This is a genomic window from Loktanella fryxellensis, from assembly GCF_900110065.1.
Classification (GTDB): Bacteria; Pseudomonadota; Alphaproteobacteria; order Rhodobacterales; family Rhodobacteraceae; genus Loktanella; species Loktanella fryxellensis.
The window spans coordinates 111656-169326 of the sequence record NZ_FOCI01000004.1 but is presented as its reverse complement, the minus strand read 5'-3'; the positions used below and the strand labels follow the sequence as shown (position 1 = coordinate 169326).

Below are 57671 nucleotides of genomic sequence, written 5' to 3'. Positions count from 1 at the left end.
GCGACGGGCAGGAACGCCAGATCCAGCGCCGCTGCGACCGGTGCGATGGCCATGCCCCAGTCGGCCCGGCCTTGTGCCACGGCTGCCGCCACGGCGTTGTGCGACGCGGGCTGGTTCCAGTACCCCGCCGCGCGCGCGCCCTGCAACAGCCGGTCCAGCAGGATCCGCGTGCCGGATCCGGCGTTCCGGTTGACCATCAACGCATCGGGGTCGCCCAGAACAGTGGCCAGCGCCGCATCCACATCTCGCCCCTCCAGCCGTGCATCGCCCTTGCGATATACGATGCCCTGCATCCGCCGCCAGCCGGGGATCAGCCGCATGCCGGCTGACAGGAACGGTGTGTTGTAGGTGCCGCTGTCGGCGTCCAGCAGATGGATCGGCGCAATGTCGCAGTCCCGCCGTCGCAAGGCCGCCAGCCCTCCCTGCGATCCGGTGGCCAACACGCGGGGTAACGGCCCTGCATCGTCCATCCGCCCCAAGACGGCGTCGAGACCCGTGCAGTGGCTGCCGATGATGGCCAGTGAGGGCGCCGTGACCTGGGAACCGAACAGCGTGACCTGCACCTGCGTGCCGGCGGACAGCCCGTCGGCCAAGGCGGGCACCGTGACGAAACCATCGGCCTGCGCAAAGGCCGTCACCGCCCCGGACCCCTTGGCAACCGCATGGGCCACTAGCCCGTCCGCGCCCTGCAGCAGTGCGACCATGGCGAATTCGGTCCGTCCCAGATCCGACGGCAGATGCACGGGCAGATGCGCCGTGACAACCGCCGCGCTGCGCCGGGGCAGACCCGCCAGCAGGCGCAGGGCGGGCGCGACGAGGTCGTGGAACGTGAATATGGCGGAAGTCGGGAACCCCGGCAGCACCACCACCGGCTTGCCGTCGCACACTGCCAGACACAGCGGCTTGCCCGGTTTCAGCGCGACCCCGTGAGCCACGATGCCGGGGGCACCCAGACCGGCAATCGCCTGCACGGTCACGTCGCCGGTTCCCTTGGACGTGCCGCCCGACAGGATCACCCCGTCATGGGCGGCATGTGCCGCAGCCAGCGCTGTCTGCAAGGCGGTGGCATCGTCGCCGACGATCCCCAAATGGACCGGATCGCAGCCATTCTCGCGCAGGGCCGCCACGATGACCGGACCGTTGCTGTCATAGACCGCCGCGGGTCGCAGGGGCTCTCCGGCGGCCACCAGTTCGTCCCCCGTGGACAGGATCGCTATTCGCGGCTTTGCCCAGACCGGCGCATGGTCGAGGCCCACGGCGGCCAGCATCGCCACCTCGCGCGCGCCGATCAGGGTGCCACGCCGCAGCATGATCTGGCCGGATGCGATGTCCGATCCGGCAAAGCCGACAAAGGCGCCGGGGGCCACAGCACGGTTGACGGTGATGCCACCGTCCGCCGGTTCCGTAAATTCGATCATCACGACCGCATCCGCGCCGCGCGGCATCGGACCCCCCGTCGCGATGGCCGTGGCGGTGCCGGCACCCACGGTCAGCGCCGGCGGCGTCCCGCAGGCGATGACCTCGGCGTTCAGGCGCAGATGGCACGGTTCCGCCCCCGAGGCCTGGGCCAGATCGGCGGCCCGGACGGCAAAGCCGTCGACCAGGGCGCGATCAAAGGGTGGCGCATCGACGGGCGATGCGATGTCACGGGCCAAGACTCGGCCGAGCAGCGCGTCCAGCGCAACCGGTTCGACCCGGGTGGGTCTGGGGTGCAGCGCGGCAAGGAACGCGGTCTCGGCGGCATTGCGCGACAGGATGTGCAGGAACTGGGACTGTGTGGGGGCAGGGCGGGTCATGGGTGTGTGATCGATCCGGGGCTCAGGGCTGTGCCGGCCAACGGCGCACCGGCTGGCAACCCTTCGCTGTCCGGCGGTATGATTGCAAAGGCCGATGCGCGCGACAGGGTGGCAAGTGTGATGACACCGGGCACGTCCGGCGCCCACCCTTCGTCGCTGGCGCGCAGCAGCACCAGATCGGACAGGCCGGGGACCGACGAGATGTTGCTGCGCAAGGTGCGCGTCACCGGCCGTGCGATGGCGCCCGTCAGCGCCAACACCGCCGGCATCCCGAGCGCGAGCAGACCTGCGATCATCCCGTCGAACCGGGGCGGTAAGTCCAACACAAGGCTATCGTTTTCCCACGCGAGCCATGCGGTCTCAAACCCGGCGAGGGCCAAGCGCGGCCTGTGATCCCTGCCTGTCCGAATTTGCAGGTGGGGTTGTCGGGATGATGCCACAGCGCCCATGCCTGCAATCCAGCGGTTCACGAAATCGGTGTGCGCCGCCGTGTCCAACGCCACTTCGACACGCGGCCGACGCACAGAAACGGTCCCGATGCCGGCCTCTTCTGCAAGAAGAGCCACCAACGCATCGACCCTGCTGCCCGCCTCTGCGATGACCGTGCCGGCCCTGCCGTCATGGCCAGAACGGCGCACACCATGCCCCGGACCGCAGGCGGCAATGACCATTGCTGTCGCGCCGGACCCATCGAAGGCAGAGGTCGGCAGGACGGCATCGGCAGTCTCTGGCACGTCCTGACCAGCAGACACCCTGTGTGCCGCAAGGAGCGATAAAGGCATCTGTGGGCTTGCGCCAATCGTGTCATCGGATGCAACCGCGATGCCCGCTTGCAGGGCCTGCGACCTGCGCGGCAGGTCATGTGGCAGCACCACTGGCAGTGCCAGCACATGACCGAATGCAGATGCCAGCGACGCATCCTCGGCCGATATCGGTGCCAGGCCAGACTGTGTCAGGCAGGCCTCTAGCGTTTGCAATTCACTCATGGGTCAGGACTATCACCCGACCCGTTGAAGCGCCAGTCGATCAGCAGGACGACCCATGTCACGCACCCGTGTTTCATGCCCATTCAGGGGTGGCGGGGCAATGTCACGACCAGCGGACAGGCACGTCCGATGATCGTAGTCGTCCGCGACGTGGAACCCGGCGATGGTGAGAACGGACATCATCGGGATTGGTGTCAGACCGCTTTGACTACGCGTCCCGACCTTCAGTCGGGCCGTCATCCGCACGTCAAGCACATGTCTCGATTTTCGCGGCAGTACACGAATGGTCACAGGCGGCGCGCGGCCATCGGATGACGCCATGAAAGACGATTTCTCGTACCTGTGCTGGGACGATGTCGGCGAACTGATCCGTCCTGCCCCCGCACCGACCTGATGCGACAAGGTGTCGGAGGCAGTCGAAAGGCCGCGACGCGTATGGTGGGTGGCGACGCCGACGGGTCGGAGGATTTCAACGTCTGCCGTCACGGTGTGTTCATGGTCAGCCGTGCGGAAACAACCATTGCAACGCGGAAACCCTGCAAGTCCGGGCACGCGGCTGCATCTTGCCCGATGGACGACGGGCAAGATCCTGGCAGAGGTGCGCTGCCAGCCCGCGGGTTGCCGAATCCGCCTTGGGGCCGCCACGACGGACCGGTCGCATGGTCCGCAGTCAAGGCGTTCGCCGGGATGTTCTTTGACAATGCGGGTCTGTTGTGGGTCCAGAACACCGGCGGATCGTCAGCCTGTGCGGGCGTCATCGGCTGCAAACGGGCAGCGCAACGGCATGGGGGCGCAGTGGGGCGCATATTTTTGGTCCAAGCGCATGCGGCTGACCGATGGCGTCTGCGCCTGAACGATACGGCGGGTTCGTCCGGCTAGATATCGGGAACTCGCGGTAAGGACTCTTTCGCGGTCCTCTCGCCACCACTTCGGCGGCCGATCGCTCGGAGGAATCCTGACGTGACGGCGACTGTTCAAGCGCTGTTGTGGTCGCCTGATTGGCCCGCATGTCTGTCATGGGGTGGTGACCAGAATTGACAAACCCGACAATCAAGTTTGCTATGGACCTCCTGCAGCGGACCCACTGCTGGAAATTGCGCGACGCGTCTTTTCATTACTTCCGACCAAACGACCAAGGATACCGGACGATGACCCAGACCTTCGCACCGTTTTCCTTCGACACCCCAGGGTCCTTGCTTGTGGAATGGGGTGGCGCCGCGCGTTTGGGTGAATTGCTGCGGGACTGGTTTGCGCAGCGCAGCCTTCTGATCGTGACCGATCGATTCCTGCATGAGAACGGCCTGCTGGCCCCGGCCATGGCATCGCTAACGGCGGCGGGCTTTACCGTCACCGTCTTCGACGACGTGGTGGCCGACCCGCCGGAACATGTCGTCACCAGCTGCGTCGCGCGGGGGCAGGGCGCAGGGGCCGACATTGTGCTGGGGTTGGGTGGCGGGTCGTCGATGGACATCGCCAAGATCACGGCCCTGCTGCTCGGCTCCGATCAGCCCCTGTCCGAGATGTATGGCATCAACAAGGTCGCGGGAAACCGCGTGCCGCTGGTGCAGGTGCCGACGACCGCAGGGACGGGATCGGAAGTGACGAACATCACCATCCTGACCACCGGTGAGACCACCAAGTTGGGCATCGTGGCCCCGCAACTCTATGCGGACCGGGTGCTGCTGGATGCGGAACTGACGGTCGGCCTGCCCCGCGAACAGACGGCGGCCACCGGCATCGACGCGATGGTCCACGCGATCGAGGCCTACACCAGCCGTCACCGCAAGAACCCGTTGTCGGACGCCTTCGCCCGCGAGGCCCTGCGCCTGATGGCCCCCAACCTGCTGACGGCCTGCACCGACGGCTCTAACCGTGCGGCGCGCGAGGCGATGTTGCTGGGTTCCAACCTGGCGGGGCAGGCGTTTTCCAACAGCCCGGTCGCGGCAGTGCATGCGCTGGCCTATCCGCTGGGGGGGCACTACCACCTGCCGCACGGGCTGACCAACGCGCTGATGCTGCGCCCGGTGCTGCGGTTCAACATGACGGCGGCAGCACCGCTTTATGCGCAACTGGCCGATGTGGTGGCCCCCGGGCGCGGGGCAGACACGCAGGCCCGGTCCGCCGCCTTCGTGGCCGCGATGCAGGACCTGATGGAACGCTCCGGCGCGCCGCTGCGCCTGCGCGACGTCGATGTGCCGCGCGACGACCTGCCCATGCTGGCGCGCGACGCCATGCTGCAATCCCGGCTGCTCGTCAACAATCCCGTAGACGTGACACAGGCGGACGCCCTGCGTCTTTACGAAGAGGCGTATTGACGAACGCCACCATCGCCTGACGATTCCTGCACGGCAACGAGACCATTTCGCAACGCAGGCCCGGTGCCGGCAAGTCGGATCACACGACTCATGGGGCGATCGCAACCGAAGACGCAAAGGGCCGTCAAGGCGGTAACCATAGCTTACCGCCGAACGGTGACATGCGTCAGTCGCTGTAAACGTTGTCCAAAACACCCTGCCGCAATCAGCAATGTCGAACTAGCCACCCTGGGGTGGCTTTCGTGTTTCTGGGACCGCCCACTAACAGCAGCCCCGCCAAAGCCCTCACCAGTTCAATGGCAAGCACCCCGTTCATTGGGATCAGCCGGATCTCGGTCAGCAGGCTGCGAATGCTCGACGTGGCCTCAGCCTTCACGCTGTCGCTGTGCGGCGCCGCCGTCAAATTCGCCACCTGCGCCCGATACCGATCAGCGAGTCCGGGATGCGGCAGGACAGGGAATTGCTGCCGGGATGTCCCCCTATCGTGACTTGCGGTCGACCGACCCGGTCCGCTATCGCTCTGGCGGGGTGCGGACCCCAGTTGGGGCTGCGCAAACCAAACCAGATGCGACACCTGCGCGGGGTTTGCACGCAGCACCCTGTTCCGGCCCCGCACCGACAGCCCGGCAAAGGAGGCGCCGATGCCATTCTGGACGACCATCGGCCTGATCCTATTGCTCTCCACCCTCGGCCTGACCTACGAAATCGCGGCGGGGCGTGTGCTGGCACCCTATTTCGGCACGTCGCTGCTGACATGGACGGCGGTGATCGCGACCATCCTGACGGGGTTTTCACTGGGGAGTGCACTGGGCGGCTTCATTGCCGAGCGTCCGCGCCCCGCGGCTGCGGCCGCCGTCCGTCGCGCCCTGATCGCCACGGCCGTCCTGATGGCGCTGTCGCCGCAGGTCCTGGGCGTAATCTATGCCGTGGGACTGCGGGGGACGGGCGGCATGCTGCTGGCCGTCTTAGTCGCGTTCTTTCCGGCATCGGTGCTGGTCAGCCTGCCGTCGCCGTTCCTCGCCCGCATCGCGGTCGAGGCGCGACCGGGCCGCGAGGGGTCGTCGCTGGGGCTGGTGCTGTCGGCGGGATCGCTGGGCGCCATCGGCGGCGCGATCGTGGCGGGTTTCGTCGCCTTGCCGGTCTTCGGCGCCGTCGCGACATTTGCGGCCTGCGGGGCGGCGGCGCTGCTGTGTGTACCCTTCGTGCGGGGTGGGCCGGCTGGCCCCGGCGGGCCGCCTGCACCCGCAGGGGCGGCGGTGCCCGTCATCGTGGCGGGGCTGGTCGTCGCGGCCAGCCTGACCGGCGGCCCGATCTGCCGTTACGAATCCGGGATGTCCTGCATCGACGTCGTCCGGCAGGGCGGGGCGGTGAACCTTTACTCCGACCGGACCCAGCAGGCCGCCGAACGCACAGGCCAAGGCACAAGCGATGCGTCAGACCCGCTGATCCTGCCCTATACGCAGTGGATCTGGGCGCGAATGGAGCATGATCTGGGACCCGCGCCGAACGTGCTGTTCGTGGGCGGCGGCGGCTATACCCTGCCCACGCAACTGCTGGCAGCGCGGCCCATGGCCCGCGCCCTCGCGGTCGAGATCGACCCGCTGATCACGCAGGTGGTGCGCGCGCAGATGCCGTGGGCCTCTGCGATGATTGCGCGGACGGGCTACGACGCCGCGGCAGGGGGCACGGCGGGGGCGGCCCGCCTCGGCATCGTGCATGCCGATGGTCGCGTCTTTCTGAATGAAACGGATCAGCGGTTCGACGCGGCGGTGATGGACGCATTCTCCTCCGGGTCGGTCCCGGCGCATCTGGTGACGCAAGAGACCTATGCCCGCCTGCGGCAGATCGTCGACGGCCCCGTCTATGTGAACCTGATCGACAGGCCGGACGGGCCGCTGGTGCGCGGGATGCATGCGATCCTGCGCGGGATCTATCCGCATGTGGAGGTCGTGCAGGGGCCGCCCAGCAGCCGTGGCCGCGCCAATCTGCTGCTGGCCGCGTCCCCCGCGCCGCTGACCGCGCTGGCATCGCTGCCGGACGGATATGCGAGGGTCGCCGTGGGTGACGCCCGCCCCTTTACCGACGACCGGGGCTGGGTCGGCCACCGCTAGGCGGATGACGTCCGAACGCCGGGTCGCCCGTCAATCGGGTGCATCCAGCGACAGCCCGTCCGCCGTGCCACTCATCGCGGCGAAGCGGGCCTGACCCTGCCGGAAACCGATCACCGTCAGGCTGGCCGGGCCGACCGGCAGCAGGCGCGCAGGCGGCAGGCCCGGCCCCCCATCGATCAGCGCCCGGATGACGCCGCCATGGCAGACGAACAGGACCGTCCCGTGCCCCTGCATCGCGATGTCCGTGACGGCGGCGCAGACCCGCGTCCGGAAATCGGCCCAGACGTAGCCTCCCGGTGGGGCAAAGGTGCCCGCCCGCCAGTCCTGATAGGTGGCGGGGTCCAGTGCCGCGATCTCGGACCCGGTCCAGTCGCCCACGCCGATCTCGCGCAGGCGGGGGGCGGGGACCGCATACGCATGACCAAGGCGGTCGGCGGTCGCAAGCGCGCGCTGCAGGTCGGAGGTCCGCACGTGGTCGGGCACCATCCGCGCCACGAGCGGGGCGAGGGCATCGGTCTGCGCAAGGCCACGGTCGTGACCCTGCAGGCGTGGCGTCGCGTTCCACACGCTTTCGCCGTGCCGCACGAGGAGGAGTCGTCTCATGGCAGGCGCGCTCCGTTCGCATCGAACAGGGCTGCCGGTCGGTCCGGCAACTGGAACTGCAGATCAGTGGGCAGGGGCTGGGTGACCTCGGTCACGGCGGTCAGGCGCAACCCGTGGGCGATGCCCGTCACCAGCCGCCCAGCCATCGGCACGACCTCAATCAGGGTCGCGGCGACACTGCGGGGTCAGGACGCGTCGCTGATCCTCACACCCTCGCCCCGCACCATGGCGTGACCCGTGGACCCGCGCAGGGCCGCATCGGGCAGCACACCGAACCACCGGGATCAGGTTCGCGGGGGGCGTGCCGATGAACCGCGCGACGAAGGCCGATGCGGGATCCGACAGCAGCCGGTCCGGCGTGTCGAACTGCTCGATCCGGCCGCCGTTCATCACGGCCACATGGGTGGCCATCATCATCGCCTCGATCTGGTCGTGGGTCACATAGATCGCGGCAGCCCCCGTCGCGCGGTGGACGCGCAGCAGTTCGGTCCGCCTCTCGACCCGCAGGGTCGTGTCGAGGTTCGACAGCGGCTCGTTGAACAGCAGGACCCGCGGGCGCGGCGCGATCATGCGAGCGATGGCGACGCGCTGCTGCTGCCCGCCCGGAATCTCGCCCTGTCAGCGCGCGGACAGGGGCGCCACGCCCGGCATCGTCAGCGCCTTGGTGACGCGGGTGCGGCGGTCGTGCCGCAACAGGCCCGACACCCTCAGCGGCCGGTCGAGGTTGCCGGCGACCGTCATGTGCGGCCACAGGGCATCGGATTGAAAGACGAGGACCGCATTCCGCTGTCCCGGATCGACGAAGCGTCCGCCCGCCGCATCGGCCACCACCGTATCGCCGAAGCGGATGGCACCATGCGTCGGGTGATCCCGCCCCGCCAGCATCCGCAATGTGGTCGTCTTGCCGCAGCCGGATGGGTCCAGCAGCACCAGTAACGCGCCGTCGGGGACGGTCAGGCTGACATCCTGCACGGCGGCGGCCTGACCAAAGGTCTTGTCTAGGCGGTCGAGGCTGTCGAGGGTGATCTTGGGGTCCTCATGACGATTGCCAGGGCCGCTTGCGACCGCGTCAGAGCATGGCAAGACCGGCGGCGAGGGTGGAGATGGCCAGAATTACCAGCGTCACCGCATTGGCGAACTGGTGCAACCCGTCCGACGCATGGCGATAGGACAGCACCGACAGAAGCGGCGTGATGGGCGTATAGAGCAGCACGACGATCGCCAGATCGCTGACCACGTTGACGAAGCACTGCAGCAGGCTGGCGATCAGGCTGCGGCTGGCCAGCGGCAGGGTGCTCGCACCGATGCGGCGCAGAAATCCGGCACCGGTCATTCGCGCCGCCTCGTCGATGTCGCCGGGAATCTGGGCGACCGTGGGCCGCCCGGTCTGCAAGGCAAAGGCCAGCATCGCCACCGTCAATGCCAGCGCCAGCAGCGTCGTCGTGTCATAAAGGGCGGGCAGCGGTCCGATGGGCCACCATGGAATGCGATCTAGGCCGCACCGGATGCGATGCCGGGCAGCAGCATGGGCAGGAAACTTAGCTGGCTGACTGCGTCGCTGACGCTTGGCAGGCGGTGCCGCGTCAGGGTCACGGCGATCAGGATACCGATGACGTTCACGATCACGGCGACAACGGCCCCCAGCCCCGTGGTCAGCGTCAGGGCGCGCAGCAGTTGCGGATCGGTCAGCACCCCCGCCTGTCCTTGTGCAAATGCCGGGTCAGCAGCCCCGATCCAGTCGCGCAAGCGTCCAGTCCGCGAACAGGGCCGAGGCCATCGGCACGAGCCTGGCCGCGATCAGCAGCAGGATCGGCACGATCGTCGTCAGCACGCAGGTCCGCAGCGCCTCACCCGCGAGCGGCAGGCGCGCACCGCTGAAGGTAAAGCGGCAGGCGTGTCCGCCCTTGCCGCTCACGGTGCTAAAGCTGCCCCACCCCTCCAGCAGGCCGCCGCCGCCACCGACGCGGCCGTTGCGGGACACCGTCACCGAGGCAAGGGCGGCGTCGAAGTTGGGGATTCTGAACGGCAAGGTCGCGACGAACCCGATGAGCCCCCGGGACGGCACATCGGTCATGACCACCAGCCACGCCAGGAACCCGCCGATCAACACGCACCCCGCCGCGACCCCGATGCCGAGGATCATGGTGTTCGCCGCAGGCCGCCAGAACAGGTCCGGCGACAGCGGGCTGGCCAGCACGTAGCGCCACCCGCCGATGCTGTCCGGCGACTGGGTCTGCATCAGGATCTTCAGCAGCGGGGCTGCCACCAGCGCCAACAGCACCGCCAGCACGACAAGGTTGAGGCCGGTCCCGGCGGGCAGGCGGTTTTGGCGCAAGGAACGGCTGACTATGAGCGGCGGTCTTTCTGGTATGCGGAAGACAAAACACGGGCAGTCGGGATCATCCCGCCCGCCCGCCCACACGCGGCACTCGTGACGCGCGTTTACTGGATCGTCAGGATCAAGTCGGCGATCTCGGCGCGTAGGTCGGCGGTGGCCTGCGGGTCGATCTGCCAGCCGTTGAACGCGGCCAGCGGGATCGCGTCCGGGTGCGGGACGATGTCGGTCCGCGTCGCCCAGTCGCCGGCCACATAGAACGGCGCGAACCCGACGCCGCCCGTGTCGCTGTCGTCGCCCCACATGAAATCCATGGCCAGACGCGCCGCCGCCGGATTGCGGCCTGCCGGGTTCAGCGCCAGCAGCGCCCGAAACACGATGCCGTTCGCCGGTTCGACCGCGTTGGCGGGCTGCAGGGCCCAGCCTTCCTCCGCGTTGTCGCGGCGGTCGGAATGGGACGTGAACCCGATGGGGGCCGCATCCTGGCCGGTGGCGCCGATGGCGGCGTTCACGTCGTCGGTCGACACTGACAGTACGAAATAGTCGGCGAACAGGTCGACGATGAACTGGCGGCCCGCGTCGGCGATCCCGTCGTCCAGCACGATCGCGCGGCCGAAGGCGTTCTCATAGGCGGCGGCCATCTCGTCGCTGCGCAAGACGATCTCGGCCATCAGATCGAGGTAGTCACCGCGCTGCAGTGGATCGACCATGACGACGCGGCTCGTCCACTCCGGCTGCGTCAGATCCCACAGGTTCGACCCGGGGGCACCATCGGGGTGGCTTTCCTCTCTTTACATCAGCACCTTGGTGGACACGCGCTGTTGCAGCAGACGTGGCTGGGCGGTGTCGGGCAGGGCATCCGCCACGCGCGGCGGCACATAGGGGGCGATCAGGTCGGTCGCCGGCAGATCGGTCAGTACCACCGGCGCGTTGCACACGTAGATGACGTCGGCATTGCCGATCTGGGCGGCAGCTTCGTTCTGCAGGCGGGCGATCATCTCGGTCGAGGTCATGTCGAAGCCGATCATGTCGACGCCGGGATAGGCCGCCTCGAACGCCTCTTCGACCCGGCCGATCCGGCTGGTAAAGGCATGGACGGTCAAGCTGCCATCGGCCTGACTCAGCGGCAGCAGATCGGCGGCGGACAGGGTGTCGAGATCCTGCGCAATGGTGGTCGTGGCCATCGGCAGAGCGAGGGGCAGGGCGAGGCAGGCAGTAGGACGTGCCGCACCGGATGTCTCCTCGGGGTCAGGGGTGATACCGGCCCTGTCATGCTGTAATGCAACAATCTTGCGATATCCAAGACAGCTTGCAGCAACGATGTCGCGCCTGGCGGGTCTGCTCCGGCTCTTCGAAGCATCCGATCAGGGGTCCGAGCTGTTTCAGCCGCGCCAATGCGGCGTCATCACGCGTCGCCGCCAACGCCAGCACCAGCGCATTGCAAATCGCCATGGGCACGGTTAGGGTCTGAAACGTATCGCCCTGCTCGCGGCGCGGGGCCGCCAGCAATTGATCCGGGACGGGCGCCAGCGATGGCCCGCGGCTGCCTGACACCGCCAGCGTCGCGGCCCCCCGTTCCCGCGCCAGACCGACGATGCGAGCATTGTCGCGCGGCGGGCGGCGGAAGGCGAACAGAAGGACCGCATCCGCGGCGTCCAGCGTCAGAGCAGTTCCGCGAGATCGCGCGCGGCTCCGCGCAGCCGCACGGTCGCACGGTCCATGCGGCGCAGGCGCCGATCTATCAGGATCGCCAGCGCCTCGGCATTGCCGCGCGCGTCGATAAAGACGCGGGACCGGTTCAGCAGACGCGCCGCCGCTGCGATCCGGTCGTCGTCGACGACGTCCGAGAGCCGGGTCAGGGCCGCTACCTCGGCTGCGACAGGATGCGCCAGCACGCCCTGGCCCTGTGCCCCGCTCAGGGTCTGCGCCACCCGATGCGACGGCGACGCCGGGGTCGGGAACTCGGCCCGCAGGTGGTCGCGCAAAGCGGTATCGTTGGCGAACACCAGTTTGCGCACCAGACGCGATGTCGTGGCCTCGTGCGCGCCGATCCGGGCTGCGCATTCCGTCGACGTGCCCAGTGCGATGTCACGCGGGGCCTGCATCAGTGCCGACACCAACCGACTTTCGGTCGCCGTCAGCGCGACGGCAATCCTCTGCACGCGCGCGATCAAGGCGATGGGGTGGTCGGGCCTGTTCCGGGGGCGATGGGCGGTCGCGTCCGTGTGTGACTGATCGCACGTGTCCGCAAAAGGGGGGGCTGCGGTGGGATGGCGGCAGGGTATCGTTACGGTGCCTGACCGGCCATAACCGGACCAGCAGTCAGGCACCGTGTCGCCCGGTTCGGTTGCGCCCGGTCCGGGCGACGCGGTGGCTTTTGCCGGAACCCGACACCCATCACCCGACCGACCAAAGCGCGTATCCTCCGCGGCGTCTCACCGCGCAGGATCACAGGTGTCGTCAGCTTTCGATATTGCGCATCACCTGCGTATCCAGGTGCGCGACGAGGTCGGCGGGCAGGTCCAGCGCGTGGGACAGGCTGCGCAGAAAGGCCGTCTCGGTTGGGTGGTCCGGGTCGATGGCGACACGGGCGGCGAGATAGAGTTCCGCGGCCTGTTCCCGGTCCGCCGCCAGCGCCGCGATCTGGGTGGGCGACAGCGGTCGCTGGATCGCGTCGAAGATGAAGGCCTTGCCCTCGGCGTCCAGGGCGCCGCGGTCGGCGGCGTCGAAGATCAGCTTCTGTTCCTCTGCGTCTATGTGGCCGTCGGCGTTCGCCGCCGCGATCATCGATCCGATCAGGGCAAGCGCAAAAGGTTTGCCGTCGGCCCCGGTGACGGGTGCAAAACGCGACCCGTCCTGCGGCACGTCGGCCAACGTGGCCATGGGCGCCTGCGTCGCCTGCTGGCCGTCCTGCCAGTTCTGATAGGCCCGGTGGGCAAGGGCGCCGAGCACCGCAGCACCGCCGTGGCTGAGGACACCGCCACCGCCGAAGCCCTTCTTGCGCTTTTTCTTCTTGCCGCCCAGCACCATGCCCAGCAGGCCGCCCGCCGCCAGCCCGCCCATGGCCGCACCGGGTACGCCCAGTCCGCCGCCGCGTTGCGCCGAAGATCCGCCGCCGCCCATCGCGGACCGCAGGATGTCGCCGATGCTGTCGCCGCCCTGTCCCGCTAGGCCGCCCTGTGGCCGGGTCGGCAGACCGCCCCGCGCCCCAAGCCTGTCTCCGCCGAGGCTCGCGGTCGCATCGGGTCCGAGGAACTGTTCAAGCAGCTTCTGCACGTTCATGGGGCGTATCCTTTCGCTTTGCTCACAGATGTGGACCGGCGGCGCGCGTTGCAAGATGTGCATCCGTGATGGCGCGGCCCTTGCGGACGCGCTGCGCGCGCTCTAGCTCGCGTTTCATGACCGGTTCACGCCCCGCCATCATTGGCCCCATCCTGCTTCTGGACGACCTGCGCGACGGCTGCATGCATCTGGCCGCGCTGTTCGTCGCCGACAAACACGCCACACCGCCGCCGGTTATCGCGCTCGCGGGACCCGTCGCACCGACGCGCATCGCGACCTACGACGATGCCGCCGTCTGGCGGGTCCGCTTTGCCCTGCCTGCGGATCGCGCCTCGTCCTACAGCTGGAACGGGGAGACGTTTGCCGTGGCCAGCGACATGACGGGCGACCTGCGCGCTGCCTTCGTGTCATGCAACGGTGAAGAGGTCGGCGACCTTGACCGCGACGGGTCCGCGCGGAACCTGATGTGGGCGCGGATGCGCGACGATCACGGCAGCCAGCCGCTGTCGCTGCTGCTGCACGGCGGCGACCAGATCTATGCGGACGAGGTGACCAAGGGCCATACGCTGAGCGCGGGGTGGCCCAAGGACCTGCCGCGCGACTCGTCCGCCGACGCGCTGGCTGATCTGCGGCACCACCTGCGCCAGCGCCTGTTCGAGCGGTATGTCCAGATCTATGCCGCGCTACCCTTCGCCTGGCTGGCGGCCCGTGTGCCGTCGCTGATGCAGTGGGACGATCACGACATCTGCGACGGGTGGGGGTCGCTGCCTGCCGCCGTCACGGCCTCTTCCGTCGGGCAGACCCTGTTCGCGGCGGCACGCGAGGCGTTCCTGATCTTTCAGCACGCGGCGACCGACGGCGATCTGCCGGCACGCTTTGCCGATCCGGCGGGGCGCCATCTGGGCTGGTCGGTCGCGGCGGGCGGGTTGCGCATCCTGGCGCCCGACCTGCGGTCCGAACGCACGCGCCACGCGATCATGGGCACCGGCGGCTGGGCCATGATGGACGCGGCGGGGCAGCAGGACGCCGCAGGGCATACGCTGCTGATGTCGAGCGTGCCACTGCTGGGGCCGCGTTTGTCGCTGCTTGAACTGGCGATGCGTGTCGTGCCGCGCATGCAGAAGTACGAGGACGACCTGCGCGACCAGTGGCAAAGCCGCGCCCACCGGGACGAATGGTGCCGGATGCTGCGTCTGGTGCGCGACATGGCGCGCCGCGACGGTCATGACCTGACCGCCCTGTCGGGCGAGATCCACCTGGCGACGCGGGCGGTCATGGATCTGGGCGGCGGCCTGCACCTGAACCAGTTGGTGGCGTCGGGCATCGCGCATCGTGCGCCGCCGGCGGCTTGGGCGCGGTTCCTCGGTGCGTTGGCGACCTTGGGGGATGCGCCTTTGCCAGATCATCCGATCCGCATCGCCCCGCTGCCGGGGCATCGCACCCGCTATCAGGCGCAGCGGAACTACCTGCTGCTGACGCGGGCAGGCGGGGCCTGGTCGGCGCAGTGGAATCTGGAAGAGAGCGGGCTGACGCCGCCGCTGCCGCTTTGACGAACGGCGCTGTCCGATCCGTTCTTTCGCGTGTCGGGTGAAACTATCTTGCACGTCTGCTCGTCTCTACAGCATATCGCGCCATTGATGGCGTCAACGGGAGTTCTGCACATGACACGTTCGCTACGCGCCATCCTGATTGGTGCCACCATTCTGGCCGCCGCCCCGGCCTTTGCCCAGACGACCGACAACCCGATGGTCGGCGGGGCTGCCATGCTGGCCGACCGCAACATCGTCGAGAACGCCAGCAATTCGGCAGACCACACGACGCTGGTCGCCGCCGTGCAGGCCGCCGGTCTGGTCGAGACGCTGCAGGGCGAAGGCCCGTTCACGGTCTTCGCGCCCGTGAACGCGGCCTTCGACGCCCTGCCGGAAGGCACCGTCGAGACGCTGCTGAGGCCTGAAAACATCGACGCCCTGACCGAAGTGCTGACCTGCCATGTCGTCGGTGCCAACGCGATGTCCGATGCCATCGCCGGCATGATTGCCGACGACGACGGCGTCCACATGGTCGAGACGCTGGGCGGCTGCATGCTGGAGGCGCGGGTGGACGGTGGCGTCATCACGCTGACCGACGAGACGGGCGGCACCGCCACCGTGACCATCGCCGACGTGGTGCAGTCCAACGGCGTGATCCACGTGATCGACGCGGTCCTGCTGCCCGCCGCCGACGATGCCGCGACCGACGCGATGCCGGCAGAGGATGCCGCCGCCGCGACGGACACGATGCCGGCCGACGACATGGCCGCGACAGCCGCCGATGCGAACAATAATCCGATGGTCGGCGGTGCCGCGATGTTCGCGGACAGGAACATCGTCGAGAATGCCGTGAACTCTGCCGATCACACGACGCTTGTCGCCGCCGTGCAGGCCGCCGGTCTGGTCGAGACGCTGTCGGGCCCCGGCCCGTTCACCGTCTTCGCCCCCACGAACGCCGCCTTCGACGCGCTGCCTGCCGGTACGGTCGACACGCTGCTGCTGGAGGAAAACCGCGACGCGCTGACCAATGTGCTGACCAGCCATCTCGTCGCAGGCAAGGTGACGGCGGCCGATCTGGTGTCCATGGCGAACGCGTCCTCCGACGGGTTCCACCACTTTGCCACGGTGTCCGGCGCGGCCCTGTCCGCGCAGGTCAGCCCGTCGGGCAACGTCTATATCTATGACGAAAGCGGCAACGCCTACATGGTCAGCATCGCAGATGTGAACCAGTCGAACGGCGTCATCCACGTCGTCGACGGCGTGCTGCTGCCGCGCTGAGGCGCTAGAAGGCGAGGAGCGGGCCGAGTTGGCCCAGACGTCGCTTTTGCCCATACGATGATCCATGGCGTCTGATCGACGCCGCAAGCGCGGCACGGGACCCCGGTCACGTCCCGCGCTTTGCATTTGGTGCGCAGGCCAAGAGCGCGGCGAGCGCCGGCGTCCATTTAGGCCGTGTGTTGCGGTGGATTGGCGCATGCAATCCGTGCAAGGTCCCGCCAGATCGCTGGAGACCCAAAGTGCCATAGGCGCGCTGCACACAACTGGGCTCGTGATAGTAGCTGTTGTGGGAGTCGTCGGCGAGGCAACCGGGACCCTCTGCGGGACTGTTCGGCGTGTGACGACCGCATAGACGCTCGCTTGGACGTTCATCAAAGCACATGATAGCCACGATGTCCGAGATGGCGACTGAACCTGCGGCGACGTGGCCTATGATGGCAGCAAAAGCATGGCTTCCTGCACCTCACGCCGCGGCTAGCTCTTCCTGAACTGCGACCATCAGAGCCGCCGTGGCGGTCGGGCCAGCAGTAGGGCGGTCGTTCATGCTACTCTTCTAATGTCGAATGGAACTGGAGAGTAGGACGTGCGGTTGCCCGCACACTCCTTGAGCTGGTTGAATTCGGCCCGCACAACACGGCCTTTCTCGCATGACAGTCGCGCAATGCCCGTCACGACCCCATCGAATCAGCGCATGGTATCGGCATTCATTTGCGGGGGTGGTTGCGTCAACAACCACCCCCACCCGTGACGTCCGCAGTGTGATCAGCCCTTGGTCAGTCGCAGGATTTCGGATGTTCCCGCATCGCGATCCTCGGTCACGACATAGACCGCGCCATCGGGTCCGACCTTCACGTCGCGGGCGCGGGCGTCGAGGGGGACACGCTGTTCGGTCGTGACCTGATCGCCGTCCAACTCAAGCACGACCAGCCCCTCGGTGACCAGTCCGCCGACCAGCGCGGCGCCGTCCCATTCCGGGAATTCGTCGCCCGCGTAGAAGGCCATGCCGGATGGGGCGATGACCGGGTCCCAGTAGTAGGCGGGCTGCAATGTGGGTTCCTGCTGCGTGATACCATCGCCGACGGCATCGCCGCTGTATTCAAGGCCGTATGTGACCTCGGGCCAACCATAGTTCTCACCCGGCTCGGGGCGGTTCAGCTCGTCGCCACCCAGCGGACCATGCTCCACGATCCACAGTTGGCCCTCGGCATCGAGCGCTGCGGATTGCGTGTTGCGGTGGCCATAGCTCCAGATTTCCGGCAGCGCCCCTTCGGTGCCGATGAAGGGATTACCCTCGAACGGCTCGCCTTCGGTGGTGATGCGGAACACCTTGCCCAGCCCGCTGCCCAGATCCTGCGACTGGACGCGGGGTTCCTCGTCAGACCGCTCGCCGACCGTGACGTACAGCTCGTTCTCGGGGCCGAACACCAGCCGCGACCCGAAGTGCTTGTCACCGTCGTAGGTGGGTGTCTGCTGAAAGATCACAGCGACATCCTCCAGCGTGCCGCCACCAGCCTCATCGAGGACGAGGCGCGCCGAGGCGACCGAGGTGCCGTTGCCGCCATCCCGCGGTTCCGCGAAGGAGAAGAAGATGAGACCGGATTCCGCGTGGTCCGGGGCCAATGCCACGTCCAGAAGACCGCCTTGCCCTGCTGTGTCGACCTCCGGCACGCCCGTCACTTCGGTCGCGGTGCCTTCCGCATCGATCACGTGCATCTGGCCGGCCTTGGCCGTCACGAGCATCTGTCCGTCCGGCAGGAACTCCAGCGCCCAGAGTTGCGGCAGATCAGTCGCCACCGTCGCGGTCGCGACCTCCGGCATGTTGGCAGGCTGCGGCGCGCGCGTCTGCCCCTCGAACGCCGGTTGCTGATCCGCGGCGTTGGGTGGCGACGTCTCGACCGAGACTTGCGCCTCGGGAGTCGCTTCACCGGTCGCAGAAGGCTCGGCCTCGGCTTGTGCCAGTGCCGCCACGGGCAATGCGGTCATCAGCGCGGTCGCAATGGCAAGTCGTGAAATGGGACGGTTTTTCATCGTGTTCTCCATCATGGTCAGGTCGCGTTCCACCGGGTCAATGCGAACGTGACGGATGCGTTACCGCCGACCCCGGTCAAGAAGGCGTGATCTGGCGGCAAGGTAAAAAAGGCGGACAGATCAGTGTCCGCCCCGTTCCGGATCGCTGCGGGGTCAGTCGGCCAGCGCCGCGTCGTAGCGGTCGGACACTTCAGGCCAGTCCACGACGCCCCACCATTCGCCGAGGTAATCCGCGCGGCGGTTGTTGTAGCTCAGGTAGTAGGCATGTTCCCACACGTCGTTGCCCAGCAGGGGTGTGCCCTGCACGTCGGCCACGTCCATCAGGGGATTGTCCTGATTGGGCGTCGTGGTGATCTGCAGCTGGTCCTGATCGTCGACGATCAGCCACACCCAGCCGGACCCGAACCGGGCTGCTCCAGCCTCTTGGAAGGCCGTTTCGAATTCTTCCTGCGACCCGAAGACGCCCGTGATCGCCTCGCTCAGGGCGTCAGACATCTCACCCGTCGCATCTGCCGGTGCCATGGTGTTCCAGAAAAAGTCGTGGTTCCAGTGACCACCCGCATTGTTGCGGACAGCATCCGGATAGGTCCCGGCGGCGGCGACAAGCTCTTGCAGCGTCAGGTCCGCTGGAGCGTCGCCAGCGGTGATCGCGGCGTTGAGGTTGTCGACGTAACTTTGATGATGTTTGCCGTGGTGCAGTTCCATCGTTTCCTGCAAAATGACGGGTGCCAATGCGTCCGTGGCATAGGGCAGATCCGTCAGCGTGAACGTGCCATCGGTTTGCGCCACGGCGGCAAAGGGGGTCGCCGACAGGGCGACGACAGACAAGAAATGTTTCATGGGTTCCTCCGAATTGCTTGATTGTAAAACACTTTCACGTCCGCATGGTTCCGGGTGAAATTTCATCCGTGCGGCGTTGTGGGTTTCGGTCGCGGACCGAACGCCCATTGTCTGGCTGTCGGCACGAGGCTCGATCGCCCCGATGTGCGGCAATCCCGGCGGCTGGATGATCCTGCCCTGCCGGGCACTTTGGTCCGACAGCGAGGCCGACGTCCGGCAGTTTCGCAGAGCCCGCAGACTGAGCCGTGATCTGCGACATCCGGGCGATCGCTGGAGGGGGAGACGATAGCCCGATGGCGCGATGCCGCACGATCCTGCGCCGCCGGTCGGTGCCAGCCGCACCGCCTCGCGCCGAAACTCCCGCGTCTGCCCGTCTCCGTTTCCGATGGACGACCTTCCAGTCCCCGGCTGGTGCTATGCATGTGTTCCGGGCCTGTCCGGTCGCCCCGGGGCGATGCGCGTGGATCGCGGCAGCGGGTTCGCGTTCGGCGACAGGGACTGCGATGGCATCCCTCACCCGCAGGGCGACGAGTTCACAGCCGCGCCGCGTGCTGCCGATGGCGAGGCTGAGCGATCACGGGCGTCACCGCTACATCTTGCGAGCGCAGCAGCCACAGATATTGGAGCAGCGTCGATCCAATGCTCTCCAGAGACCAACTTCACGTGGCTTCGCCATCAGCGACACCGTCGTTTGTGAAATCTTAAGTGCATCGCCCCACACCGGTATCGGTCGTGCAGGAGCGGTTTTGATCGCGGCATCATTCATGAATGATCCGAGAATTTTAGTCACATGACCGGGCAGATTTCATCGCTTGCACACCTCGTTGCCCGAAAAGGGACGAGGTTCAGACCCGGTGAAGGTTGAAGCGCGTGAGTGTCGTGTCGTCAGTCTCGAATATCTACGTCTACAACGGCGCCCTTGCGACGCTGTTTTCGGGATCGCCGCTCAACGTCAGTCTTCTCAACGGGACATCCGGACCTTCGCCGGGACAATTTGTCGATAACAACGGACAGCTCAGCCCGTCCGATACGGGACAGACGACGTTTTTGTGGAACGGCGGGGCTGCGCAGACCATCGACTATCTCGGATCAGGCACCATCGCCGGAATCGGACTCTTTGGTATTCAGATCGGCTCAAGACCCGTGGCTGTCTTCTCGTCCGGCGGCCAGACCTATTTGTATGCGCCGCAAGGGCTGCCGCTGCTGTCGGCTCTGACGATGAGCTTCAGTATCGATCCGAATGGCACGTTCAACCTGCCCTCCTCAGGAGCGGACGGGCACGTGGACGGCCTCGATACCGGGCAGAGCATGGCAGTCGGTTATGCCGACCTTCAGGGCGACACGATCACCAACACCGGATCGACCGTCTACGGCAACGGCGGCAATGACACGATCTCGGCTGGAACGGCTAACGACCAGATCTTCGGCGGATCTGGAAATGACAGAGCCTTCGGGGGTGGCGGGTCGGATACGCTCTATGGCGGGACCGGTGACGACTCTCTCTACGGCGGCGCTGGCAATGACACGTTGTTCGGGGATACAGGTAGCAACACGCTGTGGGGCGATGCGGGCGATGACCGCATCAGCGGAGGCATCGGTGCCGACACGTTGTACGGCGGCGATGGACAGGACACGTTGCAGGGCGGCGATGGCGCTGACGTGCTGGACGGCGGCATCGGTGACGACAGGCTGGCCGGCGATACCGGCAACGACGTCTTGTCGGGTGAAATCGGAAACGACTTCCTCCTCGGCGGTACCGGCAGCGACGCGCTCTTCGGTGGCGACGGCAACGACACACTGACGGGTGGGGCGGGTGACGATACCCTGACCGGCGGTGCCGGGCGCGACATCTTCCAACTGGACGCTGCCGGTGGCTAGGATCAGGTAACCGACTTCGACATGACCGATGTGGGCGGCGGATTCACGACCGATCAGCTGGATACCAGCGACCTGCGGACACCTGACGGCAGTTCCGTCACGGCGTTCGACGTGACCGTGGTCAACGACAACGGCTCTGCCAAGCTGATCTTTCCAAGCGGCGAGGCGATCATCCTCAAGAATGTCGCGCCCGGCGACATGGCAACGGCAGGTCAGCGATACCGTGCCGGCATACCCTGCTTTACACCCGGCACCGAGATCCTGACGCCGTCGGGACCGCGTTCGATCGATACACTCTGCCCCGGCGATGTCGTGGTCACCCGCGACAACGGTCCGCAGCCCATCGTCTGGATCGGGCGCCGCACCCTCACAGGGCACGATCTGGTGGCACGTCCCCAATTGCGCCCGATCAAGATCGAGGCGGGTGCAATCGGAAACTCAAGGCCACTGCTCGTGTCGCCGCAGCATGGGGTTCTGATCTGTCAAGGTAATCGGGATGAAGAGACGCTGATCCGTGCGACGCAACTGGAGCGGATGAAGGGTGGTCGGGTGCGGACAGCCCGTGGCATACGGCATGTGGCGTATATCCACCTCATGTTCGATCGTCACCAGATCATCAGATCCAATGACATCTGGACCGAAAGTTTCTATCCCGGCCTGCATGCTCTGGCCATACTCCAAGGTGCCGAATTGTCGGAATTGATGACCTTGTTTCCAGCCCTGAAGGACAGCGTTCTCGCGGCGATAGGTCCGCAAACCCGTTTGTTTGCGAAAGCGAAGGAAATTTTCGGCCCTGCAATGGCGGCGTGACCATCGGGCCAATTGATTGCAATAGGTCAACGGCTGTTGTGTGACGAACTGCATAATCTGATTGCCCCTGCTTTGCAATTTTACGCCCATTCTGAAAATCAGGTGCCGATGAGGGAACGGCGCGGCAGATCTTTGGCTGATACTGCGGGGGTACGCGACAGGTCGCGATCAGTCCCCCGGTCATCGGGATTTCTGGCAGTCCAAGACCTTCAAGGCGCCGAAAGACTGGCTACGGAGTTCAATCCACACAGCTGTTCGATGCGCGCCATTGCCGATCTGAGGTGCACACCGTGTGGCGATCCAGCATGCGCGAGGCCACTGAAAGCCCGTGACGTGAACCCGCGCAGGTCTGCGGGATGGTCGCGCCCTTGGCGGCGGCGGTTGCCAAGCGGCGATAAACTGACGCGGCGGCGGGGCAGGTAATTGCCGGGACACCGGCGTGCCGTGAAACGGTGTGGCGCACTCTTATGGACCAAAGGTGACGCGTCCATCTGCCAAGCGGACGTTCCGGGAAAGACGGTCGGGAGACATCCGGACGCCGTGACGTCTCCAGAGGCTTGTTCAAGGCAAAGTGCCGCCCAGATGCCATCGATCCCCACGCGGTCGGTCGGCTCTTCCAGCGGGTCGGCCGCAGCCGCGACGTGGGCGGCTTTGCACCCGGCATGCGCCACAGTGCAAAGTGCATGGATCGCACCACATGAAGAACGTAAAGTCTTCGTCAGGCCACCACCTTGTGCAGGCTGGGCCAATCGGCCACGTGAGCCTGCCATCGGAAAGGAGAGGGCTGACGCGCGACAGCAACGCACGACGCCATATTGTCCTCGGGGTCTAGGAGGTGGCGTGGCTGCACGCTACAGTGGACCACCGAAGCTGAGGATCGTTTCCGTCCATGACCGAAGGCACCATCGCCGCACCTGCGTCCGTCGGGCTTTATCCCGTCCAAGGTGACCTTGCCCGGGACACCGAAGCCCATCTGTTGCGCGTTCAGGAGAGTGAGAGACTTTTCCGCGCCTCGATGGAGCATTCGCCGATCGGAATGGCGTTGACGGCGATGGACGGCGGCTGGATCGACGTCAACACGGCGCTGTGCGACTTTCTGGGGTATTCGAAGCTGGAACTGATGCGGGTGGGGTTCAGGAACGTGACCCATCCGGACGACCGCGACGCGACGGTCAAGGTCGCAAGGCAGATGGTCGCCACCCATCAGAAAAGCGTCGCCCTCGAAAAGCGCTATATCCATGCGGACGGGCGGATCCTGACGGGTATCCTGAACCTGACCGTGGCACGGGATGCATCCGATGTGCCCATCATGTACATCTCTCAGATCCAGGACATCACGCTCGCCCGGCGGTTGGATTTCCTGAAGAACGAATTCATTGCAACCGTGAATCACGAACTGCGGACACCGCTGACGGGGATCATCGGCGCGCTGACGTTCCTGCAGACGTCCGGGCCGGATGTCAGGCCGGTCAACGATCTCAAACTGATCTCGATGGCCCACCGCAATGCGCTGCGGCTGAAAGCGCTTCTGGACGATGTCCTCGAGATGGAGAACCTGCGGGCAGACATCCTCGACCCGATATTGGAACCGGTGGATCTGACCGCCCTCGTCCGACAGGTCGTGGTGGCGAGCGAGGATGGTGCGGTGTCTGCGTCACTTGCCTTGAGGTATGCCGCTGCGGATGCGCCGCTGATCTGTGCGCTGGACCCCGAAAAGGCGGCTCGGGTCGTGCACATCATCATATCGAACGCCATCAAGTTCGCGGACAGGGACAGCGACGTGCTGATTGCCCTGGACGACAACGATGGTGTCGTCAGGTTCTCTGTGTCGAACAGGGGCAAGCCCATTCCAGCGGCCCTGCGCCATTCCATATTCCAGCCTTTCGTGCAGGCGGACGACACCATGACGCGGGGTCGCGAGGGGGCGGGCCTTGGTCTGGCGATCGCCAAATATCTCGTCGATCACCTCGACGGGACGCTCGATTATTTCAGCACGGCCGACGAAACGCGGTTCTGGGTCGATTTCCGGAAAGGGTAGGGCAACGGCATCGATGAACCCACCGCAGGGTCGCCCGCCCCGCGTGCCCATCCCTGCGAGGGCGGCAGGAAGGATGGCCATCGGGGCGACCGTGTGACGTCCCGATCGGCGCGCGGCTGACCATTCCGTTTCAGCCCGGCAACGTGACGATGATCGGGCCGTTCCGGCTTGCCACGACGGTATGTTCGTATTGCACCACCGGTGCTGCCGGTTGGCTGTAAAGGGTCCACGCGTCATCGGCGCGCGTGACGGCCCACGATCCGCCGCGCGACAAAAACGGCTCGACGGTCAGGACGAGGCCATCATGGATCCGGCGCCGGTCACCCTTGGTGGGCCATGTCGGCACCTCTTCGGGTTCCTCGTGCAGGGCCCTGCCGACCCCGTGGCTGGCGAGGTTTCGGATCAGGCTATAGCCGCGCCTGGATGCGAAGGCACCGATGGCATGGCCGATCCCGGCCAGCGGCTTGTCGTGCCCCACCTGTGCGATACCGATATGCATCGCGCGTCTGCCATCCCGGCACAGCCGGTCGAACGACGGCTGAACCGATCCGATGGAAAAGGTCGCCCCCGTATCGGCAAAATAGCCGTCAAGGGACGCGGACACGTCGATATTCACCAGATCTGCGGCTGCAAGCACGCGTTGACCGGGGATGCCGTGGGCGATTTCCTCGTTGACGCTGATGCATGTCGCGCCGGGAAAATCATACGTGGCCTGCGGTGCCGACAACGCACCTTCCTGCGCCAGCAACTGCGCACCGATGGCGTCGAGCTCATACGTCGTCATGCCGGGCTCCATGGCCGCCGCCATGCGGTGCATCGTGTTGGCCACGATGCGGCCGATTGCCTTGAGGCCGTCCAGCTCGTCCTGATGGGTGATCGTCATGCTACATCTCATCGACTGGCCGGGAAGGTGCCATCGTCAATAGCACCGGGCGGCAGCGTTGTCCTGCCTTGCGGACTTTGGATCAAGACGCGGGCGTGTGTCCGCTCTCGCCCCGGTGGGCACGCGTCATGCCCGGTCCTGCGCAACGACCGGGCCGCCGCACCCCGCGCCTTGCAAGAACCGTCGGCCCGCTGGGCGCGGCCGCGATCAGACGCGCAGGGAGTTCGCCTTGGCCAGCGCGTCGAACTGCATCAGGGACGCGATCAGCGCGTTCATCTGATCGAGCGGGATCATGTTCGGCCCGTCCGAAGGGGCGGTATCCGGCGCCTCGTGCGTTTCGATGAACACGGCGGCGATGCCGATGCTGACGGCGCAGCGCGCCATGACAGGCGCGAATTCGCGCTGTCCGCCGCTGCTGCCGCCCTGACCGCCCGGCTGCTGCACGGAATGGGTCGCGTCCATCACCACCGGATATCCCGTCTTCGCCATGGTCGGCAGGCTGCGCATGTCGGCGACCAGCGTGTTATAGCCGAACGACGCGCCGCGCTCGGTCAGCAGGATGCGGCGGTTGCCGGTGCTTTCGATCTTGGCCACCACGTTGGGCATGTCCCACGGCGCGAGGAACTGGCCCTTCTTCACGTTGATGACGGCGCCCGTTTCGCCGGCGGCCAGCAGCAGGTCGGTCTGGCGGCACAGGAAGGCGGGGATCTGCAGGATGTCAACGACCGAGGCGACGGTTGCGCAGTGGTCGATGCCATGGATGTCGGTCAGCACCGGGCAGCCTATGGCGTCTTTCACGCCCTGCAGCACGCGCAGACCCTCGTCCATGCCCAACCCGCGCTGTCCCGTCAGGGACGTGCGGTTGGCCTTGTCGTAGCTGCCCTTGAACACGAACTGTGCCCCGGCGGCTTGACAGACCTCGGCCATGGTGCCGGCGATCATCTGGGCGTGATCGGCCGATTCCAGTTGGCAGGGACCGGCGATCACCAGCAGGGGGCGGTCGTTGCCGACGATCAGATCGCCGATGGAGACGTCGTGCATCAGTTGGTTACCTGTTCGCGAAGGACGGAAGCGGTGATCGAGATCATCAGGTAGATGCCCGAAAAGATCAGGAACGCCAAGATCGTATTCTCGAACGCCTTGGGATAGGTCGCCTCGTCGGGGGCGACGGGTTCGACGCTCAGCGACAGGTAGCGGACCTGACGGTTCGCCTCGATCCGGGCGGTTTCCATCTGCGTCAGGGCCTGCTGCGCCAGAAGCGTCTGGAAGGTATAGTTTTCCTCGGCCAGTCGCAGGTCGGTGTTGCGCGCCGCAAGCGACGTGCCGGTGGCCGTCGAATCCGTCATCTGCTGGCGCATGTCGGCGATCAGCGTTTCGATGTTGGCGATCTGGGTGCGCAGGGCGTTCACCTGCGCCTCGTTCGGGCGGGTCACGTTCAGACGGTCCTGCAGGGACAGGGTCAGGGACTGCCGCTGCGTTTCCAGCGCCGAGATCTGCTGCGTCATGGCGGCGGTTTCGCCGATGGGGTCGATCTGCTGGACGTTCTGCTGCAGGGTCAGCCACGCGGCCAGCGCATCGCTGCGCTTGGTCTCGGCGGATTCGTAGCTTTCGCGCGCGCCCGACATCTGATCCTCGCGCAGGCGCTGGGTCAGCTGGTCGACCTGTTCCTCCGCATACCCGATCAGCGCCTGAGAGAACGTCTCGCTCGCCTCCGGCGAAGGTGCGATCACGTCCATCTTCAGCATGCCTTCGGTCGGATCGTAGCTGAGCTTGACCCGGTCCTGATAGACGCTGAAGGCCGCCTCGTTCGTGGCGTCCGCGGGCAGGCGCTGGACCGGGTCGATGGATGGATCGGCGAACACTGCCTTGAACCCGTGATCTGCGTCGAGCCGCGCCATCGCCGCGCGGGACGCAAGATAGGACTGCACCGCGATGCTGTCCTGCTGCGTCGCCATCGAGGTGCCCTGAAACAGGCCGCCGAGCCCGCCCGCGCCGCCGCTGGCGGGTTCGGCCTGCTGGATGACGAATTCGGACGAGGTGGCGTACATCGGTGTGGCGATGCTGTAGTAATAGTATCCCACGGCGATCGTCGGCAGCAGCACGAAGATGGCGATGCGCGCCAGCATGTTGAACGTCCGGCGCCTGCGCCGCCGCCCAAGGTCGCGCTGGATTTTGGCGATTTCGGACAGGTGCCGTTCGCTGGGCGGGATCACATGCGGCGAGGGCAGCATCCCGGACCCATCGGGCGTGGTCTGCGGCAGCTGCACGCGTCCAGCCGGGATGCCGGGTAAAGCACCCAGTGCCGCACCCGGTGCGCGGGTACCGCCGCCCATGCGCCCGGCGTCAGGGCCGGCAGTTTCCGGTGTCACCAGTTCCAGCACGGTGGACCGCTGGAACGGATCGATCCCGTTCAGCCGCAACTGACGCACCGCATCGAAGTCCGACGTGACGGCCATGCCGTTCTTTTGCGCGACGCGGCGCGCCATGCGCAACTGGCGCCCCGTCAGCCCCTCGCGCCGGATCGCGTCGATGTCGGCACTCAGCGGCGGCATCGCATCCGCCCCGGCGTCCGGCATCGCATCGACTGGCACCGTATCGACTGGCACCGTATCGACCGGCAACTGCAGCGCCGCCATGTCGGCGTCGCGACCATAGGCATCCTGCGCCCCACCGGGTGCGGCACCCTCGGCCCGACCTGTGTCCGTCGCCGCGGCCTGCACCACGTCCTGCGCGACCCCTCCGTCACCCGGCAGGATCGGTTTGCGGATGCGGAATTTCTTAGCTGTCGGCTTCGTAGTCATAAAGCTGCTTGGCCTCTTCGAGAGTGTCGAACATGTGCAGTTTGCCGTGCCGGAGCACCGCCGCCGTGCGGGCGAACCGTTCCAGCGTCTGGGCCTGATGCGAGACGATGATGACGGTGGTCTTCTCCAGCCGCTCGCGCAGGATCTCTCCGGCCTTGCGATTGAATTCGGCGTCGGTGGTGGACGGCATGCCTTCGTCGATCAGGTAGATGTCGAAATCCAGCGCCAGCATCAACGAAAACGTCAGCCGCGACCGCATCCCCGCGCTGTAGGTGCCCACCGGCATGTCGAAGTATTCGGCGATCCCGCACAGCCAGCGGCAGAACGCCTCGATGTAGTCGGGGTCGAGGCCGTACAGCCTTGCGATGTAGCGGACATTCTCGCGGCCCGTGTGCTTGTTCACGACGCCGCCCATGAACCCCAGCGGAAAAGAGATGCGGCAGCCGCGCGTTATGGTACCTTCGTCCGGCTTTTCCAGTCCCGCCATCATGTTGATGACCGTCGTCTTGCCGGTGCCGTTGGGCGCGAGGATGCCAAGCGACTGCCCCAGTTCCACGCGGAACGACACGCGGTCAAGGATCACCTTGCGCGTCTTGCCCGTCCAGAAGGACTTGGAGACCTGATTGAATTCCAGCATTGCACGCGCCGTTCCGGCAAGACCCATCCATACACAATGATCGCGCCAATGGGTTAACCCCGTGTCACGTCAGGCGACCATGGCACCCATATGCCGCAAGATTAAGGCCAAAGACAGGCGCAAGTGGCGGTGGCCCGCCGCATTACACCCCTGTGTGAGGTGGGGTGGCGCACCTTGACCCGACCCGTCGCGGCACCACCTGCACCCAATGGAGTTGAAGGACGAGATCGCCGCCTGTCGGCTGTGCGCAGATCGCTTTGCCGCGACGGCGACGCATCATGGCCCCCGTCCGGTGGTGTGGTTCGACGGCCCGCCGCGCATCCTAATCGCCAGCCAAGCGCCCGGCGCGCGGGTCCATGCGGCCCAGACGCCGTTCTGGGACCGCTCCGGCGACCGGTTGCGCGACTGGCTGGGCACCCCGAACGAGGTGTTCTACGACCGCAGCCGCGTCGCCATCGTGCCGATGGCGTTCTGCTTTCCGGGCTATGATGCCGCCGGGTCCGACCTGCCGCCGCCGCGCATCTGTGCGGCGACATGGCGGCAGCCGGTGATGGACGCGCTGGGCCACGTGCCCCTGACCCTGCTGATCGGCGGCTATGCCCAAAGCTGGCATCTGGGCGGCAAGGCGGGCGTCACCGCCCGTGTCGCCGCTTGGCGCGACCATGCACCGCGCGTGTTCTGCTTGCCTCATCCGTCGTGGCGCAATACCGCGTGGCTGACCCGCAACCCGTGGTTCGAAGCCGATGTCCTGCCCGTGCTGCGGGCCCGCGTCCAAGAGGTGTTGACGACATGATCCTGCCAGAGATGACGACCGACCTCGACCGGGCCCATGCGGCGATGGACCAGTCGGACACCCTGCGGTTGCGGTTCTACGAACAGTTGGCCGACACCGACCTGTTCATCCTGCTGGACGCCGATCCGGTGGGCGACACGGTGACGCCACAGGTGTTCCAGATCGACGGTGCTCCGCACGTGCTGGTCTTCGACGCGGAAGAGCGGTTGTCCGCATTCACCGGCCGTGCGGCGCCATATGCGGGTCTGCCGGGGCGGGCGCTGGTGCAGATGATGGCGGGGCAGGGGATCGGCCTGGCGCTGAACCCGACCGTGGCCCCCAGCGACATGGTGATCCCCGCGGACGCGGTGGACTGGCTTGCCACCACCCTCGATCACGCACCCGAACCCGCCGAGGCGCGCCTCACCGGCGTTCACCGCCCCACCGGCCTGCCGGAGGCGGTGCTGGAGGCGCTGGATCGCAAGCTGACCCGTGCCGCCGGTCTGGCCGACCACGCGCTGCTGGTCGCCGCCGACTATGCGGATGGCGGGCGTGGCCATGTGCTGGCCTTCGTCGATGCGCCGGACACGGCGCATGGCGCACTGGCCCATGCGGCAGGAGAGGCGTTGACGTTTTCGGGCATCGACGCGGGCGTCATGGACGTGATGTTCGTCTCCTCCGCCGATCCCATCGCCCTGCGACTGGGGCGGGTGGGGCTGCGGTTCGACCTGCCGGTGCTGTCGCGTCCCACGCCCGCCGTGCCGATGGCGCCGGGGTCCGATCCGTCCGCGCCGCCGAAACTGCGCTGACGGCTCAGTAGCCCGCCGCGCGGTCCACCAGATGCAACAGTGGCGCGCCGCGCTGATCGCGGGCGATGTTGGCTGCGATGACGCGGGCGGCGCTGTCGGGCCGGGTGGCGGCGGCGACATGCGGCGTGACGGTCACGCGCGGATGCGTCCAGTAAGGGTGGCTCGGCGGTAGCGGTTCCATGCGGAACACGTCGAGCGTTGCCGCCCCGACCTGCCCGCTGTCAAGCGCCGCCAGCAACGCCACATCGTCGATCAGCGCACCGCGACCGGGGTTCACGACGAAGGCACCGGGCGCCAGCCATCCCAGGGTTTCGCCGTTCAGCACATTCTCGGTCGCCGGGGTCCGCGGCAGCAGGGTGACGACGACCTGCGCGCCTTGCAAGGCACGCTGCAACCCGTCCGCGCCCGCGTGACGGGCAACGCCCGGCACACGGCGCGGGCGCCGCGCCCATCCGGCGACCGGAAACCCCAGACCCGCCAATGCCTGCGCACAGGCCGATCCCAGCGCGCCCAGACCCAGCACCGTGACGGGGCGGTCGCGGGCCAGCGGCGGATACACCCCGACGCGCCATGTCCCGTCCTGCCCCGCCAGATGGGTGTCCATGCCCAGATGGTGGCGCAGCACATGGCCCGTCACCCATTCCACCATGCCCTGCGTCAGCCCGTCGTCCACCATCCGCGCCAGCGGTTGCGTCAGTGTGGCGTTGCCGACCACCGTCTCGACCCCGGCCCAGAGCCCAAGGACCGCACGCGTGTTCACAAAGGCCGCGAAATCCCGCACCGGCCCGTCGGGGGCGAAGACGATGTAGTCCACAACGGTGGGCGCATGGTCGCGGGACAGGTCGGCGGTCAGCCCTTCGGCCGCGAAGGCCGCTTTCAAGGGCAGCGCATAGCTGTCCCACGCCTCGTCCCCCGCCGCGAACAGGACGCGGATCATCGCGGCTTGTGCACGTGCGCCGACTGCACGAGGCCGAACGCCACCATCAGCACCATCATCGCGGACCCGCCATAGCTGACCAGCGGCAGCGGCACGCCGACCACCGGCGCCAGCCCCATGACCATCAGCATGTTGACCGAGAAGTAGAGAAAGAACGTGACCGCGATTCCCAGCGTCAGCAGGGCCGCAAAGCGGTCCTTGTTCGTGATCGCCGACACCACGCAGAACACGATGATCAGCACGTACAAGGTCAGTAGCGATGCAGCCCCGACGAAGCCGAATTCCTCTGCCAGCGTGGTGAAGATGAAGTCGGTATGCTTTTCGGGCAGGAAGTTCAGCCGGCTTTGCGTGCCCTGCATGAAACCGCGGCCCGTCCAGCCGCCGGACCCCAGCGCGATCTTGGCCTGCGTGATGTGATAGCCCGCGCCCAGCGGATCGTTCGCGGGGTCGAGGAAGGTGTCGATGCGGCGGAACTGATAGTCGCGCAGCAACTGCCACGTCGTCCCGCGGCTGGCGAAGACCGCCGCGATCCCGCCGATGCCCGCGCCGATGACGGTCGCGAAATAGGCCCAGTGCACGCCGGCCAGAAACATGACCGACGTGCCGCCGAACAGGATCATCAGCGACGTGCCCAGATCCGGCTGCACCAGCACCAGCGCCGTCGGCACGCCGACGAACAGCACCGGCAGCAGGACCCAGAACGGATGCGATGTGCGGTTTGCGGGCAGCCAGTCGTAATAGGCGGCCAGAAACATCACCACCGTGATCTTGGCCAGCTCGGACGGTTGCAGGCGGATGAACCCCAGATCGATCCAGCGCTGCGCCCCCATGCCGACCACGCCGAAAAGTTCGACCGCCACCAGCAGCAGCAGTGTGACCAGATAGGCGGCACCCGACACGTTGCGCCAGAACCAGATCGGCACCATGGCCACCCCGATCATCAGCACGATGCCCACGGCGAACCGCTTCATCTGCGGCGCCATGTAGGGGTCAGCGGAACCGCCCGACACCGAATACAGCATCAGGAACCCCGCCGACGCGACGGCGATCAGCAGAAGGACCACGGGCCAGTTCAGATACAGGATCTTGCGCAAGCCTGTGGGCACGAACTTCGTGTTGTGGGCAAGATAGCTCATCTCAGACGCGGTCCTGCGCGGGTCTGATCTGTGCGATCCGGTCGGCGATGCGTTTCTGCTGCTCGGCGATGGCCGCCCGATCCGCCTCGGGATAGGCATCCAGCGGCGGCGGGCCGTCATACAGCGCCTGCAGCATGATGTCGCGCGCGATGGGCGACGCGGCGATCGAGCCGCCACCGCCGTGTTCCACAACGACGGCGATGGCGAACCGAGGGTTCTCTCGCGGGGCGTAGCAGACGAACAACGCATGATCGCGCCGTTCCCACGGCAGGTCCTCGTTGCTGATGACCCCCCGTGCGCGTTCCTCGGCGGTGATGCGGCGGACCTGGCTGGTGCCGGTCTTGCCCGCCATCTCGTAGCCCGCCGTCACGATCCGCGCCCGTGCGCCGGTGCCGCGCCGGTCGTTCACCACCGAATCCATCGACGCGCGGCAGCGGCGCAGCATGTTTTCGTTCACGGGCAGCACGTCACCCAGTCCGCTGGGTTCCTCGACACCGCCGATGGATTTCACCAGCCGCGGCGTGACCATGCGACCGGTCGCGATCCGTGCGGTCATGATCGCCAGCTGCAACGGCGATGCCAGCACGTAACCCTGCCCGATGGACGCGTTGACGGTGTCGCCGATGCGCCAATCCTCGCCGTAGGTTTCGGTTTTCCACGCCTTGTCCGGGGCGAGGCCCGTCGAAATGGCCGACAAGGGCAGGTCGTGGCGCACGCCGATGCCGAACATCCGGGCGAACTCCGCCATCTTGTCGATGCCGACCCGCTGGCTGACCTCGTAATAATAGCAGTCGCAGGAATACTTCAGGCTGTCGTGAAAGTTCACGTTGCCATGGCCCGCGCGTTTCCAGCAGTGGAACCGGCTGCCACCCACTTCGGTGTAGCCGGGGCAATAGATCGTCTCGTCGGGGCTAATGACACCCATTTCGAGGGCGGCCAGCGCCGTCACCATCTTGAACGTCGATCCGGGCGGATAGGCACCCTGCACGGCCTTTGCGGCCAGCGGGCGGTAGATGTCCTCGTTCAGCCCGGTCCAGTCCTTGACCGAAATGCCGCGCACGAACAGGTTGGGATCGAACGACGGCGCCGAGGCGATGGCCCGCAGGTCGCCATTCTCGAGGTCCATGACGACGGCGGCGGCGCTTTCGCCGTCCATCCGGGCCTGCGCATAGGATTGCAGCCGCTCGTCCAGCGTCAGCTGCACGTCGCGGCCCGGCTCGCCGCTCTGACGGTCGATCTCGCGCATGACGCGACCCAGCGCATTCACCTCGATCCGCTTGGTGCCCGCGGTGCCGCGCAGGATCTGCTCCAGCTTGTTCTCGGCCCCGGTCTTGCCGATCTGGAACCGCGGGATCTGCAGCAGGGGGTCCTGATCCTCGATCTGCGACAGGTCATAATCGCTGACCGGCCCGACATAGCCCACCACGTGACCCACGTCCGCGCCGTAGGGGTAGCGGCGTGACAGACCCACCTCGGCGCTGACGCCGGGCAGGGCGGGGGCGTTGATGTTGATCTTGGCCACGTCGTCCCAGCTCAGCCGTTCGGCGATGGTGACGGGCACGAAGGACGACAGCTTGGCCATGTCCTCGCGGGCGCGGGCGATGTTTTCGGGCGGGATCGCCACGATGCTTTGCAGGCGGGCCAGCACGGCATCCACGTCGCCCGCATCCTCGCGCACCATGACGACGCGGTAGTTCTGTTCGTTCTCGGCCAGAGGAATGCCGTTGCGGTCAAAGATCAGGCCGCGCGCAGGCGGCACGAGGCGCACGTTGATGCGGTTCTCGTCCGCCAACAGACGGAACTGGTCGGCCTGGTCGATCTGCATCGACCGCATCCGCCATCCCAGCACGCCGACGACGCCCAATTGCGCTGTGCCCAACAGCAGCGCGCGACGGCCGATTTGACGGCTCGAGAATTCGTTGTCCTTGGCCGGTCGCTTCATAGTCTGTGCCCCAGGCTGTCCACCTGACCCGGCGCAGGCCGGTCCAGTCCGAAAAAGAGGTGCGCCACCGCCACCACCAGCGGATAGACCGCAATGGTCATCGCCATCTGGATCAGGCTCAGCGCCAACGGCGCCTGCGGCATCATCGTGATCAGCAGCGCCAACCGGTTGGCCAGCGTGACGACCACGATCCCCACGGCCACGCTACCCCATTCCAACGCATAAGACACGTTCCGCAATCCACGAGAGCGTGATCGCAGCGCCTCTGTCAGCAGCAGCACAAGTGCTGCCCACAGGCCGGGCGGGCGCTGGAACAGCAGGTCGGTCAGAAAGAACACGCCGATGACGACGCCAAAGGGGACGTATTCCGGCCTGCGCACCACAAACGCGAGCGTCAGCGCCAGCAGCAGATCGGGTGCGGCCCAGCGGGCGGGCGCCGTGTCGATGGGCAGCAACTGGACAAAGATCACCGCCGCCGCCAGCGCCAGATAGACCGCGCGGCCGGTCCAGACGCGGGCTGCCGGGTTGTCAGCCATCGTCGCCCGCCTGCGCCGTCAGCGGCAGGTCGTCGGGCGACAGGCCGGGTGCGGCAGGCCCATCGGTGTACAGCACGTCCTGATCCGTCACGTCCTGATCGGACAGGGGCCGCACCGGGCCGATCAGCCCGGTTTCAGGCGTCAACAGGCTGCCGGGGTCGATGATGTCCTCGTGCGGGTGGGCGCGCAGGACGCGCAGGAATTCGAGCCTGCCGTAATCCGCAGCCAGCCTGACCCGCAGGCGGCGGTCGCTGCCAAGGGCGACCTGGCCCACCAGCAGGTCGGCGGGAAACACGCCGCCGTCGCCGGATGAGACGACCCGGTCGCCGGGGCGCACCAGATCCGCATTCTCCAGATACTCGATCGGCGGGTTCAGGGTGTTGTCGCCCGCAAGGATCGCCTTCTGTCCCGACGGCTGGATCGTCACCGGGATGCGGCTGGACGTGTCGGTCAGCTGGATCACGCGGCTGGTGTTGCGCCCCACACCGCTGATGCGGCCCACCAGACCGATACCATCCATCGCGGGCCAGCCATCGACGATGCCGTCGCGCGAGCCTACGTTCAGCAGTACCGACTGGCGGAACGGCGATCCGCTGTCGGTCATCACCACGCCGGTGACATATGTCAGCTGCGGATCGAGGCGGACGTTGTTCAACTCCAGCAGGCGGGCGTTCTCCTGCTCCAGTTGCAGGGCCGCTTCCTTCCACGCCTTCATCTGCTGCAATTCGCGGCGCAGGTTGCCGTTCTGCTCGCTCAGCGCGGCATAGCTGCGAAAGTCGCCGACCAGTTCCACGACCCCGGTCACCGGTGCCATCGCCCAGTCGAAGGACGGCACGACGGCGTCGATCACCGCGGCGCGGAACCGTTCCACACGCGGGCTGTCGATGCGCCAGATCAGGAACACGCCCAGCAACAGCACGACGCCGACGCCCACCAGCAGGCGGCGCATCGGTGCGAAGTATTCGTCGTGGGCGTTACGGTCGCGGGCCAAGGGTCAGCACCTTTCGGTCAGCTGTCGTAGTCGATCACGTGGCGAAGCTGCTTTTCGTATTCCAGCGCCTTGCCGGTCCCGAGTGCGACGCAGTTCAGCGACTCGTCGGCGACCGAAATGGCCAAGCCTGTCTGCTCGCGCAGCGCCAGATCGAGCTGCCCCAGCAGCGCGCCACCGCCCGTCAGCATCACGCCACGGTCCACGATGTCGGCGGCCAGATCCGGCGGCGTCGCCTCGAGCGCGGTCATCACCGCCTCGCAGATCTGCTGCACGGGTTCGGCCAGCGCCTCGGCCACCTGCGCCTGGCTGATCTCGGTTTCCTTGGGCACGCCGTTCAGCAGGTCGCGGCCGCGGATGAACATGGACGCGCCGCGCCCGTCGTCTGGCATTCGCGCGGTGCCGATGCTGGTCTTGATCCGTTCTGCCGTGCTCTCGCCGATCAGCAGGTTATGCTGGCGGCGCAGATAGTTGATGATCGCCTCGTCCATGCGGTCGCCGCCGACGCGGACCGACCGGGCATAGACGATGTCGCCAAGGCTCAGCACCGCGACCTCTGTGGTGCCGCCGCCGATATCCACGACCATGTTGCCGGTGGGGTCGGTGATCGGCATGCCTGCCCCGATCGCCGCCGCAATCGGTTCCGCGATCAGGCCGCAGCGCCGTGCGCCGGCCGACAGGACCGACTGGCGGATCGCCCGTTTTTCCACGGGCGTGGCGCCGTGCGGCACGCAGACGATGACCTTGGGCTTGGAGAAGGTCGACCGTTTGGTCACCTTGCGCATGAAATACTTGATCATTTCCTCGGCCACGTCGAAGTCGGCGATGACCCCGTCGCGCATGGGCCTGATCGCTTCGATGCTGCCGGGCGTGCGGCCCAGCATCAGCTTGGCGTCCTCGCCCACGGCCAGCACCTTCTTGATGCCGTCCTTGACGTGATAGGCCACGACCGAGGGTTCGGACAGCACGATGCCGCGCCCCTTGATGTAGACCAGCGTGTTCGCGGTGCCGAGGTCGATGGCCATGTCGGATGAAAACAGGCTGTGCCAGATCGCCATGTGATGGCCTTCCCCAAGTCGAAACGGTTGTGACGCTCGCGTGATTCCGCGCGGCGTCAAGTGTGCGCCTTATAGGGACAAGCCCTGCGCAAATGAAAGCCCCATGGCGGACACCGTGTGGCGCAAACCCGCCACAGTTGCGTGTGCGGGCGGGGAACGTCCCCCCGCCCGCCGGTTCCTTGCGCGATTGCAGGGACTTGACCCCGCGCGCGCCGGTCAGGCGCTGGCGTCGCGGTAATGCACGCCCTTGGTGTCGTGGTCGGGGGCGGTCTTTTCGCGGCGCACGATCAGACGGTTCAGCGCGTTGATATAGGCCTTGGTGGACGCGACGACCGTGTCCGTATCCGCCGACTGCCCGGTGGCGATGCGGCCGTTCTCTTCCAGCCGCACGCTGACGGTGGCCTGCGCATCGGTGCCTTCGGTGACCGCGTGCACCTGATAAAGCTGCAGGCGGGCGTTGTGGTCGAACAGCGCCTTGACCGCGTTGAAGGCGCTGTCCACGGGCCCGTCGCCGGTGGTGCTGGCGCTGTGGTCGGTCCCGTCGATGGTCAGCACGATGTCGGCGGTCTGCGGCCCGTCGGTGCCGCATACCACGCGCAGGGATTTCAGGCGGATGCGATCCTCGACCGCATCGTTCTGGCGCATCAGCGCGACGAGGTCCTCCTCGAACACCTCCTTCTTGCGGTCGGCCAGTTCCTTGAACCGCACGAAGACGTCGGCCAGCTGGTTGTCGGCCATCTCGTAGCCGAGCTCGGCCAGCTTGGCGCGCAGTGCTGCCCGGCCCGAATGCTTGCCCATGACCAGCGACGTTTCGGTCAGCCCCACGTCGGTCGGGCGCATGATCTCGAACGTCTCGGCGTTCTTGAGCATGCCGTCCTGATGGATGCCAGATTCGTGGGCAAAGGCGTTCTTGCCCACGATGGCCTTGTTGAACTGCACCGGAAAACCCGACACGGTCGCCACCCGGCGCGAGATTGCCATGATCTTGCGGGTGTCGACGCGGCTGTGGAACGGCATGATGTCGGCGCGGACCTTCAGCGCCATCACGACCTCTTCCAGTGCGGTGTTGCCCGCGCGTTCACCCAGACCGTTGATCGTGCATTCGATCTGGCGCGCGCCGCCTTCGACGGCGGCCAGCGCGTTCGCCGTTGCCATGCCGAGGTCGTTGTGGCAGTGCGTGGCAAAGATCACGCCGTCCGCCCCGTCGCATTCGGCGATCAGACGGCGGATCAGGTCGGCTGATTCCACGGGCGCGGTGTAGCCCACGGTGTCGGGGATGTTGATCGTGGTGGCCCCCGCCTTGATCGCGATTTCCACCGTGCGTTTGAGGAAGTCCCACTCGGTGCGGGTCGCATCCATCGACGACCACTGCACGTCGCCGCACAGGTTGCGGGCGTGCGTCACGCAGTCGTGGATCCGGTCCGCCATCTGGTCCATCGTCAGGTTCGGGATTGCCCGGTGCAGCGGCGAGGTGCCGATGAAGGTATGGATGCGCGGCTTGGCCGCATGTTTCACTGCCTCCCAGCAGCGGTCGATGTCCTTGAAGTTGGCGCGTGACAGCCCGCAGATCGTGGCATTGCGCGACGCTTTCGCGATGGCGCTGACGGCGGCAAAGTCACCCTCCGAGGCGATGGGAAACCCCGCCTCGATGATGTCCACGCCCATGTCGTCGAGCATGGATGCGATTTCCAGCTTTTCCGCATGGGTCATGGTGGCGCCGGGCGATTGTTCGCCATCGCGCAGGGTGGTGTCGAAAATGAGAACGCGGTCGGTCATGGGGCGTGGTCCTGATGGGTCTGGCATGTGGAGTGTCGGCGCTGGCCTGTCGTGAGCGGTCGCGCCGAAAGGCACGCTCAGGCGTGATGCAGGCGTAGGTCACGCAGGGCGATGGCCATGATGATGCGGTGCGTCGTCATGGCGGCGACTATACCGCACCGTTCCGCAAGGGAAAGGGCGTTGTTGGAGGGCGATGCCCCAGACGCGCACCGTGGCCGAAAGGCGGCATCACCCGGCGTATTTGCGGCAAGATGATGCATGGACGCGGCGGGGGGCGGGTCTAGATGCGGATTGACAGACAGGGGAGCGGCAAGTGGTGACGGACGGCAGACGGGCGCTGGTGATCGGCGCATCCGGCGGGATCGGGCAGGCGGTGACGCAGGCCTTGCAGGCGCGTGGCGACACGGTCGTCACGCTGTCGCGCCAGCAGGATGGGTTCGACGTGACCGATGAGGCTGGTGTGGACCGGGCGCTGGCCGCGCTGGAGGTGCCGTTCGATCTGGTGTTCGTAGCCGTCGGCGTGCTGGGCACACCGGAAAAGACGCTGGAGGCGATCGACGCACAGGCCATGGCACAGGTGTTCGCCGTCAACGCCATCGGACCCGCGCTGATCCTGCGGCACATGGGGCGGCTGCTGCCCCGTCAGGGGCGCAGCGTCTGCGCCGTGCTGTCCGCACGGGTCGGGTCCATCGGCGACAACCGGATCGGCGGTTGGTATTCCTACCGCGCGTCCAAGGCGGCGCTGAACCAGATCGTCCACGGTGCGGCGGTGGAACTGGGGCGCAGCCACAAGGACAGCGTCGTCGTGGCGCTGCATCCGGGCACCGTCGCCACGCCGTTCACCGCCGACTATGCCGGCCGCCACAAGACTGTCCCGCCACAGGAGGCCGCCGCCAACCTGATCGCCGTGATCGACGGGCTGAGCGGCGATGCGACCGGTGGATTCTTTGACTACGCCCGCGAGGCGATTCAATGGTGACCCTGATCCTCGTGCTGGGCGATCAGCTCAGCGACGGTCTGTCCGCGCTGCGGGCAGCCGACAAGGCCCATGATGTCGTCGTCATGGCCGAGGTCGCTGACGAGGCGGGCTACGTGCCTCACCATCCCAAGAAGATCGCGTTCCTGTTCGCCGCCATGCGCAAGTTCGCGGCCCGGTTGCGCGCGGATGGCTGGACCGTGGACTACACCACGCTGCCTGATGGCGTGACCAGCATCACGGGCGCGCTGCTGGCGGCGGCGGAGAAACATGGCGCGGACCGGGTGATCGCGACCGAACCCGGCGAACACCGGCTGATCGCGGCGCTGCGGGACTGTCCGGTGACCGTGGACCTGCGCCCAGACGACCGTTTCATCGCGTCGCACAAGGATTTCGACGGCTGGGCGACAGGGCGCAAGGCGCTCCGCATGGAGTATTTCTATCGCGACATGCGCCGCAAGACCGGGTTGATGATGGACGGCGACCAGCCTGCGGGCGGCCAGTGGAACTACGACCACGACAACCGCAAGCCCGCCCCCGGCAGCGTCGATTACAGCGGCCCGATGCGGTTCACCCCGGACGACACGGTGCAGGAGGTGCTGACGTTGGTCGGGCAGCGGTTCGGCAACAACTTCGGCAGCCTCGACGATTTCTGGTTCGCCACAGATCAAGGTCAGGCACGGCAGCATCTGGCGCATTGGGTGACACATGGCCTGCCGCTGTTCGGCGATTTTCAGGATGCGATGCTGGACGACAACAGGTTCCTCTATCACGGGATCGTCGGGCTCTACATCAACGCCGGGCTCCTCGACCCGCTGGAGGTGTGCCGGGCGGTGGAGGCGGCGTGGCAGGCGGGCGATGCGCCCATCAACGCCGCCGAAGGGTTCATCCGCCAGATCATCGGCTGGCGCGAATACGTGCGCGGCATCTATTTCCGCGAGGGGCCTGATTACGTCACCCGCAACGGGTTGAAGCATACCCGCGACCTGCCGGGGGTGTACTGGGGCGGGCCGTCCTTCATGCGCTGCATGAAGAAGGCGGTGGAGCAGACGCAGGAGGAGGCCTATGCCCACCATATCCAACGTCTGATGGTGACCGGCAACTTCGCCCTGCTGGCGGGAGTGGACCCGGCACAGGTCCACGAATGGTATCTCGCGGTCTATGCGGACGCCTACGAATGGGTCGAGGCGCCCAACGTCATCGGCATGAGCCAGTTCGCCGACGGCGGGATCATCGCCAGCAAGCCCTACGTCAGTTCCGGCAACTACATCCACAAGATGTCGGACCACTGCGGCGCCTGCGCCTACAAGGTCGCGGTCAAGACCGGCAAGGATGCCTGTCCGTTCAACCTGCTCTACTGGCACTTCCTCGACCGGCACCGCACGCTGTTCAAGGGCAACCCCCGGATGGGCAACATGTACGGCACGTGGGACCGCATGGACGAAGGCAAGCGGGCGACGATCATCGCAGAGGGTGATGCGATCCTCGCGCGGCTGGATGCGGGCGACCCCGTCTGACGGGCGACCCGGTCTGAATGATCTGTCGAGAGGGGACATGACAGATCGGCCCGACCGCAGGGCGATGACCGGGCGTGGCATCGGCACAGGCCACCACATCGGCACGTCGGGCGACGGATCTCATCCCACGTGCAACCGCGACCTGCGCTGTTCGCGGCGTTTGATCGCTGCCGGGCCAAGGACCGTACGTCGCCCTGTGTCCGACACCGTCATACGGCCCGTGCGATGACGCGCGCAGGCGGGTCGTGCAACGTCACACGGTTGCGGCCACCGCGTTTGGCCCGGTACAGCGCCGCATCGGACTGCGCCAGCAGATCGGTGGCAGAGTTCTCTCCGTCCACGCTCAACGCCACGCCGATGCTGACCGTGACGATGGCGGTGCCGTCCCGACGTCCGGCATGCGGGATTGCCAAGGCCTGCACCACGTCGCGGATGCGCGCCGCCAGCGCCTGGGCGCCGATCCTGTCGGTGCCGCGCAGGACGCCGATGAACTCTTCTCCGCCAAAGCGGGCGCAGAACGCATCTTCGACCGGCAGGGTGGCGTGGAACGCCTGTGCAAGCAACCGCAGGCAATCGTCGCCGCCATGGTGACCGTAGGTATCGTTGTAGGGTTTGAAGTGATCCACGTCGATCATCAGGACCGCCAGCGGTGCAGCGGCCGCGCACCAGTCGGCTAGGCGTTCGTCCAGATAGCGGCGGTTCGGCAATCCCGTCAGCGGATCGGTCTGCGACATCACCGTCAAGCGCTGCTGCGATTCTTCCGCCCTTTCGGCCCGCATCGTCGCCAGAAGGGCGGTCACGTAATCATCGCAGCGCCGCCATTCGAGAAGGTACGTGGCATAGAGGCTGAAGATCCCGGCGGTCAGCATCTGCATGGCCAGACTCGCGGCCAGTTGCGGCGGCAGGTCGGGGCGCAGTGCGACGGCCGCCAAGGGCGCGATCACGCCGATCGCCGTGAACAGCGCCGCGTGGCGAAACCGCAGCGCCAGCAGCATGTTGCCATAGACCATCGTCAGCGTCAGTTCCGCGAAGGTGTAGGCGCCCAGTTCCGCCCGTGTGACCGCAAAGAAAGCCGTCGGCATCAGGTGCGCGGCGGTCATCGTGACCAAGATGGCGCGTTCGCGCCAGACCGGCGTCAGGTGAAGGACGGCCCAGGCCAGCAGCAGTGCGGCCGGCGTCACCACGCCGATCCGCACGACACTGGCCGCCGGCGCGATGTCAGGCATCAGCAGCGGGCCGGTCAGGTTGTAGATGTTGTACAGCAGCAGGCCGAAGATGATGATGTGGCGCAGATGGTTGCGCCGCGCGGCACCGGTATCGCGTTCGTAGCGCGCTTCGGTCGCGGGATCGAGGCGGAGCCAGCGGTCTATGTGCGGGACCGCCGCGCCACCGGAACCCCGGTTCTGTCCTGACGATCCCATGATCCGCCCTGTGCCCGCGCCGTGTTCCGCCCCGTTCTGACAGCGCAAGGTTGCAGGAACGTTAAGGACGGCGCAGCAGCAAGACGGGGGCGGTATCAGGCCGCGAGGGCGGTATCCTGCATCACATCCGCCGCAATCTCGAAGCTGCGGATGCGCGCGGCGGGGTCGTGGATCTGGCCGGTGAGGATCACCTCGTCGGGTTGATAACGGGCGATCAGGTCGGCCATCTGGCGACGCACCGTGGCCGGGCTGCCGACCGCGGAAATCCGCAGCGCCTGATCGACGCCAGCGCGCACACCGGCCCCGATCAGCCCGTCGATGTCATCGACGGGCGCGGGCAGCTTTCCGGGTTTGCCGGTGCGCAGGTTGGCGAAGGCCTGCTGCACGGAGGTCCGCAGCCGGTGCGCCTGCGCATCGGTGTCGGCGGCGATCACGTTGGCGGCCAGCATGAAATGCGGCCGTTCCAGCTGTTCCGACGGGCGGAACGTCGCGCGGTAGGTGGCGATCGCATCCTCCAGCGCGTCGGGGGCGAAGTGGCTGGCAAAGGCATAGGGCAGGCCCAGATAGGCCGCGAGCTGCGCACCGAAGAGCGAACTGCCCAGCATCCAGACCGGCACATGGGTGCCGCGACCGGGATGCGCCTGCACCGGGCCGGTGGCGTCGTCGCCTAAGTATTCCATCAGCTCGACTACGTCCTGCGGGAACGTGTCGCCGCGCCGGTCCACCCGCATCGCGCGCATCACATGACCGTCGCCGCCGGGTGCGCGCCCAAGGCCGAGGTCGATGCGCCCCGGATACAGCGTGGCCAGCGTGCCGAACTGCTCGGCGATGGCGAGCGGCGCGTGGTTCGGCAGCATGATGCCGCCGGCCCCGACGCGGATCGTCCTTGTCGCACCCGCGATGTGGCCGATCAGGACAGAGGTCGCGGCAGAGGCGATCCCTTCCATGTTGTGATGCTCGGCCAGCCAGTAGCGGTGGTATCCCAGATCCTCGGCCCGCTGGGCCAGCGCCACGCTGGCGGCGATGGCCTCGGCGGCGGTGCTGCCTGCGGGCACGAGGGCAAGGTCGAGGATGGAATAGCGCATGGGATCGTCCGTCACTGGGGATGACCTACAGGTAAGGGCCGCGATCCAGCGTGCAAGGGGCGATCGGCACACGGGAACTTGGCTTGCCTGCGGGTGGGTCATGCTGCTTTGGTTCCAACTGCCGCATGGACGCGGGCGCAGGCGTCGCGCACAGTGCCGCCGCACGACGCATGACGAAAGGGCCGGACATGAGCCGCATCGACGAGACCCGCGACTTCATTCCCGTCCGCATCGGGGTACTGACGGTCAGCGACACCCGCACGCCCGCCGACGACCGGTCCGGCGACACGCTGGTGGACAGGCTGACGGCGGCGGGCCACGTGCTGGCCGCGCGCCGCATCGTGCCCGACGACCGCGCGACCATCGCGGACACCCTGCGTGGCTGGTGCGCGGACCCGGACATCGACGTCGTGATCTCGACCGGTGGCACCGGGCTGACCGGGCGCGACGTGACGGTCGAGGCGCACCGCGACGTGTACGAGAAGGAGATCGACGCGTTCGGTGTCGTGTTCACCCACGTCAGCATGGCCAAGATCGGCACAAGTGCTGTGCAGAGCCGTGCGACGGGCGGCGTGGCGCAGGGCACCTATCTGTTTGCATTGCCCGGCAGTCCAAGCGCCTGCCGCGACGCATGGGACGAGATCCTTTCCCTGCAGCTGGACATGCGGCACAGGCCCTGCAATTTCGTCGAGATCATGCCACGACTGGCCGAACACCAGACACGCGCATGACCGGACTGGTGCAGGACCCCCGATGGCACGGCAGCCCTGTCGAGCGACGGGACGCCGCCGCATGAGGGCGCTGCGACGGTCCTTGACGGGTCTGTTCCTGCTGGCGGTGACGCTGGCGCTGGCGGTCTGGGCGGTGGACATCCTGCGCAGCGCCGTCGTCGCCCGCATGACCCCGGAAACTGCCGACACCACGCCCCGCGAACGGGTCTTTGCGGTCGATGTCATGCAAATCGCGCCGCAAACCCTGTCACCGGTCCTGTCCGTGTACGGAGAGGTCGCCAGCCGGACCAGCCTTGCCCTGCGCGCCCCGGTCGGCGGCACGGTCGTCTGGACGGCGGCGACACTGGCCGAAGGCGGGGCGGTGGCCGCCGGTGACGTGGTGTTGCGGATCGACCCCGCCACGGCGCAGGCCGCCCGCGACCGCGCCGCCGCCGACGTGCAGGACGCCACCGGCGAAGTGCACGACGCGGACCGCGGCGTCACGCTGTCCGCCGACGAGCTGGCGCAGGCGCAGGCGCAGCTCGACCTGCGGCAGGGGGCATTGGCGCGCGCGCAGGATCTGGGTGGGCGCGGTGTCGGCACCCGCTCGGCCATCGAGGACGCGGAGCTCGCCCTGTCGGCGGCGCAATCGGCGATCCTTGCCGGCCGCCGGTCGCAGGCGCAGGCTACCGCGCGGCTGGATCTGGCCCGCACCGCGCTGTCGCGCGCGCAGATCGCCCTGACCGAGGCCGAACGCACGCTGGCGGATACGGCGATCACCGCCCCCTTCGACGGCAACCTGACGGCGGTGACGGCGGCACAGGGCACCCGGTTGAACGAGGGCGAGGCCATCGCCACCCTGATCGACCCGACCCGGCTGGAGGTTGCGTTCCGGCTGTCCACGGCGCAGTTCGTGCGTCTGCTGGACGGGGCTGACGGCGTGATCGGGCTGCCCGTCACCGCAGCACTGGCGGCGGATGGTCTGGACCTGACCGCCGGTGGCACCATCGACCGGATCGCCGGTGCCGTGGGCGAAGGACAGTCCGGCCGCCAGATCTTTACCAGCCTGACGGACGCGGCGGGGTTCCGCCCCGGTGATTTCGTCACGGTATCGGTGCAGGAACCGCCGCTGATGGCTGTGGTCCTGCTGCCGGCGACCGCCGTCGCGGCGGACGGCACGGTGCTGCGCGTGACCCAGGGCGACCGCCTCGCGATTCAGCCGGTCGATGTGCTGCGGCGTCAGGGCGACGACGTGATCGTGGCAGGCACGGGGCCGGACGGCATGGCGCTGAACGGCATGACCATCGTGACGGCCCGCACGCCGCAACTGGGGGCCGGCATCGGCGTGCGTCCCGTGCCGGCGTCCGACGCGGCAGACCCCGTGCAGGAGGCGGCGCGCGCTGTGATCCCGCTCGACCCAGACCGCCGTGCGCGGCTGAAGGACCGGGTGGTCGCCAGCGACATGACCGAGGTGGAGAAGGCCCGCCTGCTGCAACAGCTCGACGCCGCGACCGTGCCCGCCGCGACCGTGGCGATGCTGGAGCAGGAGGCGGAGGGGTGAGCGGCACCCCGCCCGGCACCGGCGCGCAGCCGGGCGGCCTGCTGTCCTACTTCGCCCGTCACCGCACCGTGGCGAACCTGCTGATGGCGCTGATGCTGGGGGCAGGCCTGCTGGCGTGGCCCAACATGCGCGCGCAATACCTGCCGGACGTGGTGATCGACGGCATCACCGTCGGCGTGCAATGGGACGGCGCCGGGGCCGAGGCTGTGGATGCGGGCATCGTGCAGGTGCTGGGCCCCGCGCTGCAGGCCGTGGCAGGAGTCACCGAAACCTCGGCCCGGTCCAGCGAGGGCAGCGCGCGCATCGATCTCGAATTCACGCCCGGCACCAACATGGACCGCGCCGCCGAGAATGTGCAGCAGGCCATCGATTCGGCTGGCAACCTGCCCGACGACGCAGAGGAGCCGACCTTGCGCCGCGGCGGCTGGACCGACCGCGTGACCGACGTCGTCATCACCGGCCCCGTGGGCGTCGACCAGTTGGGCCGCTTTGCCGACGAGATGGTGGTGCAGCTCTTTCAGGCCGGCGTCACGCAGGCCACTGTGCGCGGGATCGCCGCCCCCGGCATTCTGGTCGAGGTGCCGTCGCAGGCCCTGATCGCCAACGACATCGGGTTGAGCGACATCGCCGACCGCATCGCCGCCGAGACGACGGGCAGCGCCGTGGGCGACGTCTCTGGTGCCGCGCGCATCCGCACCGGCGCCGAGACCCGCAGCCGGGAGGCGATTGCCGCAATCCCCCTGCGGTCGGACCCGGACGGGGCGACATTGACCGTGGGCGACGTGGCCCGCATCATCGTGCTGGGCCCCGACCGCAGCCGCGCCTATTACGTGGGGGACGATCCTGCGGTGATGATCGGCGTTGTGCGCGGGGCTGACGGCGATGCCATCGGTCTGCAGGACAGCGTGGAGCGCGTCGCAGCCAGCCTGCAGCCGACCCTGCCTGCGGGCACGCGCATCGACCTGATCAACGCCCGTGCCGAGGAAATCACCGGACGCCTGAACCTGTTGTTCAAGAACGGCGTGCAGGGGCTGGCACTGGTCGTGGTGCTGCTGTTCCTGTTCCTGAATGCCCGCACCGCCCTGTGGGTGGCGGCGGGCATCCCCACGGCCATGCTGGCCGCCGTGGCGCTGATGTATGCCGCCGGCATCACGATCAACATGATCAGCCTGTTCGCGCTGATCCTGACGCTGGGCCTTGTCGTGGACGACGCCATCGTGGTGGGCGAACATGCCGACTACCGCGCGCGCCACCTGGGTGAGCCGTCGGTGGTCGCGGCAGAGCGCGCGGCGCAGCGCATGTTCAGCCCCGTGCTGGCGGCCTCGCTGACGACCTGCATCGCGTTCCTGGGGCTGGTGGTGGTGGGCGGGCAATTCGGCAGCCTGATTTCCGACATCCCGTTTACCGTGATCGTGGTGCTGGCCGCGTCGCTGGTGGAATGTTTCCTGATCCTGCCGCGTCACCTGAGCCACGGTCTGGGCGGATCGCAGGCGTGGTATGACGCGCCGTCGCGGATCATGAACCGCGGCTTCGACGCCTTTACGCGGGCGGTGTTCCGACCGCTGATCGCCCTTGTCGTGCGGGCCCGCTATGTGGTGCTGGCCGGTGCCTTGCTGCTGCTGTCCAGTCAGATCGCGCTGGTGGTGCGCGGCGACGTGCGGTGGGTGTTCTTTGCCAACCCCGAACAGGGCGAGGTGACGGGCAACGTCGCCATGCTGCCCGGTGCCACCCGCGACGACACCCGCGCCATGATGGCCGAGATGCAGCGCGCCACCGCCGCCCTGTCCGCGCGTCTGGCCGACGCGGACGGCGGTCGCAACCCCGTGGCGCATGTGGTGGCCGAGATCGGTGGCAATGCGGGGCGCGGCATCGCCGGCGCCGACGACAAGGATCCCGACCTGCTGGGGTCGATCAGCATCGGTCTGGTCGACACCGACGACCGGAGCGTCACCGCCGCCGCCTTCGTCAGTGCCCTGCAGGACGAGGTGGTGCAGCATCCGATGGCGGAAACCGTCAGTTTCCGCAGCTATGGCGCGGGGCCGGGCGGTGACGGCCTCGACATCCAGTTGTCCGGCGCGGATGCGCTGACGCTCAAGGCCGCCGCCGAGGCGCTGAAGACCGATCTTTCGCGTTATCCCGAGGTGACGGCGCTGGAGGACAGCCTGCCTTACGACCGCGAGGAACTGGTGCTGACGTTGACGCCGCAGGGCGCGGCGCTGGGCCTGTCCATCGACGCGCTGGGCGCCGACCTGCGCGCGCGGCTGGGCGGGATCGAGGCCGCGAGTTTTCCCGACGGCGTGCGGTCCGTCACCGTCCGCGTCGAATTGCCGGCGGGCGAAGTGGCGGCCGATTTCCTCGACGCCACGCAGATCCGCACGCCGGACGGTGCGTTCGTGCCATTGGGCGACGTGGTGCAGGTCGAGGCGCGGTCCGGCTTCGGCACCGTGCGCCGCGAGAACGGCGTGCCGTTGATCTCGGTGACGGGCAACCTGTCGGACGACGACCCCGACCGGGCGGCGCAGATCCAGTCCGAAATCGACACCCGCATCCTGCCCGCGATCGGGGCCCGTTACGGCATCCAGACGGTGCAGGCGGGCCTGTCCGCGCAGGCGGATGCATTCCTTTCGGATGCGGCGACGGCGCTGATCCTCGTGCTTGGTGGCATCTACGCCAGTCTGGCGTGGATCTTTTCCAGCTGGTCGCGGCCGCTGGTGGTGATGGCCGTGATCCCCTTCGGCCTCGTGGGCGCGATCTGGGGGCATCACGTCTGGGACATCCCGTTGTCCCTGTTCACGGTGGTCGGTCTGATCGGCATGACCGGCGTCATCATCAACGATTCCATCGTGCTGGTGACGACGATCGACGAACAGGCGGCGACGCGCGGCCTTGTCCCTGCGATCATCGACGGGTCGGCGAGCCGCCTGCGCCCGGTGCTGCTGACCACGCTGACGACGGTGCTGGGGTTGGGGCCGCTGCTGTACGAGCGTGCATCGCAGGCCGCGTTCCTGAAACCCACGGTGGTGACGCTGGTCTACGGCCTCGGCTTTGGTCTGGTGCTGGTCCTGTTGGTGGTGCCGGCGACGATGGCGGTGCAGGCCGATCTGGCCCGCCAGATGCGCAGCGCGCGCCGGGCGCTGATGTCGCGCCGGGCGGCGCTGCGCGGGCCTGCGGTGCTGGGGGCGGCCCTTGCTGTGGCGCTGTTCGCCGGAACCGTCGCCCCGGTGCTGGTCACGGGCAGTGCATGGGACCCGGCCAGCGCCGTCCTGCCGCTGCTAGCGGCGGGGACGGGGGCGGCGATGGCGGTGTTCGTGGCGGGGCTGGCGGTGGCGCTGCTGGCGATCTACGCCGCGTCGGCGCTGGTGCTGGTCGTCAGGCACCGGGCATAGGCGCGCCGGATCACCCTGCGGTGCAGCCCCGCACCTCGGTCGCGCGGTCCTGGCCCAGCACGGTGAAGCGCACCGCGCCGCGGTCGAACGCGATGGCCTGACCGCTGCCGCGCGTCATGGTAGCGGTGGCGGTCAGGGTGCCGCCCTGCCGGGCGATCACAGGCTCCGACACCCAGATCTGCGGATCGCCCGCCTCGATCACCAGCGCCTCGGCCCCGCCGGTGGGGGGCAGGGTCAGCGTGGCGTCCAGCCGGACGCCGTCGGCCTGCGGCGTGACGCGGCAGGTGGCGTGACCCGCGACCTGCGGCTGATCCAGCAGCGCGCCGATGATCGCCGGATCGCGCGGACCGGGCGTCAGGTCGCCGTCGAAGCGCAGTTGCGCGGGGATGCAGATGTCCTGACACACGCCGATGTCCATCGTCCCTGTCAGCCGCAGCGGGCCGGTGCCCCCGTCAAGTGCCGTCACCTCGACCGGCAACACGAGGCTGTCGTGATATCCGATGGACCGCATGCCGTTCTGGTCGAACACGTCCGGCGTGGGCCAGTGGAACGCCGCCGTGGCGACGTTGCCACCCGACAGGCTGATCAGGGGCGGGATGCCGGCGTCGCCGGGGCTGCGCCAGTAGGTCTTCCACCCAGGTGCCAGCGTGACGCGCAGCGCCGCCATATGCGTGCCACCTTCGGTGACATAGCCCGGCAGGACGGTGACACGCGCTACCTCGCTGCCGGATTGCGCCAGCACGGGGGGGGCGGTCAGAAGAAGGGTCGCAGCAAGGAGCGTCGGGATACGGTTCATGACGCCCTTCCTGCGCAATCGATGCTGCGTTGGAAAGTCACGAATGGGCGATGGGTCGAAGCCGTGGTGCCCTTGCACCATGGGACGCGGCGGCGCATCGTCGGCGTCATGGTGACGGAAATACAGACCCTGCGCGGCACGTTCCTGATCGCGATGCCCGACATGGCTGACCCGCGGTTCGCGGGCAGCGTGATCTGCCTGTGCCACCATGATGCCGACGGCGCGATGGGCGTGATCGTGAACCGCCCCCGCAGCGACATCACATTTGCCGCGATCCTCGATCAGATGCGCATCGACCATCACCGCGAGGGGCGGCAGGTCCGTCTGTTCGGTGGCGGGCCGGTGCAGCGGATGCGGGGCTATGTCCTGCACGGTCTGGACTACCGCGCGGACGCAACGCAGATCGTCACCGACGACATCGGCCTGACCGAGACGCGCGACATCCTCGTGGCACTCGCGGCGGGGGGCGGCCCGCAGGACGCCCTGCTGGCGCTGGGCTGTGCGGGCTGGGGGCCGGGGCAGCTGGAGGCGGAGCTGGCGGGCAACGACTGGCTGACCGCCCCGGTGGATGCCGCGATCCTGTTCGCCGCCGACCCGGCGACGATCCGGGCGGCGGCGCTGCAGTCCATCGGGGTGTCCCCCAGCAGCCTGTCGCTGACGGGTGGACGGGCCTGAGGTCAGTCGGCGGCCAGTGCCGCCACGATGGCCTGCGCGCTGTCGGACGACCAGTCGGCGTCGCCCTGCAGACGCGCGACCTCGCGCCCTTCCGCGTCGATCAGCACCGTCACCGGCAAGCCCAGCACGCCGAAGGCGCGGGCCATTTCCTGTCGCGGGTCCAGCGCCTTGGGCAGGTTGTCCACGCCGATCTCTTCGAAGAAGCGGTCGATGGCCTCTGGCGGATTGCGGCCCGTGGCGACGGTCAGCACCACCGCATCCGCGCCCATCGCGTCCTGCAGGGCGGACAGGTGCGGCATCTCTTCACGGCAGGGCGCGCACCATGTGGCCCAGAAGTTCAGGACCACGGGTTTGCCCGCATAATCGGCGAGCGATGCCTCGGCACCATCCTCGGTCGTGAACGTGGCCTCCGGCGCGGGGGCGGGGTTGGAGGCGATCGCCAGCTTGCGCATGTCGCCGTCCTTCAGCGCCTCCAGATTGGGCCGCGCCTCCAGATCGGGCGCCTCCTGCGCGTGGGCCGCATTTGCAAGGAGGGCCATGGCCGTATAGAGCAGGGCGGATCGTATCGACTTCAAGGGGCGCATCCTTTTCATGACCAAGACAGCGAACACGATGTGGGGTGGCCGGTTCAGCGCAGGCCCCGACGCGATCATGGAGGCGATCAACGCCTCGATCTCGTTCGACCAGCGGCTGGTGGCACAGGACATCGCAGGCTCGCGCGCCCATGCGGCCATGCTGGCCGCCACGGGCATCATCAGTGATAGCGATGCGGAGGCGATCCGCAAAGGCCTGCTCACGGTTCTGTCAGAGATCGAGGGCGGTGACTTCGCCTTTTCGGCGGCGCTCGAGGACATCCACATGAACGTGGAGGCGCGTCTGAAGGAGGTCGTGGGGGAAGCGGCGGGCCGCCTGCACACGGCCCGGTCGCGCAACGATCAGGTCGCCGTCGATTTCCGCCTGTGGGTGCGCGACCAGTGCGACGCCGCCGATAGCGCCTTGGCTGCGCTCCAACGCGCCCTGCTGGATCAGGCCGAGGCGGGGGCGGACTGGGTGATGCCCGGCTTCACCCATCTGCAGGTCGCACAGCCGGTCACATGGGGGCATCACATGCTGGCCTATGTCGACATGCTGGGGCGCGACCGGTCGCGCTTTGCCGATGCCCGCCGCCGCATGAACCTGTCGCCGCTGGGCGCTGCGGCGCTGGCGGGGACGTCGTTCCCCATCGACCGGCACATGACGGCGCAGGCCTTGGGCTTCGACGGGCCGATGACCAACAGTCTGGACGCCGTGAGCGACCGGGATTTCGCGCTGGAGTTTCTGGGGGCCGCGACGATCTGCGCCGTGCACCTGAGCCGTCTGGCCGAAGAGCTGGTGATCTGGTCGTCCGCGCAGTTCCGGTTCGTCAAGATGTCGGACCGCTGGTCCACCGGCAGCAGCATCATGCCGCAGAAACGCAACCCCGATGCGGCAGAGCTGATCCGCGCCAAGATCGGCCGCATCTTTGGCGCCAACGTGGCGCTGACACTGGTGATGAAGGGGCTGCCGCTGGCCTATTCCAAGGACATGCAGGAAGACAAGGAGCAGGTCTTCGACGCCGCCGACACGCTGATGCTGGCGCTGGCCGCGATGGCGGGCATGGTGGGCGACATGACCGCGAACACGGACGCACTGCGGGCCGCGGCGGGGACCGGGTTTTCCACGGCGACGGATCTGGCCGACTGGCTGGTCAGCGCGCTGGGTCTGCCGTTCCGCGAGGCGCACCACGTCACCGGATCGCTGGTGGCATTGGCAGAGGCACAGGGCTGCGACCTGCCGGACCTGACGCTGGCGCAGATGAGGTCGGTCCACGCGGGCATCCGGGCGGATGTGTTCGATGTGCTGGGGGTTGACAACTCGGTCGCCTCAAGGACCAGTTTCGGTGGCACGGCACCGGTGCGCGTGCGCGAGGCGGTGGGCGTGTGGCGGAAGGTGCTGGGATGACGCGGATCGGTCTTGTCGCGCTGGTGGCACTGGCGGGCGTGACGCTGGCGGGCTGCGGCGTGCAGGGCGATCCCGTGCCGCCCGGTGGCGTGCGCGAAGCGGGCGGAACGACCGCCAGCGTGGGCGTCGGCGTGGGCCCGAACGGCGTGACCCCCGGCGTGACGCTGGCCGACGGCATCGGGCGGGTCAGCCTGGGGCCGGGCGGCGTGCGGTTGGGTGCGGCCGGCATTCCGCTGGCCCTCGGGTTGTGAAGGAAGGACGCGACATGAAGGACATGACCCCTCTGCGCTGGGTCTGGGCGGCATTGGCCGTCTGGGGCGCGATCCATCCGATGTGGTGGTTCGTTGCGTGGTTTCAGGAGAATACGTGGTCGATCATGGCGATGGTGGACGCATGGCACGCCAATGCGGCGACCAGCGGTCTGGTCTGGGACCTGACCATCGCCGCCGTGACGCTGACGGTGTGGGTGGTGGCCGAGGTCGCGGTGCGGCGCAACTGGATCGCCCTGCTGGCGATCCCGGCGACGTTCTGCATCGGGGTCAGCTGTGGTCTGCCGCTGTATCTGTTCCTGCGCAGCAAGCCGGTGCGCTGACCGCACGCCTGCGTTGACGCCGTCCGGCGCTGTTCGCCGCTAGATGCGGCGAAGGCGCCCCGCCCGCCGTCCCGTGCCTGCGGCGAATCCGCCCTTGGGTCGGCGGCGCAGTCTGCTATGCATCGCCACAACGACGGACAGGAGCGGCGCATGGATCACTTTCTTTACCGGGACGGCGCCCTGCACGCCGAAGACGTGCCGCTGGCGGACATCGCGGCCACGGTCGGCACGCCGTTCTATGTCTATTCCAGCGCCACGTTGCTGCGGCATTACCATCTGTTCGACACCGCCCTGCAGGGCATGGACCACCTTGTCTGCTTTGCGATGAAATCGCTGTCCAATCAGGCGGTCCTGCGTCTGCTGGGCGATGCGGGGGCGGGAATGGATGTGGTGTCGGGCGGCGAATACGCCCGCGCCCGCGCCGCCGGCGTCCCCGGCGACCGCATCGTCTTTTCCGGCGTCGGCAAGACGCGGGAGGAGATGCGGCAGGCGCTGACCGGCGGCATTCGCCAGTTCAACGTGGAAAGCGAGCCGGAGATGGTGGCGCTGAGCGAGGTGGCCACGTCGCTGGGCCACGTCGCACCCATCACGATCCGGGTGAACCCGGACGTGGACGCGCAGACCCATGCCAAGATCGCCACCGGCAAGTCCGAGAACAAGTTCGGCATCCCCATCGCCCGGGCGCGAGAGGTCTATGCACTGGCAGCCTCCCTGCCGGGGGTGGAGGCCATCGGGATCGACGTGCACATCGGCAGCCAGCTGACCGATCTGGCCCCGTTCGAGGCGGCCTATCTGAAGGTCGCGGAACTGACCGAGCTGCTCCGCGCCGACGGGCACACCATCCGCAGGCTGGATCTGGGTGGCGGTCTGGGCATTCCTTATGTCCAGTCGAACATCGCCCCACCCACCCCGCAGGACTACGGCGACCTGATCCGCCGGACCGTGGGTCATCTGGGCTGCGAGATCGAGATCGAGCCGGGGCGACTGATTTCCGGCAATGCGGGCGTGATGGTCAGCCGGGTGGTCTACGTCAAGGACGGGGCGGATCGGCAGTTCCTGATCCTCGACGGGGCGATGAACGACCTGATCCGACCCGCCATGTATGACGCGCACCACGACATCGTGCCGGTGGTGGAGCCTGCGCCGGGGGCGGAGCGGGCCACCTACGACATCGTCGGTCCCGTCTGCGAAAGCGGCGACACCTTTGCCAAGGGCCGCGCGATGGCGCGGATGGCCCCCGGCGATCTGGTCGCCTTCCGGTCGGCAGGGGCTTACGGTGCCGTGATGGCGTCCGAATACAACTCGCGTCCGCTGATCCCCGAGGTGCTGGTGCAGCGCGATCAATTTGCGGTTATCCGCGAAAGACCGACCTTTGACGAAATGATCGCGCGCGATACCATTCCGGCGTGGCTGTAACGACATGGGTCGTCCGCCCACGACTGGGAGAGGCCCGCTGACCGACCGCCCCGAGACGCCCCACGATCTGCCCCACCTGACCCGCCCGCTGGCCCTGACCCGCTGGGGACTGGTGGCGGAGCGCGCGACGCGGGCGTTCTGGCCGGTCTGGACCGTGGCCTTCGTCATCCTAGCACCGCTGATGTTCGGCTGGCAGGACCGCATGAGCCTCGAGGTGTTCTGGGGCTTCGTGGGTCTGGGTGGCGTCGGACTGGCAGCAACGGTCGTCTGGGGTCTGCGGCAGTTCAACTGGCCCACGACCGCCGACGCAGTGGCGCGACTGGACGCAACGTTGCCCGGTCGCCCCATTGCCGCCGTGGCCGACACACAGGCCATCGGGGCAGGCGATCCGGCGTCGCAGGCGGTCTGGGCCGCGCACCTGGCGCGGATGCGCCGCGCGACGCAGGGCGCACGGCCGGTGGCCCCCGACCTGCGCGTGTCGGACCGCGATCCTTACGGCCTTCGGTTCACGGCGCTGCTGTTTTTCGTGGTGGCGCTGCTGTTCGGGTCGGTCCTGCGGGTCGGCTCCGTCACCGACATCGCGCGGGGGGGCATCGGCGGCACGCTTGCGACCGGCCCCACGTGGGAAGGCTGGATCGCGCCGCCCGCCTATACCGGGCGACCGATGCTCTACCTCAACGACCTTGCTCCCGGTCCGCTGGCGGTGCCCGCCGGGTCCGCCGTGACGCTGCGCCTGTATGGCGAGGTGGGCGCATTGAGCGTCGCCGAGACCGTGTCCGGGCGCACCGACGATGCGGTGCCGGTATCAGAGACGGAACAGGCCTTTGCCGTGACTACGGCAGGTCGCATCGCCATCGACGGCCCGAATGGCGCCGTATGGGAAATCTTGATCCTGCCGGATGCCGCACCCGAGGTCGATCTGACCGCGCCGATCACGGCGGACGCGATGGGAGAGCTGTCGCAACCCTTCGGCGCCGCAGACGACTACGGCATCGAGAGCGGGACGGCGGTGATCGCCCTTGATCTGGCTGCGGTGGACCGCCGCTATGGGCTGGCCGCCGACCCGCGAAAGATCGAGCCGGTGACGCTGGACCTGCCGATGCCCTTCGGCGGCGATCGTGCGGATTTCGAACAGGTGCTGGTCGACAATCTGTCGCTGCACCCGCTGGCGAACATGCCGGTCACGCTGACGCTGAGCGTGACGGACGCGGCAGGACAGACCGGCACCAGCACGACGGAATCCATCGTCCTGCCCGGTCGGCGGTTCTTTCAGCCCGTCGCGCGGGCCATCGTCGAACAGCGCCGCGACCTGATGTGGAGCCAGACCAACACCACCCGCGTCGTGCAGGTGCTGCGCGCGGTCAGCTATGCGCCGGAAACGCTGTTCGGCAATCAGGGCAGCTACCTGCGGTTGCGGACCATCATCCGCAGGCTGGACGCCACCCGCGCCACCGGCATGACGCCCGAGGTGGAGGCCGAGATCGTGCAGGCCCTGTGGGATCTGGCGCTGCAACTGGAGGAAGGCACCCTCGCCGATGCGCGCGCCCGGCTGGAGCGGGCGCAGGAACGTCTGGCCGAAGCGATGCGCAATGGCGCCTCGGAAGCCGAGATCGCGGAGCTGATGCAGGAGTTGCGCGAGGCGACGCAGGATTACATGCAGATGCTGGCCGACCAAATGGAGCCGGGGCAGGACGGCACCGACCAGCCGCAGATGTCCGAGAACGAGATGGAGCTGAGTGGCGACGAGTTGCAGGCCCTGATGGACCGCATCGAAGAGCTGATGCAGGAAGGCCGCATGGCCGAGGCGCAGGCGTTGATGGAACAGCTGAACGCGCTGCTGGAAAACATGCGGATCACCGAAGGCCAGCCCGGCAGCGGCGGCCCGCAGACCCCCGGCCAGCAGTCGATGGAGGATCTGGCCGACACCCTGCGCGAACAGCAGGAACTGTCGGACGAAGCCTTCCGCGAGATGCAGGAACAGGGGCAGCAGGGCCAGCCCGGACAGCAGCCGGGCCAGCAGCCCGGTGAGCAGCCGGGTCAGGGCCAGCAGCCGGGACAGCAACCGGGTCAGCAAGGGCAGGTCCAGCAACCGGGGCAGCGTCAGCAACCCGGCCAGCAGGGGCAGGGTCAGCAACCGGGCCAGCAGCCCGGCGACCAGCCCGGTGGCGCAGGCGAGGGCGAGGGACAGGACGGTGCTGGCACCGGCGAAAGCCTGGCCGAACGCCAGCAGGGTCTGCGCGACGAGCTGGCTCGTCAACGCGGCGCGCTGCCCGGTCTGCCGGGCGATGCGGGCGACGCCGCGCGCCGGTCCCTCGATCAGGCCGAAGGGGCGATGGATCAGGCAGAGCAGGCGTTGCGGCAGGGCGACAACGGCCGCGCCATCGACCAGCAGGCCGAGGCGATGGACGCCCTGCGCAACGGGATGCGTGCCATCGGCGAGGCGCTGGCGCAGAACGAACAGCCGCAGCCCGGTGAAAATCAGGGCGCCGGCGAAGGCCCGACCGGTCAGGTCCAACCCAGCCGCCGTGACCCCTTGGGCCGTGAGCTGGGCGGTGCGGGGCAATACGGCACCGACGAGAACCTGCTACAGGGCGAGGACGTCTATCGCCGGGCGGAGGAGCTGCTGGGCGAAATCCGCCGCAGGTCCGCAGAACAGTCACGCCCGCAGGTGGAACGCGATTACCTCGACCGGTTGCTGGACAGGTTCTGACCGTCCGGTCGTCGCGCCGGGACCGTGCAGTCGCCGCAGCGCAGGCCCCGGCGCGGTGCGGCGGGAAGGTTGTGCGAACGGCGGCGTGGCGGTCGTTTGTGCCGGGTCACATGATGGGCGCTCGCAGTTTCCACACTCCCCCACACCCCCGCTCGCATCGCGACCCGGCGGTCATCGGGCGGCGGTGAAACCACGCGTTGGGGCGTGCGGCCCGACCACGCGCACCGCCCGTTGCGTTGGATCGTGAGGGGTCACCCCGCACCCCGCATCCACACCGGAGAGGTGCACCGCTATGGTTCTTTACGGTGTCCCCTGCGTCTCGCTCAGAAGCCCCTGCACCCACGTATCCAGACGGATCCGCGCCTGGTCGATACTGGTGGCAAAGGCGTCCAGCGGTCCCGCCAGAGCGGGCATCGCCTCTGCGATGGTGTCCGCATTGGCATAGACCAGGACCAGAAGGGCGAAGACGAACAGCGTGCCGAAGAACCCGATGCGGCCGGACCGACGGTCCTGCTCGGCTATGGCACCGGACGACAGCGACAACGAATCCCGGTCCGCGCTGGATCGCAGGGTGGAATTGATTTCCTCGATGTCGGGGAACATCTCGCGCCGGGCACCGGCCGTCGTGGCTGCGGCCACCGTCGGTGCCGGGGTTGGCGCAGGCGAGGTGACGGCGGGTGCAGCGGACAGCGTCGCGGGCGGTGTGCCAGTGTCGGGACTGCTGCGACGCGCGCGCGCCGGG

General features: G+C 67.5%; 51 protein-coding genes and 1 pseudogene (2 of these 52 running past the window's edge). 21 read left to right on the top strand and 31 right to left on the bottom strand.

Going from position 1 to position 57671, the window contains the following annotated elements; genetic code table 11:
- Both BMX16_RS05065 and BMX16_RS05060 read right to left on the bottom strand, forming a co-directional pair.
- A protein-coding gene (locus BMX16_RS05065) for a molybdopterin biosynthesis protein (RefSeq protein WP_089899623.1) crosses the window boundary here: on the bottom strand, positions 1–1796 show its 5' portion. The gene continues 142 nt to the left of window position 1, outside the view; the window shows 1796 of its 1938 coding nt (coding positions 1–1796); it begins with the start codon at positions 1794–1796; its stop codon lies off the left edge, out of view.
- A complete protein-coding gene (locus tag BMX16_RS05060) occupies positions 1793–2782 on the bottom strand; it encodes a molybdopterin-binding domain-containing protein (protein WP_089899621.1) in 990 nt (329 codons plus the stop codon). Before BMX16_RS05060 ends, BMX16_RS05065 begins: the two co-directional genes overlap by 4 nt.
- 1148 nt (positions 2783–3930) lie before the next feature.
- Here BMX16_RS05060 and BMX16_RS05050 point away from each other — a divergent pair.
- Entirely contained in the window at positions 3931–5097 is a 1167-nt protein-coding gene (locus BMX16_RS05050) for an iron-containing alcohol dehydrogenase (RefSeq protein WP_089899615.1), read from the top strand.
- A 641-nt stretch (positions 5098–5738) separates the two neighbouring features.
- On the top strand, positions 5739–7208 hold the full coding sequence (locus BMX16_RS05040) for a fused MFS/spermidine synthase (RefSeq protein WP_089899610.1): 1470 nt from the start codon (positions 5739–5741) through the stop codon (positions 7206–7208).
- A 30-nt stretch (positions 7209–7238) separates the two neighbouring features.
- Here BMX16_RS05040 and BMX16_RS05035 read toward each other — a convergent pair whose 3' ends face one another.
- The 11 genes from BMX16_RS05035 to BMX16_RS05005 form a co-directional block, all read right to left on the bottom strand.
- Positions 7239–7811: a histidine phosphatase family protein gene (locus BMX16_RS05035; RefSeq protein WP_089899607.1), complete on the bottom strand. Its 573-nt coding sequence runs from the start codon at positions 7809–7811 to the stop codon at positions 7239–7241.
- Positions 7808–7957, bottom strand: a complete 150-nt coding sequence (locus BMX16_RS17760; protein ID WP_218139826.1) for a hypothetical protein — start codon at positions 7955–7957, stop codon at positions 7808–7810. Before BMX16_RS17760 ends, BMX16_RS05035 begins: the two co-directional genes overlap by 4 nt.
- Positions 7958–7967: 10 nt before the next feature.
- Positions 7968–8381 carry an ATP-binding cassette domain-containing protein gene (locus tag BMX16_RS17755; RefSeq protein WP_218139825.1) on the bottom strand — a complete coding sequence of 138 codons (414 nt, stop codon included), beginning with the start codon at positions 8379–8381 and terminating at the stop codon, positions 7968–7970.
- 48 nt (positions 8382–8429) lie between these two features.
- Positions 8430–8783, bottom strand: a complete 354-nt coding sequence (locus tag BMX16_RS17750; RefSeq protein WP_218139824.1) for an ATP-binding cassette domain-containing protein — start codon at positions 8781–8783, stop codon at positions 8430–8432.
- Between the two features lie 97 nt (positions 8784–8880).
- Positions 8881–9219, bottom strand: coding sequence for an ABC transporter permease family protein (locus tag BMX16_RS17555; protein ID WP_245731338.1), 339 nt, complete (start codon positions 9217–9219; stop codon positions 8881–8883).
- An 83-nt stretch (positions 9220–9302) separates the two neighbouring features.
- A complete protein-coding gene (locus tag BMX16_RS17550; protein ID WP_177174569.1) occupies positions 9303–9503 on the bottom strand; it encodes a hypothetical protein in 201 nt (66 codons plus the stop codon).
- Positions 9504–9531: 28 nt separating this feature from the next.
- Positions 9532–10146 carry a hypothetical protein gene (locus BMX16_RS05020; protein WP_089899601.1) on the bottom strand — a complete coding sequence of 205 codons (615 nt, stop codon included), beginning with the start codon at positions 10144–10146 and terminating at the stop codon, positions 9532–9534.
- A gap of 107 nt (positions 10147–10253) precedes the next feature.
- Positions 10254–10856, bottom strand: a complete 603-nt coding sequence (locus tag BMX16_RS17745) for a hypothetical protein (protein ID WP_218139823.1) — start codon at positions 10854–10856, stop codon at positions 10254–10256.
- An 81-nt stretch (positions 10857–10937) separates the two neighbouring features.
- Positions 10938–11330: a type 2 periplasmic-binding domain-containing protein gene (locus BMX16_RS17740; RefSeq protein WP_218139822.1), complete on the bottom strand. Its 393-nt coding sequence runs from the start codon at positions 11328–11330 to the stop codon at positions 10938–10940.
- 477 nt (positions 11331–11807) lie between these two features.
- Positions 11808–12308: a MurR/RpiR family transcriptional regulator gene (locus BMX16_RS17735; protein WP_218139821.1), complete on the bottom strand. Its 501-nt coding sequence runs from the start codon at positions 12306–12308 to the stop codon at positions 11808–11810.
- Between the two features lie 298 nt (positions 12309–12606).
- Positions 12607–13428 carry a tellurite resistance TerB family protein gene (locus tag BMX16_RS05005; RefSeq protein ID WP_089899598.1) on the bottom strand — a complete coding sequence of 274 codons (822 nt, stop codon included), beginning with the start codon at positions 13426–13428 and terminating at the stop codon, positions 12607–12609.
- 116 nt (positions 13429–13544) lie between these two features.
- Between BMX16_RS05005 and BMX16_RS05000 the strand changes: the two genes are divergently transcribed.
- The 3 genes and pseudogenes from BMX16_RS05000 (at position 13545) to BMX16_RS17910 (ending at position 16235) form a co-directional block, all read left to right on the top strand.
- Positions 13545–14978, top strand: coding sequence for an alkaline phosphatase D family protein (locus BMX16_RS05000; protein WP_089899595.1), 1434 nt, complete (start codon positions 13545–13547; stop codon positions 14976–14978).
- Positions 14979–15089: 111 nt separating this feature from the next.
- Positions 15090–15644 (top strand): annotated as a pseudogene (locus tag BMX16_RS17915) (fasciclin domain-containing protein); the annotation flags it as partial.
- A 60-nt stretch (positions 15645–15704) separates the two neighbouring features.
- On the top strand, positions 15705–16235 hold the full coding sequence (locus BMX16_RS17910; RefSeq protein ID WP_245731350.1) for a fasciclin domain-containing protein: 531 nt from the start codon (positions 15705–15707) through the stop codon (positions 16233–16235).
- 762 nt (positions 16236–16997) lie between these two features.
- On the opposite strand, the gene BMX16_RS04990 is transcribed toward BMX16_RS17910, so the two are convergent.
- On the bottom strand, positions 16998–18263 hold the full coding sequence (locus tag BMX16_RS04990) for a PQQ-dependent sugar dehydrogenase (RefSeq protein WP_218139820.1): 1266 nt from the start codon (positions 18261–18263) through the stop codon (positions 16998–17000).
- Positions 18264–18416: 153 nt separating this feature from the next.
- Positions 18417–19103: a superoxide dismutase gene (locus BMX16_RS04985; RefSeq protein WP_089899588.1), complete on the bottom strand. Its 687-nt coding sequence runs from the start codon at positions 19101–19103 to the stop codon at positions 18417–18419.
- A gap of 870 nt (positions 19104–19973) precedes the next feature.
- Between BMX16_RS04985 and BMX16_RS17730 the strand changes: the two genes are divergently transcribed.
- From BMX16_RS17730 to BMX16_RS04970, 3 genes are all read left to right on the top strand, one after another.
- Positions 19974–20981, top strand: coding sequence for a calcium-binding protein (locus BMX16_RS17730; RefSeq protein ID WP_218139819.1), 1008 nt, complete (start codon positions 19974–19976; stop codon positions 20979–20981).
- 21 nt (positions 20982–21002) lie between these two features.
- Positions 21003–21791 carry a Hint domain-containing protein gene (locus BMX16_RS04975; RefSeq protein WP_089899585.1) on the top strand — a complete coding sequence of 263 codons (789 nt, stop codon included), beginning with the start codon at positions 21003–21005 and terminating at the stop codon, positions 21789–21791.
- An 889-nt stretch (positions 21792–22680) separates the two neighbouring features.
- Positions 22681–23829, top strand: coding sequence for a sensor histidine kinase (locus tag BMX16_RS04970; RefSeq protein WP_089899581.1), 1149 nt, complete (start codon positions 22681–22683; stop codon positions 23827–23829).
- 130 nt (positions 23830–23959) lie between these two features.
- On the opposite strand, the gene map is transcribed toward BMX16_RS04970, so the two are convergent.
- The 4 genes from map to BMX16_RS04950 form a co-directional block, all read right to left on the bottom strand.
- Entirely contained in the window at positions 23960–24712 is a 753-nt protein-coding gene (gene map, locus BMX16_RS04965; RefSeq protein ID WP_089899578.1) for a type I methionyl aminopeptidase, read from the bottom strand.
- A gap of 207 nt (positions 24713–24919) precedes the next feature.
- Positions 24920–25753 carry a 3-deoxy-8-phosphooctulonate synthase gene (gene kdsA, locus BMX16_RS04960; RefSeq protein ID WP_089899575.1) on the bottom strand — a complete coding sequence of 278 codons (834 nt, stop codon included), beginning with the start codon at positions 25751–25753 and terminating at the stop codon, positions 24920–24922.
- Entirely contained in the window at positions 25753–27513 is a 1761-nt protein-coding gene (locus tag BMX16_RS04955; protein WP_089899570.1) for a KpsE/RkpR family capsule polysaccharide export protein, read from the bottom strand. The genes kdsA and BMX16_RS04955 overlap by 1 nt, the downstream gene beginning before the upstream one ends.
- Entirely contained in the window at positions 27491–28150 is a 660-nt protein-coding gene (locus BMX16_RS04950) for an ABC transporter ATP-binding protein (protein WP_089899567.1), read from the bottom strand. Before BMX16_RS04950 ends, BMX16_RS04955 begins: the two co-directional genes overlap by 23 nt.
- A 208-nt stretch (positions 28151–28358) precedes the next feature.
- On the opposite strand from BMX16_RS04950, the gene BMX16_RS04945 reads away from it, so the two are divergent.
- Together BMX16_RS04945 and BMX16_RS04940 are read left to right on the top strand one after the other, a co-directional pair.
- On the top strand, positions 28359–28943 hold the full coding sequence (locus tag BMX16_RS04945) for a uracil-DNA glycosylase family protein (protein ID WP_089899564.1): 585 nt from the start codon (positions 28359–28361) through the stop codon (positions 28941–28943).
- Entirely contained in the window at positions 28940–29731 is a 792-nt protein-coding gene (locus BMX16_RS04940) for an SseB family protein (RefSeq protein WP_245731336.1), read from the top strand. Before BMX16_RS04945 ends, BMX16_RS04940 begins: the two co-directional genes overlap by 4 nt.
- Positions 29732–29735: 4 nt before the next feature.
- On the opposite strand, the gene BMX16_RS04935 is transcribed toward BMX16_RS04940, so the two are convergent.
- The 7 genes from BMX16_RS04935 to BMX16_RS04905 all read right to left on the bottom strand — a co-directional run bounded on the left by BMX16_RS04935 (position 29736) and on the right by BMX16_RS04905 (position 38104).
- Positions 29736–30668 (bottom strand): 2-hydroxyacid dehydrogenase, encoded by a 933-nt coding sequence (locus tag BMX16_RS04935; protein ID WP_089899561.1) that lies wholly within the window; start codon positions 30666–30668, stop codon positions 29736–29738.
- Entirely contained in the window at positions 30665–31804 is a 1140-nt protein-coding gene (gene rodA, locus BMX16_RS04930) for a rod shape-determining protein RodA (protein WP_089899558.1), read from the bottom strand. The genes BMX16_RS04935 and rodA overlap by 4 nt, the downstream gene beginning before the upstream one ends.
- 1 nt (position 31805) lies before the next feature.
- Positions 31806–33746, bottom strand: a complete 1941-nt coding sequence (gene mrdA, locus BMX16_RS04925; RefSeq protein WP_089899555.1) for a penicillin-binding protein 2 — start codon at positions 33744–33746, stop codon at positions 31806–31808.
- Positions 33743–34282: a rod shape-determining protein MreD gene (locus BMX16_RS04920; RefSeq protein ID WP_089899552.1), complete on the bottom strand. Its 540-nt coding sequence runs from the start codon at positions 34280–34282 to the stop codon at positions 33743–33745. Before BMX16_RS04920 ends, mrdA begins: the two co-directional genes overlap by 4 nt.
- Positions 34275–35273 (bottom strand): rod shape-determining protein MreC, encoded by a 999-nt coding sequence (mreC, locus tag BMX16_RS04915; protein ID WP_089899549.1) that lies wholly within the window; start codon positions 35271–35273, stop codon positions 34275–34277. The genes BMX16_RS04920 and mreC overlap by 8 nt, the downstream gene beginning before the upstream one ends.
- A gap of 17 nt (positions 35274–35290) precedes the next feature.
- Complete coding sequence (locus tag BMX16_RS04910; RefSeq protein WP_089899546.1) at positions 35291–36328, bottom strand: rod shape-determining protein; 1038 nt, start codon at positions 36326–36328, stop codon at positions 35291–35293.
- Positions 36329–36544: 216 nt separating this feature from the next.
- Positions 36545–38104: a 2-isopropylmalate synthase gene (locus BMX16_RS04905; RefSeq protein WP_089899543.1), complete on the bottom strand. Its 1560-nt coding sequence runs from the start codon at positions 38102–38104 to the stop codon at positions 36545–36547.
- Positions 38105–38420: 316 nt separating this feature from the next.
- On the opposite strand from BMX16_RS04905, the gene BMX16_RS04900 reads away from it, so the two are divergent.
- A complete protein-coding gene (locus tag BMX16_RS04900) occupies positions 38421–39083 on the top strand; it encodes an SDR family NAD(P)-dependent oxidoreductase (RefSeq protein WP_089899757.1) in 663 nt (220 codons plus the stop codon).
- Positions 39077–40597 carry a cryptochrome/photolyase family protein gene (locus BMX16_RS04895; RefSeq protein WP_089899540.1) on the top strand — a complete coding sequence of 507 codons (1521 nt, stop codon included), beginning with the start codon at positions 39077–39079 and terminating at the stop codon, positions 40595–40597. Before BMX16_RS04900 ends, BMX16_RS04895 begins: the two co-directional genes overlap by 7 nt.
- 209 nt (positions 40598–40806) lie before the next feature.
- On the opposite strand, the gene BMX16_RS04890 is transcribed toward BMX16_RS04895, so the two are convergent.
- The gene (locus tag BMX16_RS04890; protein WP_089899536.1) at positions 40807–42018 is read right to left on the bottom strand and encodes a GGDEF domain-containing protein; all 1212 of its coding nucleotides are present in this window, start codon (positions 42016–42018) and stop codon (positions 40807–40809) included.
- A 95-nt stretch (positions 42019–42113) separates the two neighbouring features.
- Positions 42114–43103 carry an LLM class flavin-dependent oxidoreductase gene (locus BMX16_RS04885; protein WP_089899534.1) on the bottom strand — a complete coding sequence of 330 codons (990 nt, stop codon included), beginning with the start codon at positions 43101–43103 and terminating at the stop codon, positions 42114–42116.
- A 188-nt stretch (positions 43104–43291) separates the two neighbouring features.
- Between BMX16_RS04885 and moaB the strand changes: the two genes are divergently transcribed.
- The 3 genes from moaB (at position 43292) to BMX16_RS04870 (ending at position 48760) form a co-directional block, all read left to right on the top strand.
- Complete coding sequence (gene moaB, locus BMX16_RS04880; RefSeq protein WP_089899531.1) at positions 43292–43834, top strand: molybdenum cofactor biosynthesis protein B; 543 nt, start codon at positions 43292–43294, stop codon at positions 43832–43834.
- Between the two features lie 61 nt (positions 43835–43895).
- A complete protein-coding gene (locus tag BMX16_RS04875; protein ID WP_089899528.1) occupies positions 43896–45374 on the top strand; it encodes an efflux RND transporter periplasmic adaptor subunit in 1479 nt (492 codons plus the stop codon).
- The gene (locus BMX16_RS04870; protein ID WP_281242578.1) at positions 45371–48760 is read left to right on the top strand and encodes an efflux RND transporter permease subunit; all 3390 of its coding nucleotides are present in this window, start codon (positions 45371–45373) and stop codon (positions 48758–48760) included. Before BMX16_RS04875 ends, BMX16_RS04870 begins: the two co-directional genes overlap by 4 nt.
- A 10-nt stretch (positions 48761–48770) precedes the next feature.
- Here the strand turns inward: BMX16_RS04870 and BMX16_RS04865 are convergent, their stop codons facing one another.
- Positions 48771–49556 carry a protein-disulfide reductase DsbD domain-containing protein gene (locus tag BMX16_RS04865; RefSeq protein WP_089899525.1) on the bottom strand — a complete coding sequence of 262 codons (786 nt, stop codon included), beginning with the start codon at positions 49554–49556 and terminating at the stop codon, positions 48771–48773.
- A gap of 63 nt (positions 49557–49619) precedes the next feature.
- Between BMX16_RS04865 and BMX16_RS04860 the strand changes: the two genes are divergently transcribed.
- Complete coding sequence (locus tag BMX16_RS04860; RefSeq protein ID WP_245731334.1) at positions 49620–50231, top strand: YqgE/AlgH family protein; 612 nt, start codon at positions 49620–49622, stop codon at positions 50229–50231.
- 2 nt (positions 50232–50233) lie between these two features.
- Here the strand turns inward: BMX16_RS04860 and BMX16_RS04855 are convergent, their stop codons facing one another.
- Positions 50234–50806, bottom strand: a complete 573-nt coding sequence (locus BMX16_RS04855; protein WP_245731333.1) for a TlpA family protein disulfide reductase — start codon at positions 50804–50806, stop codon at positions 50234–50236.
- Between the two features lie 16 nt (positions 50807–50822).
- Here BMX16_RS04855 and argH point away from each other — a divergent pair, with 16 nt between their 5' ends.
- The 5 genes from argH (at position 50823) to BMX16_RS04830 (ending at position 56929) form a co-directional block, all read left to right on the top strand.
- Positions 50823–52211 carry an argininosuccinate lyase gene (gene argH, locus BMX16_RS04850; protein ID WP_089899521.1) on the top strand — a complete coding sequence of 463 codons (1389 nt, stop codon included), beginning with the start codon at positions 50823–50825 and terminating at the stop codon, positions 52209–52211.
- A complete protein-coding gene (locus BMX16_RS04845) occupies positions 52208–52462 on the top strand; it encodes a hypothetical protein (RefSeq protein ID WP_089899518.1) in 255 nt (84 codons plus the stop codon). The genes argH and BMX16_RS04845 overlap by 4 nt, the downstream gene beginning before the upstream one ends.
- A 23-nt stretch (positions 52463–52485) precedes the next feature.
- Complete coding sequence (locus BMX16_RS04840; protein WP_089899744.1) at positions 52486–52803, top strand: DUF2834 domain-containing protein; 318 nt, start codon at positions 52486–52488, stop codon at positions 52801–52803.
- A gap of 150 nt (positions 52804–52953) precedes the next feature.
- Positions 52954–54219 (top strand): diaminopimelate decarboxylase, encoded by a 1266-nt coding sequence (gene lysA / locus BMX16_RS04835; RefSeq protein WP_089899515.1) that lies wholly within the window; start codon positions 52954–52956, stop codon positions 54217–54219.
- Positions 54220–54223: 4 nt separating this feature from the next.
- The gene (locus BMX16_RS04830; protein ID WP_089899512.1) at positions 54224–56929 is read left to right on the top strand and encodes a DUF4175 domain-containing protein; all 2706 of its coding nucleotides are present in this window, start codon (positions 54224–54226) and stop codon (positions 56927–56929) included.
- A 300-nt stretch (positions 56930–57229) separates the two neighbouring features.
- Here BMX16_RS04830 and BMX16_RS04825 read toward each other — a convergent pair whose 3' ends face one another.
- On the bottom strand, positions 57230–57671 hold the 3' portion of the coding sequence (locus tag BMX16_RS04825; RefSeq protein WP_089899509.1) for a zinc-ribbon domain-containing protein. The gene runs 377 nt beyond the window's last position; 442 of the gene's 819 nt are visible here — the last part of the coding sequence; its start codon lies beyond the right edge, outside the window; it ends in the stop codon at positions 57230–57232.

What these genes read in the sequence shown, in the direction of transcription:
- rodA (WP_089899558.1), bottom strand. Translation starts at nt 31,804, where the DNA reads ATGAGCTATCTTGCCCACAACACGAAGTTCGTGCCCACAGGCTTGCGC.
- BMX16_RS04910 (WP_089899546.1), bottom strand. Translation starts at nt 36,328, where the DNA reads ATGGCGATCTGGCACAGCCTGTTTTCATCCGACATGGCCATCGACCTC.
- BMX16_RS04935 (WP_089899561.1), bottom strand. Translation starts at nt 30,668, where the DNA reads ATGATCCGCGTCCTGTTCGCGGCGGGGGACGAGGCGTGGGACAGCTAT.
- BMX16_RS04940 (WP_245731336.1), top strand. Translation starts at nt 28,940, where the DNA reads ATGATCCTGCCAGAGATGACGACCGACCTCGACCGGGCCCATGCGGCG.
- BMX16_RS05060 (WP_089899621.1), bottom strand. Translation starts at nt 2,782, where the DNA reads ATGAGTGAATTGCAAACGCTAGAGGCCTGCCTGACACAGTCTGGCCTG.
- BMX16_RS05000 (WP_089899595.1), top strand. Translation starts at nt 13,545, where the DNA reads ATGACCGGTTCACGCCCCGCCATCATTGGCCCCATCCTGCTTCTGGAC.
- BMX16_RS04970 (WP_089899581.1), top strand. Translation starts at nt 22,681, where the DNA reads ATGACCGAAGGCACCATCGCCGCACCTGCGTCCGTCGGGCTTTATCCC.
- BMX16_RS04830 (WP_089899512.1), top strand. Translation starts at nt 54,224, where the DNA reads ATGGGTCGTCCGCCCACGACTGGGAGAGGCCCGCTGACCGACCGCCCC.
- BMX16_RS04885 (WP_089899534.1), bottom strand. Translation starts at nt 43,103, where the DNA reads ATGCGCTATTCCATCCTCGACCTTGCCCTCGTGCCCGCAGGCAGCACC.
- lysA (WP_089899515.1), top strand. Translation starts at nt 52,954, where the DNA reads ATGGATCACTTTCTTTACCGGGACGGCGCCCTGCACGCCGAAGACGTG.
- BMX16_RS04955 (WP_089899570.1), bottom strand. Translation starts at nt 27,513, where the DNA reads ATGACTACGAAGCCGACAGCTAAGAAATTCCGCATCCGCAAACCGATC.
- BMX16_RS04950 (WP_089899567.1), bottom strand. Translation starts at nt 28,150, where the DNA reads ATGCTGGAATTCAATCAGGTCTCCAAGTCCTTCTGGACGGGCAAGACG.
- BMX16_RS04890 (WP_089899536.1), bottom strand. Translation starts at nt 42,018, where the DNA reads ATGGGATCGTCAGGACAGAACCGGGGTTCCGGTGGCGCGGCGGTCCCG.
- BMX16_RS05005 (WP_089899598.1), bottom strand. Translation starts at nt 13,428, where the DNA reads ATGAACGTGCAGAAGCTGCTTGAACAGTTCCTCGGACCCGATGCGACC.
- BMX16_RS17745 (WP_218139823.1), bottom strand. Translation starts at nt 10,856, where the DNA reads ATGGTCGATCCACTGCAGCGCGGTGACTACCTCGATCTGATGGCCGAG.
- moaB (WP_089899531.1), top strand. Translation starts at nt 43,292, where the DNA reads ATGAGCCGCATCGACGAGACCCGCGACTTCATTCCCGTCCGCATCGGG.
- BMX16_RS04865 (WP_089899525.1), bottom strand. Translation starts at nt 49,556, where the DNA reads ATGAACCGTATCCCGACGCTCCTTGCTGCGACCCTTCTTCTGACCGCC.
- BMX16_RS04920 (WP_089899552.1), bottom strand. Translation starts at nt 34,282, where the DNA reads ATGGCTGACAACCCGGCAGCCCGCGTCTGGACCGGCCGCGCGGTCTAT.
- BMX16_RS04840 (WP_089899744.1), top strand. Translation starts at nt 52,486, where the DNA reads ATGACCCCTCTGCGCTGGGTCTGGGCGGCATTGGCCGTCTGGGGCGCG.
- BMX16_RS17755 (WP_218139825.1), bottom strand. Translation starts at nt 8,381, where the DNA reads ATGATCGCGCCGCGCCCGCGGGTCCTGCTGTTCAACGAGCCGCTGTCG.
- BMX16_RS05050 (WP_089899615.1), top strand. Translation starts at nt 3,931, where the DNA reads ATGACCCAGACCTTCGCACCGTTTTCCTTCGACACCCCAGGGTCCTTG.
- map (WP_089899578.1), bottom strand. Translation starts at nt 24,712, where the DNA reads ATGACGATCACCCATCAGGACGAGCTGGACGGCCTCAAGGCAATCGGC.
- BMX16_RS17910 (WP_245731350.1), top strand. Translation starts at nt 15,705, where the DNA reads ATGCCGGCCGACGACATGGCCGCGACAGCCGCCGATGCGAACAATAAT.
- BMX16_RS04945 (WP_089899564.1), top strand. Translation starts at nt 28,359, where the DNA reads ATGGAGTTGAAGGACGAGATCGCCGCCTGTCGGCTGTGCGCAGATCGC.
- BMX16_RS05040 (WP_089899610.1), top strand. Translation starts at nt 5,739, where the DNA reads ATGCCATTCTGGACGACCATCGGCCTGATCCTATTGCTCTCCACCCTC.
- BMX16_RS04905 (WP_089899543.1), bottom strand. Translation starts at nt 38,104, where the DNA reads ATGACCGACCGCGTTCTCATTTTCGACACCACCCTGCGCGATGGCGAA.
- BMX16_RS05035 (WP_089899607.1), bottom strand. Translation starts at nt 7,811, where the DNA reads ATGAGACGACTCCTCCTCGTGCGGCACGGCGAAAGCGTGTGGAACGCG.
- BMX16_RS04975 (WP_089899585.1), top strand. Translation starts at nt 21,003, where the DNA reads ATGACCGATGTGGGCGGCGGATTCACGACCGATCAGCTGGATACCAGC.
- kdsA (WP_089899575.1), bottom strand. Translation starts at nt 25,753, where the DNA reads ATGCACGACGTCTCCATCGGCGATCTGATCGTCGGCAACGACCGCCCC.
- mrdA (WP_089899555.1), bottom strand. Translation starts at nt 33,746, where the DNA reads ATGAAGCGACCGGCCAAGGACAACGAATTCTCGAGCCGTCAAATCGGC.
- BMX16_RS04985 (WP_089899588.1), bottom strand. Translation starts at nt 19,103, where the DNA reads ATGAAACATTTCTTGTCTGTCGTCGCCCTGTCGGCGACCCCCTTTGCC.
- BMX16_RS04990 (WP_218139820.1), bottom strand. Translation starts at nt 18,263, where the DNA reads ATGAAAAACCGTCCCATTTCACGACTTGCCATTGCGACCGCGCTGATG.
- BMX16_RS17740 (WP_218139822.1), bottom strand. Translation starts at nt 11,330, where the DNA reads ATGGCCACGACCACCATTGCGCAGGATCTCGACACCCTGTCCGCCGCC.
- BMX16_RS04845 (WP_089899518.1), top strand. Translation starts at nt 52,208, where the DNA reads ATGACGCGGATCGGTCTTGTCGCGCTGGTGGCACTGGCGGGCGTGACG.
- BMX16_RS17555 (WP_245731338.1), bottom strand. Translation starts at nt 9,219, where the DNA reads ATGCTGGCCTTTGCCTTGCAGACCGGGCGGCCCACGGTCGCCCAGATT.
- BMX16_RS17760 (WP_218139826.1), bottom strand. Translation starts at nt 7,957, where the DNA reads ATGGCTGGGCGGCTGGTGACGGGCATCGCCCACGGGTTGCGCCTGACC.
- BMX16_RS04875 (WP_089899528.1), top strand. Translation starts at nt 43,896, where the DNA reads ATGAGGGCGCTGCGACGGTCCTTGACGGGTCTGTTCCTGCTGGCGGTG.
- BMX16_RS04895 (WP_089899540.1), top strand. Translation starts at nt 39,077, where the DNA reads ATGGTGACCCTGATCCTCGTGCTGGGCGATCAGCTCAGCGACGGTCTG.
- argH (WP_089899521.1), top strand. Translation starts at nt 50,823, where the DNA reads ATGACCAAGACAGCGAACACGATGTGGGGTGGCCGGTTCAGCGCAGGC.